This is a genomic window from Neorhizobium sp. T25_27 (genome assembly GCF_002968565.1).
Taxonomy (GTDB): Bacteria; Pseudomonadota; Alphaproteobacteria; order Rhizobiales; family Rhizobiaceae; genus Neorhizobium; species Neorhizobium tomejilense.
The window spans coordinates 287589-332684 of the sequence record NZ_PVBJ01000007.1; the positions used below are offsets into that span (position 1 = coordinate 287589).

General features: G+C 61.1%; 41 protein-coding genes and 3 pseudogenes. 30 read left to right on the plus strand and 14 right to left on the minus strand.

The annotated features are described in order from the left end of the window. Positions 1-8: 8 nt before the first annotated feature. Genes C5J24_RS20595 through fhuB form a run of 4 tightly spaced genes read left to right on the plus strand, consistent with a single transcriptional unit; the run spans position 9 to position 4606 of the window. On the plus strand, positions 9-881 hold the full coding sequence (locus C5J24_RS20595) for an alpha/beta hydrolase (RefSeq protein WP_105420513.1): 873 nt from the start codon (positions 9-11) through the stop codon (positions 879-881). A gap of 50 nt (positions 882-931) precedes the next feature. Next, positions 932-1744, plus strand: coding sequence for an ABC transporter ATP-binding protein (locus C5J24_RS20600; protein ID WP_105420516.1), 813 nt, complete (start codon positions 932-934; stop codon positions 1742-1744). A gap of 13 nt (positions 1745-1757) precedes the next feature. After that, entirely contained in the window at positions 1758-2642 is an 885-nt protein-coding gene (locus C5J24_RS20605) for an ABC transporter substrate-binding protein (RefSeq protein WP_105420518.1), read from the plus strand. Beyond that, entirely contained in the window at positions 2639-4606 is a 1968-nt protein-coding gene (gene fhuB / locus C5J24_RS20610) for a Fe(3+)-hydroxamate ABC transporter permease FhuB (RefSeq protein ID WP_105420520.1), read from the plus strand. The genes C5J24_RS20605 and fhuB overlap by 4 nt, the downstream gene beginning before the upstream one ends. A 406-nt stretch (positions 4607-5012) precedes the next feature. Here fhuB and C5J24_RS20615 read toward each other — a convergent pair whose 3' ends face one another. Beyond that, entirely contained in the window at positions 5013-5462 is a 450-nt protein-coding gene (locus C5J24_RS20615; protein ID WP_119752364.1) for an IS5 family transposase, read from the minus strand. Between the two features lie 84 nt (positions 5463-5546). Here C5J24_RS20615 and C5J24_RS20620 point away from each other — a divergent pair. After that, a pseudogene (locus C5J24_RS20620) lies at positions 5547-5921 on the plus strand (IS481 family transposase); the annotation flags it as partial. A 61-nt stretch (positions 5922-5982) separates the two neighbouring features. Here C5J24_RS20620 and C5J24_RS20625 read toward each other — a convergent pair. Next, the gene (locus C5J24_RS20625; RefSeq protein WP_105420524.1) at positions 5983-7200 is read right to left on the minus strand and encodes an SfnB family sulfur acquisition oxidoreductase; all 1218 of its coding nucleotides are present in this window, start codon (positions 7198-7200) and stop codon (positions 5983-5985) included. Between the two features lie 271 nt (positions 7201-7471). Here C5J24_RS20625 and C5J24_RS20630 point away from each other — a divergent pair, with 271 nt between their 5' ends. Further along, on the plus strand, positions 7472-8791 hold the full coding sequence (locus tag C5J24_RS20630; protein WP_105420526.1) for an LLM class flavin-dependent oxidoreductase: 1320 nt from the start codon (positions 7472-7474) through the stop codon (positions 8789-8791). Between the two features lie 173 nt (positions 8792-8964). Then, positions 8965-9147, plus strand: a complete 183-nt coding sequence (locus tag C5J24_RS20635; RefSeq protein ID WP_105404926.1) for a hypothetical protein — start codon at positions 8965-8967, stop codon at positions 9145-9147. 95 nt (positions 9148-9242) lie between these two features. On the opposite strand, the gene C5J24_RS20640 is transcribed toward C5J24_RS20635, so the two are convergent. Continuing rightward, entirely contained in the window at positions 9243-9902 is a 660-nt protein-coding gene (locus C5J24_RS20640; protein ID WP_105420528.1) for a peroxiredoxin, read from the minus strand. 319 nt (positions 9903-10221) lie between these two features. Further along, entirely contained in the window at positions 10222-10980 is a 759-nt protein-coding gene (locus C5J24_RS20650; RefSeq protein WP_245437451.1) for an IclR family transcriptional regulator, read from the minus strand. A 110-nt stretch (positions 10981-11090) separates the two neighbouring features. Between C5J24_RS20650 and C5J24_RS20655 the strand changes: the two genes are divergently transcribed. The 8 genes from C5J24_RS20655 to C5J24_RS20690 are packed head-to-tail and all read left to right on the plus strand — an operon-like array spanning position 11091 to position 20562. Beyond that, a complete protein-coding gene (locus C5J24_RS20655) occupies positions 11091-12026 on the plus strand; it encodes a polysaccharide deacetylase (RefSeq protein WP_105420531.1) in 936 nt (311 codons plus the stop codon). A 42-nt stretch (positions 12027-12068) separates the two neighbouring features. Next, positions 12069-13562, plus strand: a complete 1494-nt coding sequence (locus tag C5J24_RS20660; protein ID WP_105420533.1) for an ABC transporter substrate-binding protein — start codon at positions 12069-12071, stop codon at positions 13560-13562. A gap of 18 nt (positions 13563-13580) precedes the next feature. Continuing rightward, positions 13581-14501 (plus strand): ABC transporter permease, encoded by a 921-nt coding sequence (locus C5J24_RS20665; protein ID WP_105420535.1) that lies wholly within the window; start codon positions 13581-13583, stop codon positions 14499-14501. 10 nt (positions 14502-14511) lie between these two features. Continuing rightward, positions 14512-15375, plus strand: a complete 864-nt coding sequence (locus C5J24_RS20670) for an ABC transporter permease (RefSeq protein ID WP_105404920.1) — start codon at positions 14512-14514, stop codon at positions 15373-15375. Positions 15376-15402: 27 nt separating this feature from the next. Then, positions 15403-16185: an SDR family NAD(P)-dependent oxidoreductase gene (locus tag C5J24_RS20675; protein ID WP_105404919.1), complete on the plus strand. Its 783-nt coding sequence runs from the start codon at positions 15403-15405 to the stop codon at positions 16183-16185. 6 nt (positions 16186-16191) lie between these two features. After that, entirely contained in the window at positions 16192-17190 is a 999-nt protein-coding gene (locus C5J24_RS20680; RefSeq protein WP_245437452.1) for an ABC transporter ATP-binding protein, read from the plus strand. Positions 17191-17198: 8 nt separating this feature from the next. After that, positions 17199-18182 carry an ABC transporter ATP-binding protein gene (locus C5J24_RS20685; RefSeq protein WP_105420602.1) on the plus strand — a complete coding sequence of 328 codons (984 nt, stop codon included), beginning with the start codon at positions 17199-17201 and terminating at the stop codon, positions 18180-18182. Between the two features lie 25 nt (positions 18183-18207). Further along, a complete protein-coding gene (locus C5J24_RS20690) occupies positions 18208-20562 on the plus strand; it encodes a penicillin acylase family protein (RefSeq protein WP_105420537.1) in 2355 nt (784 codons plus the stop codon). On the opposite strand, the gene C5J24_RS20695 is transcribed toward C5J24_RS20690, so the two are convergent. Then, positions 20502-20933, minus strand: a complete 432-nt coding sequence (locus C5J24_RS20695) for a GntR family transcriptional regulator (RefSeq protein WP_245446728.1) — start codon at positions 20931-20933, stop codon at positions 20502-20504. The genes C5J24_RS20690 and C5J24_RS20695 overlap by 61 nt on opposite strands. Before the next feature lie 50 nt (positions 20934-20983). Here C5J24_RS20695 and C5J24_RS32435 point away from each other — a divergent pair. Continuing rightward, positions 20984-21196 (plus strand): annotated as a pseudogene (locus C5J24_RS32435) (IS6 family transposase); the annotation flags it as partial. 21 nt (positions 21197-21217) lie between these two features. On the opposite strand, the gene C5J24_RS20705 reads toward C5J24_RS32435, so the two are convergent. After that, on the minus strand, positions 21218-21742 hold the full coding sequence (locus C5J24_RS20705; RefSeq protein ID WP_105420539.1) for a hypothetical protein: 525 nt from the start codon (positions 21740-21742) through the stop codon (positions 21218-21220). Between the two features lie 370 nt (positions 21743-22112). On the opposite strand from C5J24_RS20705, the gene C5J24_RS20710 reads away from it, so the two are divergent. Then, positions 22113-22586 carry a DUF411 domain-containing protein gene (locus C5J24_RS20710; RefSeq protein ID WP_172724078.1) on the plus strand — a complete coding sequence of 158 codons (474 nt, stop codon included), beginning with the start codon at positions 22113-22115 and terminating at the stop codon, positions 22584-22586. A gap of 297 nt (positions 22587-22883) precedes the next feature. On the opposite strand, the gene C5J24_RS20715 is transcribed toward C5J24_RS20710, so the two are convergent. The 6 genes from C5J24_RS20715 to C5J24_RS20740 all read right to left on the minus strand — a co-directional run bounded on the left by C5J24_RS20715 (position 22884) and on the right by C5J24_RS20740 (position 30150). Continuing rightward, the gene (locus tag C5J24_RS20715; protein WP_105404780.1) at positions 22884-23879 is read right to left on the minus strand and encodes an ABC transporter ATP-binding protein; all 996 of its coding nucleotides are present in this window, start codon (positions 23877-23879) and stop codon (positions 22884-22886) included. Positions 23880-23892: 13 nt separating this feature from the next. Beyond that, positions 23893-24864, minus strand: coding sequence for an ABC transporter ATP-binding protein (locus C5J24_RS20720; protein WP_105420541.1), 972 nt, complete (start codon positions 24862-24864; stop codon positions 23893-23895). A gap of 14 nt (positions 24865-24878) precedes the next feature. Next, the gene (locus C5J24_RS20725) at positions 24879-26090 is read right to left on the minus strand and encodes an ABC transporter permease (protein ID WP_105420543.1); all 1212 of its coding nucleotides are present in this window, start codon (positions 26088-26090) and stop codon (positions 24879-24881) included. Continuing rightward, positions 26087-27070 (minus strand): ABC transporter permease, encoded by a 984-nt coding sequence (locus tag C5J24_RS20730; protein WP_105420545.1) that lies wholly within the window; start codon positions 27068-27070, stop codon positions 26087-26089. Before C5J24_RS20730 ends, C5J24_RS20725 begins: the two co-directional genes overlap by 4 nt. Further along, positions 27070-28473 carry a lyase family protein gene (locus tag C5J24_RS20735; RefSeq protein ID WP_172724072.1) on the minus strand — a complete coding sequence of 468 codons (1404 nt, stop codon included), beginning with the start codon at positions 28471-28473 and terminating at the stop codon, positions 27070-27072. The genes C5J24_RS20730 and C5J24_RS20735 overlap by 1 nt, the downstream gene beginning before the upstream one ends. Before the next feature lie 69 nt (positions 28474-28542). Then, positions 28543-30150 carry an ABC transporter substrate-binding protein gene (locus C5J24_RS20740; RefSeq protein WP_245437455.1) on the minus strand — a complete coding sequence of 536 codons (1608 nt, stop codon included), beginning with the start codon at positions 30148-30150 and terminating at the stop codon, positions 28543-28545. A gap of 123 nt (positions 30151-30273) precedes the next feature. On the opposite strand from C5J24_RS20740, the gene C5J24_RS20745 reads away from it, so the two are divergent. Together C5J24_RS20745 and C5J24_RS20750 are read left to right on the plus strand one after the other, a co-directional pair. Further along, positions 30274-31155 carry a LysR substrate-binding domain-containing protein gene (locus C5J24_RS20745; protein ID WP_172724073.1) on the plus strand — a complete coding sequence of 294 codons (882 nt, stop codon included), beginning with the start codon at positions 30274-30276 and terminating at the stop codon, positions 31153-31155. An 82-nt stretch (positions 31156-31237) separates the two neighbouring features. Then, entirely contained in the window at positions 31238-31936 is a 699-nt protein-coding gene (locus C5J24_RS20750) for an efflux RND transporter periplasmic adaptor subunit (protein WP_105420549.1), read from the plus strand. Between the two features lie 17 nt (positions 31937-31953). On the opposite strand, the gene C5J24_RS20755 is transcribed toward C5J24_RS20750, so the two are convergent. Continuing rightward, entirely contained in the window at positions 31954-32199 is a 246-nt protein-coding gene (locus tag C5J24_RS20755; RefSeq protein WP_342588839.1) for a hypothetical protein, read from the minus strand. A gap of 433 nt (positions 32200-32632) precedes the next feature. Between C5J24_RS20755 and C5J24_RS20760 the strand changes: the two genes are divergently transcribed. From C5J24_RS20760 to C5J24_RS20790, 9 genes and pseudogenes are all read left to right on the plus strand, one after another. Beyond that, positions 32633-33109 carry an RNA polymerase sigma factor gene (locus C5J24_RS20760; RefSeq protein WP_105420551.1) on the plus strand — a complete coding sequence of 159 codons (477 nt, stop codon included), beginning with the start codon at positions 32633-32635 and terminating at the stop codon, positions 33107-33109. A gap of 113 nt (positions 33110-33222) precedes the next feature. Further along, positions 33223-33369: pseudogene (locus tag C5J24_RS32695) on the plus strand (FecR/PupR family sigma factor regulator); the annotation flags it as partial. Positions 33370-33453: 84 nt separating this feature from the next. Next, the gene (locus tag C5J24_RS20765; RefSeq protein WP_245437456.1) at positions 33454-34197 is read left to right on the plus strand and encodes a FecR family protein; all 744 of its coding nucleotides are present in this window, start codon (positions 33454-33456) and stop codon (positions 34195-34197) included. Between the two features lie 193 nt (positions 34198-34390). Further along, positions 34391-35164 (plus strand): STN domain-containing protein, encoded by a 774-nt coding sequence (locus C5J24_RS32440; protein ID WP_245446730.1) that lies wholly within the window; start codon positions 34391-34393, stop codon positions 35162-35164. Then, complete coding sequence (locus tag C5J24_RS20770) at positions 35149-36957, plus strand: TonB-dependent receptor domain-containing protein (RefSeq protein WP_245446738.1); 1809 nt, start codon at positions 35149-35151, stop codon at positions 36955-36957. The genes C5J24_RS32440 and C5J24_RS20770 overlap by 16 nt, the downstream gene beginning before the upstream one ends. Before the next feature lie 79 nt (positions 36958-37036). Beyond that, entirely contained in the window at positions 37037-37831 is a 795-nt protein-coding gene (locus C5J24_RS20775; RefSeq protein WP_105404764.1) for a hemolysin, read from the plus strand. Between the two features lie 12 nt (positions 37832-37843). After that, positions 37844-39697 (plus strand): type I secretion system permease/ATPase, encoded by a 1854-nt coding sequence (locus C5J24_RS20780; RefSeq protein ID WP_105420555.1) that lies wholly within the window; start codon positions 37844-37846, stop codon positions 39695-39697. Continuing rightward, positions 39684-40997, plus strand: a complete 1314-nt coding sequence (locus tag C5J24_RS20785; protein WP_105420557.1) for an HlyD family type I secretion periplasmic adaptor subunit — start codon at positions 39684-39686, stop codon at positions 40995-40997. The genes C5J24_RS20780 and C5J24_RS20785 overlap by 14 nt, the downstream gene beginning before the upstream one ends. 49 nt (positions 40998-41046) lie before the next feature. Then, positions 41047-41370 (plus strand): hypothetical protein, encoded by a 324-nt coding sequence (locus C5J24_RS20790; RefSeq protein WP_105420559.1) that lies wholly within the window; start codon positions 41047-41049, stop codon positions 41368-41370. Positions 41371-41522: 152 nt separating this feature from the next. On the opposite strand, the gene C5J24_RS20795 is transcribed toward C5J24_RS20790, so the two are convergent. Next, on the minus strand, positions 41523-41825 hold the full coding sequence (locus C5J24_RS20795) for an HU family DNA-binding protein (protein WP_105420561.1): 303 nt from the start codon (positions 41823-41825) through the stop codon (positions 41523-41525). 198 nt (positions 41826-42023) lie between these two features. On the opposite strand from C5J24_RS20795, the gene C5J24_RS20800 reads away from it, so the two are divergent. Then, on the plus strand, positions 42024-44147 hold the full coding sequence (locus C5J24_RS20800) for a ParB/RepB/Spo0J family partition protein (RefSeq protein WP_105420563.1): 2124 nt from the start codon (positions 42024-42026) through the stop codon (positions 44145-44147). Positions 44148-44243: 96 nt separating this feature from the next. After that, positions 44244-44900: a hypothetical protein gene (locus C5J24_RS20805; protein ID WP_105420565.1), complete on the plus strand. Its 657-nt coding sequence runs from the start codon at positions 44244-44246 to the stop codon at positions 44898-44900. The last annotated feature ends 196 nt before the right edge of the window (positions 44901-45096 follow it).

The window sequence follows — 45096 nt, forward strand, 5'->3', positions numbered from 1 at the left end:
AGTTGAGCATGACTGAAAAAACCTACGCGCTGCCCGGAACTGTTTGTTTTGATCTGGCACCAAAGGCGGGCGGCGAGCCCTATCGCATCTTCCTCTATATTCCCACCGGCGAACCTCCCGCCGAGGGATGGCCGCTTTTGGTCACGACCGACGGGAATGCAACCTTTCCCTTTGCCGTCGCCAGCCTGGTGACGCAAGCGCCTTACCCGACCGGAACCAACGTCGATTGGGGCGTTATCGCAGCGATCGGCTATCCCTCTGACGAACCCTATAACGCACTCCGCAGGGCGTGGGACCTTGGACCTCCGCCGATCAAATCCTATCCGCCCTATTTTGAAGGTGGCCCCGCCGTCCGCATCGGCGGGACGGGCGAACTGCTCGACTTGATCGAGAAGCAGCTGCTTCCGCGGCTTTCCGAAATGGTGCGGCTCGATGCGACGCGGCGATCGCTTTTCGGGCATTCTTTCGGCGGTCTTTTCACCCTCTACGCCCTTTTCGAACGTCCAGCTCTTTTTGCCAACTGGATTGCTGCCAGTCCGACTATTTACTGGGAAGGCAGTGAAATCCTGAACAATGAGGCGCGTCGCCAGAGCGTAGCGGGTCACGCGGTTTTCCTTCACCTGTCGGCCGGTGAGTACGAGGGAGATAAACTTGCCCCTTTTCAATACCGAAACGAAGATGCAGCGTCTCGTCTGGAGAAGAGGAAAACCGAGCAGACGGTTGCGTTGGCGCAGGAGATGGCAGAGCGACTGAACCGCCCCAAGGACGGAATTCGGACGCAGTTCGAGCTTTTTGCAGGGCAAACCCACATGTCCGTCCTCGGACCAGCCGTCAATCGCGCCGTGGGCATCGCTTTCGAAGTGGCGGACAAAAATGTGTGACGGACATCTGCGCTGTTGGCGCGACATTTCATTATTGGTTAGGAGGTAACGTGGTCTCGGCTCAGCTAGCTCAGGACGCTCCCGAAACGACGGATGCTTTTGCTGTCGAGAAGGTCGGTCTTTCGATCGACGGAAACACGATCCTGTCAGACGTCAGTCTCGATTTTCCAGCAGGTGAGGTGGTGGCCCTGGTCGGCCACAATGGTTCGGGCAAATCCAGTCTCCTGAAAATCTTGGCACGGCAACTCACACCGACTGCCGGATCGGTTGCCTACGGTGGCCGCAACCTCGAGCACTATCACGGCCGTGACTTTGCACAGTCGGTTGCCTATTTGCCGCAGGATTTGGGTACAGGCTCAGACATGACGATCCGCGAACTCGTCGGTTGCGGGCGCTATCCCTGGCACGGTGCGCTTGGCCGGTTCTCCGATGTCGACAAGGCAAAAGTCGAGGCCGCCATAGCAGCCACGCATATCGAAACCTTTGCCGATCGTGTTGTAGGCACACTATCCGGTGGGGAGCGGCAGCGTGCGTGGATCGCGATGCTGATGGCTCAGGACGCTCGGTGCCTGCTGCTCGACGAGCCAACCGCGGCGCTGGATATCGCGCACCAGATCGAAGTGCTGTCTCTCGTGCGGCGGCTGGCCCGCGATGGCGGCCGGAGCATCGTGATCGTTCTTCATGATATCAACATGGCCGCACGCTTCTGCGATCGGATCCATGCGCTGAAAGTCGGACGGGTCGTTGCAAGCGGCACGCCGGACGAAATCGTAGTGCCTGAGACGCTCCACGCCATCTATGGGATCGATATGGATGTGATTTCCGTTCCGCATCTTTTGCATCCGCTTGCCTATGCCTGCTGAGGTCTGTCCCGAGATGAAGATTTCAAGGCGTTCATTTCTGCACCATGCGGCGGCCGCAGCCGTCTCGATGCCGAAGCCATTGCGGGCCGAGGTCGCCAGGCAAAGGGTGGTCGGCCTCGACTACGGGCTGTCGTCCACGCTCCTGTCGCTTGGATTGCCTCCAGTCGGAATATCCGACCTTGCCGACTGGGACAAATGGGTGGTCGAGCCGGCAATGCCGCAATCGGTCGTCGATATAGGCAGTTCCCATGAAGTCGATTTCGAGGTCCTGATACAGCTGAAGCCAGACATTATTCTGACGACGCCTTATCTCGACGAGCTTTTGCCCAGGCTCCAGCCGATTGCGAAGATTTTGCGGCTTGAAATCTTCACGCCCGACACTGGCCCGATCCTCCCGGCGGCGATCGCGGCGACGCGCAAACTGGCTGCCGAACTCGGCCATGAGGCCGAGGCGGAACCGTTCCTGGCGCGATCCGACGCATTCTTCGAGAGGTGCCGCCGACGGCTTGCCGGCCGGACCGTTCCGCCAGTTGTGCTGGTGAGCTTTATGGATGCGCGGCACGCTCGCGTCTATTCGGCCCCTGGCCTGTTTCACAATGCGCTCGAGCGTATTGGTGTGCGTAATGCCTGGACGCGGCAATCGAACTATTGGGGCTTCGAGACTATTGGCATCGAAGAATTGTCCGTCATCACCGATCCGAATGCCCGGCTGATCGCCTTCGACCCCGTCCCGCCCGACGTATTGCCGAAGCTCGTCGACAGCCCATTGTGGCAGGCGCTCCCGTTTTCCCGGCCAGGTCACCTGTCAGTCGTTCCGCCGGCACTGATGTTCGGCATGGTCAACGAGGCTGTGCGTTTCGCCGGCCTGGTGACCGACGTTCTGGAACAAGACGCATGAAGGCAATTCGCCGCGAAAATCTCGGGCCGGCGCTCGTGTCTCTCGTCCTGCTCTGCGCCGGTTGTATGGCATTCTGGCTTCTCGTAGGACCGACGCTCTCAGAATCGGCCGGGCAGGGCAACGACATTCAGCGCATGGTGCTGTATTATTCGACCTTGCCACGGCTAACCACGGCGTTGCTTGCCGGTGCCGCGCTCGCATTGTCCGGTGCCTTGTTCCAGCAGGTCCTACGAAACCCGCTGGCGGACCCGACGACGCTCGGCGTGTCAGCCGGAGCCAATCTCGCGCTGGTTGTCGTCTCGCTTTTTATTCCCGACCTGCTTGGGGCCGGCCGCGACATTGTCGCTCTTCTCGGGAGCGCCGCCGCCGCTGCGATCGTCGTCGGCTTTGGCGCACGGCGCGGCTTCTCCCCCTATTCGCTTGTCCTCTCGGGTTTGGTACTAAGCCTCTGGTGCGGGGGCCTGTCGGCTATCCTGACCTACCTGAACCAGCGCTACCTGGCGAGCCTGTTCATCTGGGGCGCCGGTTCGTTGGCGCAGCAGAGCTGGGTCATTCCCCTGTCGCTCATCTGGAAAATGGGCACCGTCGCCATCGTCTGCGCGCTGGTGATCAGGCCGCTGTCGCTGCTCGACCTGGGAGAGAGCAGTTCGGCCGCGCTCGGAGTGAGGCTCGCTCGCCTTCGCATCGTGGTCGTCGCCTGTGCGGTGGCGCTTGCCGCCTTCGTCACCAGTGCCGTCGGCGTCATCGGCTTCATCGGGCTGGTCGCACCGACGCTCGCGCGGCTCTCTGGAGCGCGTCGGCCGGTCCAGTTGATCTTCTGGTCTCCGTTGATCGGCGCGGGACTGCTCTTTCTTGCCGACTCCGTGCTCCAACTCGCTGCAGGCGGCTTTGGCGATTTTCTGCCGACTGGTGCAGTCACCGCCATCTTCGGTTCGCCGCTGCTCCTGGCGCTACTGCCGCGATTGAAGATCCGTCACAGGATTCAGCAGGCGGCGGCGCGACGCCGCCCGCCCGCGTGGAACACGAAAGTCCCGGTCACCATTGCTGCCGCAAGTGTTCTGGTTCTCGTGATTGTCGCTCTTTTTGTTGGGCGTGGGCCTGGCGGCAGCTGGACTGTCCTTTCCGGCGAATTCCTCGACGATATCCTTGCGATCCGCGCCCCGAAGGTCTTTGCGGCGCTCGCATCCGGCGCGATGCTTGCCGTCGCGGGTTCGATCCTCCAGAGATTGACCGGCAACGAGATGGCAAGCCCCGAAGTTCTCGGGATCAGCGCCGGCGCTACCTTCGGCGTTGCCGTCGCTCTTTTTGCCATCGCACCGGGGTTTTCCGGCCAGTTTGCCTTTGCCGTCGGCGGTGCCATCTCGGTTCTGACCGTCATTCTTTTGAGTTCACGGCGCTCCACCTTCGCCCCGGAACGGGTCTTGTTGGCCGGCATCGCGCTCAGTGCGATGGTCGATGCAATTGTCGGCGTCCTGAGTTCGACGGGAGATCCAAGGGCAGTCCTGCTCATGCGCTGGATGAGCGGCTCGACCTATCTGGTCGACGGCCCGATAGCCACGGCGGAAGCAGCAATAGCAGCTGCACTGATTGCCGTTGCTCTGGCAGCGCGCCGTTGGCTCGACATCCTGCCGCTTGGACCAGCCCCTTCAGCGGCGGTCGGCATACCGTTGGCGAGATCGAGGCTGGCGCTGTTCGGACTTGCCGGACTTATGACCGCGGCCGCAACGCTGACTGTCGGGCCGCTATCCTTCGTCGGGCTCATGGGGCCACATCTTGCGCGGGAGGCCGGCTTGACGCGCGCCCTTCCACAGATGATCGGCGCTGCGCTGATCGGCGCCGGACTAATGGTTGCGGCAGATTTCGTCGGCCGCACCATCGTAGCGCCCTACCAGATCCCGGCCGGACTCGTCTCTGCCCTCATAGGCGCTCCTTGCCTGATGTTTTTGTTGAGCAGGAGGCGTTAGAAACTATTTCCCGGGTGTGAATCCGAACTGGTGGCCCTGGTGCCGATCGGCAGGTTAAATATTTGTTATCGCTCAAGCGACAGGGGGCATTGGATGATGCCTGTTCAAAGCCTTTGTTCGTTACTCTTCGCCGGCTCGATCAGATGGCCAAATTAGGCCCGACCAAAACCTCGTCGGAAATAAAAGCCATCCGTGGCGAGGGCTTCACATACCTGATCCGGTGGCAGCTCAAGGCCTGGGCTTCAGCGAAAGGGTCGTGGTCTTGAGTGGCGGAGGGTTGCGACTTACCCAATGTCCAAGACGTACTTTGTGGGGGAACCGAACAACCGATGTTCAAGTCTTCAAGGAGTTTGCAACAAGGGTTGACTGGGTCTTCGGTTCGATCCTTTCAAGGGCACCGATACCCCTAGGACGAATCGGCATTCAATGCAGCCATAGTGGCCACGAGATAGACGAAGCCTTGGGAGTGAATGGTTCTGCGGTCGTAGCGCGTCGCGAAGCAGCGGAAGTGCTTCATTCGGTTGAAGCAGCGCTCGATGCGGTTTCGATCGATGTAGGCGAGTTCATCGTGCGGAATGATGATCTTGCGCGAGCGGTTTGACGGGATCACCGCCTCAGCTCCCATGCCGGCAATCGTTTCCCACAAGGCGTTGCTGTCATGGGCTTCATCGGCCAGCACGGCATTGCCGATCTGCCCCTCCAGAAGCGCCGGCGCTTGCGTGATGTCTCCGACATAACCTGATGTCACGATGAAACGCAATGGTCGGCCAAGCGCATCGGCCAGCATGTGGATCTTGGTGGTCAGTCCGCCTCTGGAACGCCCCAGCGCCTGATCCTTGGCCCCCCTTTTCCGGATGCCGCATGCTGATGGGCGCTAACGATCGTGTTTGATCCCGGGAATTGATGGTGCGATCTTTTCCGCCGAATGGAAGGAAGCACTATGGGCCAAATACGTCACGGCAGCGCCACGACCACGCACGCAGTCCGAGCTGCAATACAGCGATCGCAAGCTTCGGCCGCGGAGCTGAGCCGGAGCTACGGGATCAATCCGAAGACGGTTCTGAAGTGGCGCAAGCAGGCAACGGTCGAAGATTTCAAGACAGGACCGAAGGAGCCGCATTCAACCGTTCTCAGTGAAGAAGAGGAGGCGATCATTATCGCGTTCCGGCGGCACACGCTGCTGGCGCTGGATGATTGCCTCTATGCTCTTCAGCCGACAATCCCGCATCTGACGCGATCGTCATTGCATCGATGCCTGCAACGCCATGGGATTTCGAGACTGCCGGATGTGGAGGGCGACAAACCGTCGAGGTCTGGACAAAGGAGCCCGAAAGATTCAGGCTCCATCCAATCCATCAATTCCCGGGACTAAACACCTAGAACTGGCCGTTGGGCCGCGGCACATTGCCGTTCAGGTGAAAGTCGCCGATTGCGTGATGTTTCCAGCGCACCGGATCATGCACCGTGTGGGTGCGGGCATTGCGCCAATGGCGGTCGAGATTCAGGTCTTCCTTGGTCGCGGACGTTCCGGCAAGTTCGAACAGGCCGTTGGTCGCGTCGAGTGCGGCCTCCGTGGTCAGGATCTTTGCGGCGGCGACGGAAAGCGAGGCCTCGATCGCAGTCTCCGAGGACGGGTTGATCTGGGCGACATCGACCTTGCGACCGGCACGCTCGAGAACCGCGCTTGCCGCCTCCAGCTTCACGGCGATCGAACCGGTCCGCGCAATGGTCAGCGGGTCGGCGCTGGCGGTCTCAACGCCGACATTGCGGATGCCCCGGGATTTGCTGCGCACGAAGCCGATCATGTCGGCAAAGGCGGCTCGTGCAATCCCCAGGTCGACGGCGGCATGCAGCAGCTGGCCAAGCGAGCCGAGTGGCGCGTGCCGTTCGAAACTCCGGTAATAGCTGACGACCGAATCCGGCGAGACGTAGACGTTGTCGATCACGACGGTACCGCTGGCCGTGGTGCGCTGGCCGAACCCGTCCCAATCGTCGACGATCGTCAGTCCTTCGGCATCGCGCGGCACGATCGCCATGACTGCTTTTCCTTCGGGATCGAGACCGAAGACCGCCACCCAATCGGCAAACAGCGCGCCGGTCGAATAATATTTGCGGCCGGTGATGCGATAGCCGAGCCCATCCGCCACCAGCCGGGTCTCGATGTCGCCGGCCGCCTTCGTTCCGGACTCGGCAAGGGCATTGCCGAAATGTTCGCCGGCCAGCGCCCGCGCGAAGAAATATTTCTTCTGCTCCTCGCTGCCGGAAAGGCGCAGGGCTTCGAGAATGGAAAAATGGTTCTGGGGGATCTGACCCACCGATGCATCGGCCTCGGACAGAATGGCGATCACCTCCGCCAGGAAAGCATTGGAAATGTCGGCGCCGCCATATTCTGCGGGCACGGTGATGCCGAGCAACCCCGACCGGGCGACCAGTTCCATCTCGTCATGCGGCAGTAGCCGCTCCCGGTCGCGAAGACTCGAACCTTCGGCGATGCGCGCCGAAAGCCCCGTCGCCACCTCGATCGCCTGGTCCTCGGTCGCGAGATATGGAGCCACTGCTCTGATCTTTCCTGCCAAATGGAAAACCCTGCTCATGTGCGCCTCCCGGATCAAGCCCGTCATTCAGCCACGTCACGGAGTCGGTGAGAAGGAATAAAGCTTCAATTGCACGGGCCGAACGACGTGAATTTTCTCTTTTTGGCGGCCGCACCGGGAGATTTGCGGATTGTCACGCCAAGTTGAGCGGAAGGAGAGAGAATTTCTCCGGGGCGACGGGATCGACGCAACAACTTTCCTTAGCGCGCCGGACAGGAATGCCTAGTTTAAGGAAACAAGCCCGTTTTTCCTCTCAGCAGAGCGTCGTCCCATGGCAAGATCACTACACCTTACCGCCTTCATGCGTCCCGTCAGCCTGCATACCGGTGCCTGGCGTTATCCCGGCGCCTATGCGGACGCCAATTTCAATTTCGGGCATATCAAGTCCTTCATACAGAAGCTGGAGGCCGCCAAGTTCGACGCGTTCTTCATGGCCGATCACCTGGCGGTGCTGAACATGCCGGTCGAAGCGCTGAAGCGCAGCCACACGGTGACGTCGTTCGAGCCGTTCACGCTGCTGTCGGCGCTTGCCGCGGTCACCGAGAAGATCGGCCTTGCGGCGACCGCCTCGACAACCTTCGACGAGCCCTATCATGTGGCCCGCCGGTTCGCCTCGCTCGACCATATCAGCAACGGCCGCGCCGCCTGGAACATCGTCACCACCTCCAATCCGGATTCCGCCCGCAATTTCGGTCTCGACGAGCATGTGGAGCACGGCGAGCGCTACAAGCGGGCGCGCGAGTTCTATGACGTCGTCACCGGGTTGTGGGACAGTTTTGCGGACGATGCCTTCATCCGCGACCAGCAGAGCGGCATTTTCTTCGATCCGGAAAAGATGCACGTGCTCGAGCACAAGGGTGACGAACTCAGCGTACGCGGGCCGCTCAACATTGCCCGCCCGGTACAGGGCTGGCCGGTGATCGTGCAGGCGGGGCAGTCGGAGCCGGGGCGCCAGCTTGCGGCCGAGACCGCCGAACTGGTCTTCTGTTCGCCGCGCGATCTCGCAGCCTCCAGGGCGCTGTATGCGGACATCAAGGGCCGTATGGTCGCCGCCGGACGCAACCCCGACCACCTGAAGATCCTGCCGGCCGCCTTCATCGTCGTTGGCGATACGGTGGAAGAGGCGAAGGCGAAGCGGGCGGCGCTCGACAGCCTGGTGCATTACGACAGCGCCATCGCCTCGCTGTCGATCGCGCTCGGCCACGATGCGTCCGGCTTCGATCCGGACGGTCCGCTGCCGGACATCCCGGAAACCAATGCCAGCAAGTCCGGCCGCGCCCAGGTCCTCAAACTCGCCGAGCAGGAAAAGTTGACGGTGCGCCAGCTTGCGCAGCGTTACGGCGGTTATTCGGGCCTCGCCTTCGTCGGCACGCCGCAAACCATCGCCGACGAGATGCAGGCCTGGCTTTCGGAAGAGGCGAGCGACGGATTTACTGTCGTTTTCCCCTACCTGCCGCAGGGTCTGGACGACGTGACACAGCGGCTTATTCCGGAACTCCAGCGCCGCAGGATCTTCCGCACCGACTATGAAGGAGCGACGCTGCGCGAGCATCTCGGCCTGCCGCGGCCGGCCAACCGCTTCTTTGCCTGAGGCATCAGTGGGAAGCGGGCAGGGATCGCTATTTCATCGACTGCCACATTTTGGACATAACAATTTCAAATGTGTCAACGAATTAGTATAGGGTTTTGATAGACTACATTGACCGAAACGGTATTTGGCCTGAAAGTGGGGACGTATTACGCTCAACCAACTGGAGGCTGACGATGATCGCTTGTGGCTTATCCCTGTTTGGATTTGATCTGTTCGGGCTGGCCCGGCGCGCGCCGGGCAAGGCGGGTGCGGACAGCACTGAACGCAAGACGTCCGAAAAGGATCGTGAGGAACTTCGCGATCCGGATCGCGAACATTCGGAAAGCTTCTTCTGGGGCATGTATCCCGTCTATTGACCGGCCTTCCGGCACGGGGGCGATTATCCGGAATACAAAAAAGCCGGCGAAGCGATCCGCTCCGCCGGCTTTTTATGTTCGAATAGACGAGCCGATCAGGCCGTGGGCTGCTTGGTCTTGCGCAGATAGGGCAGGACCGTATCGAACGAACCGAAGCGGGTGATCGCGTCCTCGTTGGAAACCGCGGCGGTGATGATCACATCCTCACCCTGCGTCCAGTTGGCCGGCGTCGCGACCTGGTGCTTGGCGGTGAGCTGGATCGAGTCGATCGCCCGCAGGATTTCGTTGAAGTTGCGGCCGGTGGTCATCGGATAGGTGAGGATCAGCTTGATCTTCTTGTCCGGGCCGATCACGTAGACCGAGCGGACCGTCGCATTGTCGGCAGGCGTGCGGCCCTCCGAACTTTCGCCGGCTGCGGCCGGCAGCATGTCGTAGAGCTTGGCAACCTTGAGGTCGCGGTCGCCAATCAGCGGATATTCCACCTCGAAACCGGTCGCGGTCTTGATGTCGTCCTTCCACTTGCCGTGGCTTTCGACCGGATCGACGGAGATGCCGATGATCTTGACGCCACGCTTTTTGAATTCACCCTCCAGCCCTGCCATGGCGCCGAGCTCGGTCGTGCAGACCGGCGTGAAGTTCTTCGGGTGGGAAAACAGCACCGCCCAACCGCTGCCGATCCAGTCGTGGAAATGGATCGTGCCCTGGGTGGTCTCGGCAGTGAAATCCGGTGCTATGTCGTTGATACGAAGGCTCATGTTTCAGCTCCCTTGAATTGTTGTGTCTGCAGCGATCGGGACTTCGAAGCCGGCCCGATCAAGCGGCCGCTTGGGTCGCCTGTCAGTTATAGAGTATTTCGCGGATACCTGCCTGCTCTTCCGGCGGCCCGCTTTCCACGCTTGGCCAAAAAGCAGGAGCTGCCATTGAAAACTCCGGATTCGTGTCGTCAAGAACGATATAGCCGCTTCAAGATTGCGGGCCGACGCAGTTTGTTCCAAAATGCCGGCAGGAAAGAGTGTAGCTTTCCAAATCATGCCGCAGCCGCATCGGTTCCATCATCCGCGTCAGGAATGAGCCTCAGCGGCGGTAGCCAAGCGCCCGGCTGATATCGTCGGCTGCACTGCGGACCATCAGCAGAAAGCCCTCGCGCTGCTCGTTGTAACGCACGGTCGGAACGCCGAGATTGAGAGCCGCGACGACCGCGCCGTTGCCATCGAAGATCGGCGCGGCAATGCCGGTCGAGCCGGTGACGAATTCCTGGTCGTTCAGTGCATAGCCATCCCGGCGGATCTTCACGAGCATCTCGCGGATGCGCTCGATATCGGTCACCGTATAGCGGGTATAGGAGAGCAGCTGGACACGGGAAAGATAGTGTTCCAGCGCCTCCTTCGGCGTGAAGGCGAGCAACACGCGACCGGTCGCGGTGCAATAGGCGGCGATCGCCGCATCGAGGTTGACGTCATAACGAACCCGATGCCGGCTGACGCATTTCGCCAGCCGTCTTATGTCGCAATGGGCGTTCATCGTCGCGAGCAGGATAGTTTCGCCGGACTCGTCGCGCAGCTTTTCCATGAACGGTTTCGCCACCACGACCAGCGGCTCTTCATGGCGTCTGAACGGAAAGCCGTGCCGGCTCGCCTCGACCAGCATATAGCGGCCGGCATCGTCCCGGACCACGTGGCCACGGGCAGCCAACGTCTGGACGAGACCGTGCGCGCTGCTTTTCGGGAAAGAAAGATCGCGCACGATCTGCGCCAGCGGCACCGCTTCCCGCCGGGAAGCCATATATTCCAGGAGATCGAGTATCCTGCCGGCGCTTTTGATTTCGGAGTTCATATATGTGAACGAAACCCCCATTGATGGCTATCGGATCGGCTCATAACAATTCTGCCTAGAAAGCAGCCACTCACATTTTCGAGTGTCGCGCTGACAGGATGAACGATCTCATGAATGCGCCGAATAAGCAAAATGATGTCTCCGAACCCTGGACCTGGCCGGATAGTGTCTGGCAGCAGAAGGTTCAGAAGGTACGCGCCGGGCGTTCCCTTAAGCCTGCGAAATGGAAAAACGGCGCACGCATGGCAGTCGCATTGTCCTTCGATTCCGATCACGAGACGATGGAACTGCGCAATGGCGGCACCTCCTTCGGCACGATGAGCCGCGGCCAATACGGCGCCCGCGCCGGCATGCCACGCATCCTGCGGCTGCTGAAAAAATACTCCATTCCGGCCTCCTTCTTCATGCCGGCGGTCTCGGCGATGATCAATGCGGACGAAGTGAAGACCGTGGTTTCGTCGGGCCACGAGCTCGGCATCCATAGCTGGATCCACGAGTTCAATTCCCGCCTTGACGAGGTGACCGAACGCGACCTGGCGCTACGCGCCTCCGACACGCTCGAACGCCTGTCCGGCATCCGCCCCGTCGGCATGCGCACCGCGTCCTGGGATTTCAGCCCCTATACACTGAAGATCGCTCGCGAGATGGGTCTGCTCTACGATTCTTCGCTGATGGCCGACGAGGAGCCCTACGAACTTCTGGAGGACGGCGAACCGACCGGCGTGGTCGAGATCCCCGTCGAGTGGATCCGCGACGACGCACCTTACGTGGCGATGGACCGGATGACCGGCGCGCGACCTTACGGCGGCCCTGCCATGGTTTTCGACATCTTCGCCCGCGAGTTCGAAGTTGCCTGGGAAGAGGGCGGGCTGTTCCAGCTCACCATGCACCCGCATCATATCGGGCACCGTTCACGCATCTTCATTCTGGAAGAGATCATCCGGCTCGCCAAGTCAAAGGGCGACGTCTGGTTCTGCACCCATGCGGAACTGGCGCGTTACTGTGCCGACGAGGCCGGGCTCAAGACCGGCGCGAAGGCGGCGTAAACAGTTCTTGAATACAGCAGCAACAACAATGAGGGTAAGGGAATGTCTGCCAAATTCGCATCCATAGCCGCCGTGCTACTGGCGCTCACCGCGTCGACCGCGCTTGCGCAAACCAAGGACACGCTGACCATCGACCTGCCGAACGATGCGGCAACGCTCGATCCGCATCTGCAGTGGAACACCGACAGCTACTCGATCTACCGCAATATCTTCGACAACCTGCTGACGCGCGACGTCAAGGGCGAGATCGTGCCGCAGATCGCCAAGTCCTGGAAATATCTCGACGACAAGACGATCGAATTCCAGATTCGCGACGACGTGACCTTCCAGGACGGCACGAAACTCACGGCTGAGGATGTCGCCTTCTCGATCAACCGCATCATCGACCCGAAGCTGAAGAGCCCGCAGCTTTCGCAGTTCGACCAGATCGCCAAGGCCGAGGCGGTGAGCCCGACCGTGGTCAAGATGACCACCAAGTCACCTTATCCGGCGCTGCTCGCCCAGCTCGTCAAGCTGTCGATCGTGCCGAAGGCCTATGTCGAAAAGGTCGGCGACCAGGAATTCAACCTGAAGCCGCTCGGTTCTGGCCCCTACAAGATGGCCAATTGGCAGAAGGGCGTTCAGACCGAACTCGAGGCGTATTCGAGCTACTGGCGCGCCAAGCCGCCGTTCCAGAAGGTGGTCTTCCGCACCGTGCCCGACGTCTCGACCCGTATCGCCGACCTCAAGACCGGCAAGGCCGACCTCGTCCGCGACGTGCCGCCGGATCAGGCCGAAAGCATCAAGAGCGACAGCAATTCGCAGGTCCTGTCGGTTCCGACCGAGCGCATCGGCTATCTCTTCATCAATGCCCAGGGCGGCGTCACCAAGGACGTCCGCGTCCGCCAGGCGATTGCCTATGCGATCGACCGCCAGGCGCTCGTCGAGGCGCTGCTCGAAGGATACGGCAAGCCGGTCGAAGTCCTCGGCGCCGAGCCGGTCTTCGGCTACACCGACAAGATCAAGGGTTATGAATATAACCTCGACAAGGCGAAGGAACTGGTGAAGGCTGCCGGCGCGGAGGGCGCGACCGTCGAATTCCTGACCTCTCCCGCCTATAGCCGCGCCACCGTCGAAGCCATTCAGCAGATGGTCAACGAAGCCGGTCTCAAGGTGGAGATCTCGTCCAGCGACCAGGCGACCTTCCTGAAGCGCCGCCAGGGCGATCCCGCCAATGCCGGCGGTCTTGCCTTCGGCGCCTGGTCCTGCGCCTGCCAGGACGTCGATGGCGTGATCTTCCCGCTGTTCCGCACTGGCAGCATCTGGGCCAAGTACTCGAACCCGAAGTTCGATGAAGCGGTCGACAAGGCGCGCGTCATCCTCGACCAGAAGGAGCGTCTGAAGCTCTACGAACAGGCCTACCAGGTCCTGAAGGACGACGTTCCGGGCATGGGCCTTTATCAGGCCTATGCGCTCTACGGAGCCGCCAAAAAGCTGAAGTGGCAGCCGACCGCCAATGAAGCCATGTTCGTCATGGACATGAGCTGGCAGCAGTAAAAGACAGGTAACAGGATCATGTTGAGATATGCCGTCGAGCGTTTGATACAGGCGATCATTGCGATCTTCGGCGTTCTCACCATCGTCTTCGTCGTCATGCATCTCTCGGGCGACCCCACCCTGTTGCTGGTGCCGCAGGACGCATCGGCCGAGATGATCGCCCAGTTGCGCAGCCAGCTCGGTTTCGACCGGCCGATCTGGGTGCAATATCTCGAATATCTGGGCGGACTTGCGCATTTCGACTTCGGCATTTCCGTCGTCCAGCGGGTGCCGGCATTCGATATCGTCGTTTCGCGTGTGCCCTATACGGCGATGCTTGCCGCCGGCGCGCTGGTGGTGGCGATCGGCATGGGCATTCCGGCCGGCATCATCATGGCGACCAGGCGCGGCGGCTGGCTCGAACGGCTTCTGACGGCGATCGTCGTCACCGGCCAGAGCGTGCCGACCTTCCTGTCGGGCATCGTGCTGATCTTCCTCTTCGGCGTGACGCTGCGCTGGCTGCCGACATCCGGCTCCGGCGATTTTGCCTCGCTGGTCATGCCGTCGCTAGCGCTTGGGGCCATCTCGATGTCGACCTTTGCCCGCATGACCCGCATCTCGATCATCGACGAACTCGGCAAGGACTATGTCAGGGCAGGGCGCGCCCGCGGCCTGTCGCTCGGCTCCGTTGTGTTCCGCCATGTGCTGCGCAATGCTGCGATCCCGGTCATCACTATTGCCGCACTCGAAATCGGTAACCTGCTCGCCGGTGCTGTCATCGTCGAGACGGTATTCGCCTGGCCGGGCATCGGCCAGCTCGCCATCCAATCCATCCAGTCGCGCGACTTCCTGGTCGTCCAGGTGATCGTGCTGCTGATTTCCTTCGTTTATGTGCTGACCAGCGTGATCGCGGATTTCGTCTACGCGCTCGTCGATCCGCGCATCCGTCTGGTCCGATAAGGAGAAGGCTTTGAGCACCGCCGTCCTCGCCCTTAGCCAGCGCCTTCGCCGGGTCCCTCTCTCGGTCATCGTCGTATCGGTCATCTTCCTGGTGATCGTGCTGCTGGCGATCTTCGCGCCCTGGGTGGCGCCAGCCGATCCCAACCGGCAGAACCTGCTCGGCCGCCTGAAACCGCCGGGTTTCGAGATGCGCGGTATCACCTACTGGCTCGGAACCGACGACCTCGGCCGTGATCTGCTGTCTCGCACGCTCTATGGGGCAGGGGTCTCGCTGTCGGTCGCGGTGCTGTCCGTGGTCGTCTCTTCGCTGGTCGGCGTCACGCTCGGCATGATCGCCGGCTGGTTCCGCGGCAAGATCGAGATCCTCATCATGCGCCTCGTCGACATCATGATGTCGATCCCGGCAATCCTGCTCGCGGTGCTCACCGTCGCGGTACTCGGCCCGGGCTTCCTGAAACTGGTCCTGGTGCTCGGCCTGACACGCTGGCCGCGCTATACCCGCGTCGCCTATGCCCAGACGCTGCAGGTGGCGAACCTGCCGTTCATCAAGGCTTCGGAACTTGCGGGCGCCGGGGCGGCGCGCATTCTTTTCCATCACATCCTGCCGAATATCGCCGGCCCGGTACTGATCGTCGCCACCGCAGAATTCGGCCTGATGATCCTGATGGAAGCGGGCCTTTCCTTCCTCGGCCTCGGCATCCAGCCGCCGGCTTCGAGCTGGGGCTCGATCATGAGCGTCGGCCGTCAATATATCGAGCGGGCCTGGTGGATCGTCGCCTTTCCGGGCGCCTGTCTCTTCCTGCTCGTCTTTTCCGTCAACGTGCTTGGCGACTGGTTGCGAGACCAGCTCGACCCACGTTCCCGTACCCGTTGAGTCTTTGGCGCGTTGAGGTTTTAAGTCATGGAATTCGAAAACAAGACCATCGTGATCACCGGCGCCGCTGGCATTTTCGGCCGCTGGATCGCCGCTTATTTCGCCCGGGAAGGCGCCACGCTGTGTCTCAGCGACGTCCGCATGGACGGGCTGGAAAAGGCGGTCTCCGAGCTCGGGCTCGACCGTTCCAAGGTGCTGCTGCATGCGACTGAGCTGACCAGCGACGCCTCGATGCTCGACCTCGTCGATCTCGTGAAGCGCGAATGGAAGGCGCCGGACGTCCTGGTCAACAATGCCGGCATCTACACCCGCTTCAGCCTGCTGGAGATGGAGTTCTCCGACTGGGACCGCGTCTTCGGCGTCAACCTGCGCGCACCCTTCGTGCTGTCGCGCGAGTTCGCCAGGCTGATGATCGCGGAAGGCAAAACCGGCTCGATCGTCAACATCTCCTCCGGCGCCGCCCGCAAGATGACCCAGAACGGTGTTCCCTACTGCACGTCGAAGACAGCCATCGAACGCCTGTCCAAGGGTTTCGCCATGGAGCTCGCCGAATACGGCATCCGCGTCAATGTCGTCGAGCCGGGCTTCGCGCCGGGCAGCGAAGTCAGCGAGCTTTCCGACGAATACGTCAGCAACATGCTGAAGAACATTCCGCTCGGCCGCGCCAGTGGCCCCGAGGATGCGCCGGGCGCCATCGCCTATCTCTGCTCGGACAAGGCCGCCTTCATCACCGGCGCCGTGATCAGTGTCGATGGCGGCAATTCGATCGGCAATTACAAGCGCCCCGAGCGGGCGAAGACGGCAGGCTGAGGACAGATGATGGACGCCGCCGCCAATCCGCTGCTTTCCGTCGACAGGCTGACCATCGATATCGGTGGCGCCAACGTCGTCGACGACATCTCCTTCACCGTCGCGCCCGGCAAGGTCATGGCGCTGGTGGGCGAGTCCGGCTGCGGCAAGTCGCTGACCTCCTATGCCATGCTCGGCCTGCTGCCGCCTGCCGCCACGCGCACCGCCGGCCGGATCATGTTGGAAAACACCGACCTTGCGGCCCTCTCGGAACGGCAGTTCCGCAAGGCGCGCGGCAAGGACATGTCGATCATCTTCCAGGAACCGAGTGCTTCGCTCGACCCGCTGACGACGGTCGGCTCGCAGATTGCCGAGGCCTATCGGGTCCACCATGGCGTCTCAAAGGCAGATGCTTACGAAAAGGCGCGGCAGATGCTGGTCGATGTCGGCATTCCCGACCCGACCCGGCGGCTGGATCAATATCCGTTCGAACTGTCCGGCGGCATGTGCCAGCGCATCATGATCTCGATCGCGCTGATCTGCGGCCCGCGCGTTCTGGTCGCCGACGAACCGACCACGGCGCTCGACGTGACCATCCAGGCGCAGATTCTCGACCTGATGAAGAAACTGGTCGCCGACCGCGGCACCGCGATCGTGCTGATCACCCACGACATGGGCGTGGTGGCCGACATCGCCGACGACGTGGCGGTCATGTATGCCGGCCGGATCGCCGAAATCGCGCCCGTGCACGATCTCTTCCGGCAGCCGAAACACCCCTACACAGCCCTGCTGCTTGCCAGCGTTCCCAAGCTCGATGATGCGCCGAAGGCGGACCTCGCGACCATCGAGGGGACGGTGCCGACGCCGAACGAATTCGGCGTGGGTTGCCGTTTCACTGAACGCTGTCCGCTCGCGACCGAGAAGTGTCGCACCGAACAGCCGCCGCTCTTCGATTGCGGCGCAGGCCACCGCTCGGCCTGCTGGCATATCGACCGCATGGCGGAAATCCGCGAGGTGGCGGCATGAGCGAGCCGATGAAATCCAGCAAAACCGGGCACGTTCTCGAAATCCGCGATGTCGCGGTGCATTTCGGCGGCCGCGGCGGACTGCTCGGTAAGTCAGGTCCAGTGGTCAAGGCCGTCAATGGCGTCGACCTCGATATCGCCCGCGGCGAGACGGTGGCGCTGGTCGGCGAATCCGGCTGCGGCAAGTCGACGCTTTCCAATGCCATCGTCGGCCTGCAGGCTCCCATTTCGGGAAGCGTGCGGATCAGCGGCGACGAAGTGGTCGGCGCCAGTCGCCGCGAGCTCAACGACATCCGCCGCAAGGTGCAGATGATTTTTCAGGATCCGGCGCTGTCTCTCGATCCGCGCTCGACCCTTGGCGCGACGATCGGCGAGCCGCTGATCGTGCGCGGCGTCGCCAAGGGGAAGGCGCTGAAGGAACGGGTCGCGACGCTGCTGCAGCAGGTCGGCCTGCGTCCCGAACACGCGGACCGTTATCCGCACCAGTTTTCCGGCGGCCAGCGCCAGCGCGTGGTGATCGCAAGGGCGCTCGCTCTGGAGCCGGACCTCCTGATCTGCGATGAGCCGGTCTCGGCGCTCGACGTCTCGGTACGCGCCCAGATCCTCAACCTGCTGGTGGCGCTGCAGAAGCGCACCGGCGTTTCCTATCTCTTCGTCAGCCATGATCTCGGCGTGGTCCGGCATATCTGCGACCGGGTCGTGGTCATGTATCTCGGCCGTTTCGTCGAGATGGCCGACCGCGACACTTTCTTCGCCAATCCGAAACATCCCTATACCAAGGCGCTGATGTCGGCCGTGCCGGAAGCCGACCCGGAAGTGCAGCGTGCCAAGCAACGCTTTATCCTCAGCGGCGAATTGCCAAGTCCTTCAAACATCCCGTCCGGCTGTGCATTCCATACGCGCTGCCCGCTGGCGACCGAAATCTGCTCGCGAGAGCGGCCGGAACTGACGCCGCGTGCCGATGGCGCGCGCGTCGCCTGCCATCACGCCTAAGAGCCATGACGCATAAGAGACTGCCATGACGGATGCCCCGACGAACGAAACCCTCCGGCTGGCCGGCCTCGAAGCGCAGGCGGAAATCCGCATCGATCGCTGGGGCATCCCGCATATTAAGGCGGCGAGCGAGAAGGACCTTTTCTTCGTCCAGGGTTTCAACGCCGCCCGCGACCGGCTGTGGCAGCTCGACCTCTGGCGCAAGCGCGGCCTCGGCCTTCTCGCCGCCGATTTCGGCCCCGGCTACCTGGCGCAGGACCATGCCGCCCGGCATTTCCTCTATCGCGGCGACATGGCCCCGGAATGGATTTCCTACGCGCCGGATACGCAGGCGATCTGCACCGCCTTTGCCGCTGGCATCAATGCCTATGTCGCGCTTTGCGAGGCAGAGCAGGCTCGCTTGCCGCCAGAATTCGCCATCTTCGGCACCAGGCCGTCACGCTGGCAGCCGGCGGACGTGGTGCGGATCCGCAGCCATGCGCTGACCCGTAACGGCATTTCCGAAATCCTGCGTGCCAACATCATGACGCTTGCGGACGCAGAGACCGACCTGCTGCGCTTCGAGCTCGATCCACCGGTCTCGCCGACGCCGGAGGAGGGGATTTCACTCGCCGATATCCCGCTCGCCGCGACCCGCCTGTTCAAGCTCGCCACAGCCGCCGTCATCTTCGACAAGGCACGCCTGGCCGCAACGCTCGGCGATGTCTGGAAATGGACCGAGGTTACCGATCTCGGCGATATCGTCCAGGCGATCGCGGAGGAGGGGTCCAACAACTGGGCGGTGCACGGTTCGCGCACCGAAAGCGGCCGGCCGATCCTCGCAAGCGATCCGCACCGAGCGCACGCCGTGCCGTCGCTGCGGTATCTCGTCCATCTCGAGGCTCCGGGCCTCAACGTCATCGGCACAGGTGAACCGACCGCGCCCGGTGTCTCGCTCGGCCATAACGACCGCACCGCCTTCGGCCTCACCATCTTCGGCGCCGATCAGGAAGATGTCTATGTCTACCAGACCAAGGAAGGCGATCCGGAGCACTATCGTTACGCCGACGGCTGGGAGAAGATCACCCGCATCGAGGAGAATTTCCCGGTCAAGGGCTATCCCGACCAGACGCTGACGCTCTCGTTCACCCGCCACGGCCCGATCCTCCATGAGAACCCGAAGATCCATCAGGTCATCGCCATGCGCACCGTCTGGCTGGCGCCCGGTACGGCCGCTTATCTCGGCAGCCTGTCCTATATGCGCAGCGGCTCCGTCCAGGCGTTTTCTCAGGCGCTCGGATCCTGGGGCACGCCCTCGGTCAACCACGTCAGTGCAGATGTTGACGGCAATATCGGCTGGTTCACCGCCGGTTTCACGCCGGTGCGCCGCAACTGGGAAGGGCTGCTACCCGTGCCGGGCCATGGCAGCCACGAATGGGACGGCTTCCTGCCCGCCGGCGAGCTGCCGCGCAAGTATAATCCCGGTGAAGGTTTCGTCGCCTCGGCCAACGAGATGAACCTGCCGGCCGACCGCGACCCGAAAGCGCCATCGATCGGTCACGAGTGGGCGGAAGTGAGCCGTGCCCAGCGCATCAAGTCGGTCCTGCGCGTCGATCCCAAACATACGTTGAAAGCCTCGATGGCTTTGCAGACCGACGTCTATTCCCGCCCGGCCGCGACCATCTGCGCCATGCTCCAACAAGTTGCCAGCCGTCAACCGCTGGATGACCGGCAGGAACATACCACAAAGCTTTTCAACGGCTGGGATTATCGTCTCGAAGCAGGGAGTGCGGCGGCGGCGCTGTTCGAAGTCTGGTGGATGAAGCACCTGCGACCGGCACTGCTCGCCAAACTCGCACCGAACCCGACCGTCCGCCAGTTGCTGCTGCCCGGCGATGTTGACCGCATGCTGGCGCTTATCAGCGAATCCGGCACGCTCTGGGATGCTGCCGAACGAGACGCCATGCTGGTATCGACGCTTTCCGACGGCTTTGCAGATTGCGAAAACCGACTCGGTGCTGAGCCGACGGCTTGGCGCTGGGGCGACCTGCACCGCGCGCTCTTCGAACACGCGACCAGCCGCATCAAGACCGAAGATGCGACCGACTGGGATGTCGGCCCGCTGCCCGTCGGCGGCAGCCGTTCGACGCCCATGCATGCCGGCTATCGGATGGGCGATTTCGGCGTCAACGCCGGCGCCTCGGTCCGCCTCGTCATGGATGTCGGCGACTGGGACAACAGCGTCTGCATCAATACGCCCGGCCAGTCCGGCGATCCCCGTTCGCGTCATTATGGGGACCTGGCCAGTATTTGGTCGAAAGGCGAATACGTGCCGCTCCTCTACAGCGAAGCCCACATCGCCCGGGAAACAATCCACCGCATCATGCTTCTGCCGGGTTGAGCAGGCGGGGAGGGAGGGTTGGTGAATACGCTTTGTCGGATGTGTCTTTCAACGAGCGCCTTCAGCCTCTTCCCGTCGCGCGCCTGCAGAAGATCAACCATCTCATGATGCTCCCGAGCCGATTGCTCGATTCGCGCCCGCGTCTTCCACTGGGAAACGGGAGCGGAAGACGTGCGCTGTCGGAGTTCGGCGATAATCCCATCCAGTTCGTCGTTACCAGACAGCTGCACGAAGGCCCGATGGAAGTTCAGATTGGCTTCATACAGTTCCAGCACGGTCCCGTGCAGGATCAGGCTTTCGAACCGCTCGGCCGTCGGGTGTGCTGGCGCTTGAATTTCGACGGTACTCGAAGCCGAGCAGAGGTAGCTCATCGGCATCGCCAACTTAGCGAAACATGGACTTCGACGTGAGATGAAGGGCCATGACACGTGACCCTCTTTACCGCCGCCATCGTTTTCCCGCCGAGATCATAGCTCACGCTGTGTGGCAGTATTTCCGCTTTCCCCTTAGTCTGGGGATGGTCGAGGACATGCTGGCGGCACGAGGGATTATTGTCTCGCACCAGACGGTTCGGCTGTGGGCAGGGAAATTCGGGCGGGCCTTTGCCACCGAGATCCGCCGTCGCTGCGCGGGTCGGCCCTGACGGATTACATGCTCAGGCGTTGACGACAGCGGCGATGTCGCGAAGATGCCGAAAGTCCCGTGGCGCCTTGGGCGCCAGTAGATCTTTTTCGATCTCCATGACGATAGAGCGGACCGTGTCGGTCCTGTTCATGCCACTGGCCGCCATCACCCACCGGACGTCGTCATCGGTCCTGGCGGAGATCTTGAATGACAAGCGACGATTGGGGATGCGGATTGTCGGCGTTATGTGCTTGCCCCTCTCGGCCTTCGACCTCTGCCATGCTCCGAAGTTGCGGCGCAGGGCATTCGTTCTCGGCTCGTCTTGCCGAAGTCGCTGAAGATAGGATGCAAACAACGTTTTCCTGAAGCGCGTGGTAGCAGTCGGATCGATGCGATAGGCGGCGGCATCGAGGATCTCGACCTCGGGCGCGGGAATGCTGACTTCGAGCGCGACCTCGGCCACCTCGCGTGCGCGCCGGATGGCCGGCGTGGACTGCGCGGGGATGGCGACAACGGCGTCGCATTCATGGCAGACCACGGCCAGGATGCCCTTCACCGTGCCGGATCCGCTATCGAACGGAACGTCGCGATAGGCGAACGTCGTCGCGACCAGCTTTCCGCAGTGCGGGCAAATGGCTTTGCTGGTATCGCCTGGTTGGTATCGCCTGGTTGGTAGAGCTTCATGAAAGCCTCACTGATGCACGCTGATGAATACGGTATCCGGGTCGACGAAGTAGGACTCGATGTACCAGCCATCACTTTGGGGTGCAGCATGTGACGGGACATTCACCGGGCTTGAAAACGTCCTCAAAGGATCGAAAAATGGATAAAGCTCAGGCGACAATCGAAAATCCGGCCGCATGTCGATGGCTGAGCCGAACGGCCGCCTCCGCTGCTTCAATGATCGACAACGTATCGATGCCGAAATGGGCATACAGATCAGCGATCGTGCCTTCATATGCTCCGCAATCGCGACCATCGCAGTTGCCAGCACGGCCCCAGCGCGGGCGTCGCAAACCAGAATGACGGTCTATAGAGACCCGACCTGCGGCTGTTGCGGCGCATGGGCCAACGCCATAGCGAAGGCCGATATTGCCGTCGACGTTCAGGAGGTCGACGATCTTGACTCGGTAAAGCGGAGATACCGTGTGCCGAAAAATCTGGAAGGCTGCCATACGGCGACCATCGGCAAATATTTCATCGAGGGACATGTCCCGCTGGAAGCCGTTGAGAGACTGCTCAACGATGCTCCGGATATCCTTGGGCTGGCAGTACCGGGTATGCCCGTGGGATCACTTGGAATGGGCGACAATCCGGCAGTAGCGTCATTCGAGGTGTGGAGTGTCGAGGAGCAAGGTGGAGCGTCAATCTTCATGAGCGTTCGGCCGACGAAGCTTTGAGCCTGCTTGCGGTTGCCTGTTCACCCATTCCATGCGGCTTGGTAGCCCGGGAGAGTCCACTAATCCCTCCCGACAGATTTCTCCGCTATGATTATTCGTTTTGAAATGTTCACCGACCGAATACGAAAGGACCAAGGCTCATGTTCCTTGCGGGTTGGGGCACTACAATCTTGGGGCGGCGGTCACAGTCGATATCATCGATCAGGGTGTCCTTTTCCGAAGTGCTGGCATGGCAAAGCGTTTTGCTTCTTCGATCGTCACCTCCGATCGCAGGCCCTGCGCGGCAAGCTTCTCTGTTTACAATCTCTTGGAATGCGGCTCCACATTTAGGCATGCATGGACATGCCCGGGTTCGATTTCTCGCAACTCGGGCCGGACCCGATGGCAATGGTCGGTCACCATCGGACAACGCGGATGGAAGTGACAACCGGATGGCGGATTAAGCGGGGAGGGTATCTCGCCCTGGATCGGCATGAACCGCCGGCGTTGCGCCGAGATTTTCGGCATCCCGTCCAGCAGCATGCGCGTATAGGGATGCGTCGGCGATGCGAAAAGTTCCGACGTTTTGGCAAGCTCCACCACGCGACCAAGATACATGACGGCCACGCGATCGCAGAGATGGCGTATGACGCCGAGGTCATGGCTGATGAAGATCATCGCCAGGCCGCTATCACGCCTAATGTCCAGCAGAAGATTGATGATCTGCGCCTGAACAGACACGTCGAGCGCGGCCACCGCCTCATCACAGATCAGCATGTCGGGCTTCACAGCCAGCGCCCGGGCGATGCCGACGCGCTGACGCTGGCCGCCGGAAAATTGATGAGGGTAGCGGCCGACGCTGTCCGCCGGGAGGCCGACGCGCGCAAGGATGTCGACCACATAATCCTTCACCCGCGAGCGCGGCACCAGTCCGTGCAGGACCGCCGCTTCGCCGACGATCTCCCCGACGCGCAGGCGCGGATTGAGCGAGGACATCGGGTCCTGGAAAACCATCTGGACTTTCAGCGCGTCCCGCTTGCGCCTCAGGAAGCTGTCGTAATCTTCGCCGCGAAAGCGCCGTTCACCCGAAGAGGCTGGAAGAATCCCGGCGATCATCCGGGCGAGCGTCGACTTGCCGCAGCCGGACTCGCCGACGACGCCCAGCGTCTCGCCCTCGTTCAACGTCATCGAAACATTATCCACCGCGCGCAGGACGGCCGGCTGCCGGTTGCGCAGGAAATGGTCCGTGAAGTCCTGCAACGGTGAGCTTCCAACGGCAAAGCTGCGTGACAGGTCTTTTGCTTCGAAAATCATCTCGTTCACGGCATCAATCCTCGAATGGGTGATAGCACCAGATGCGGTGCGTCTCAGACAATTGCCTCGCCTGCACCGGTTGGCGGCAGATGTCCGTCATGCGCTCGCAGCGGTTGGCGAACGGACAGCCTTCGCCGAGCGTCAGAAGGGATGGCATGTTGCCGGGGATCTGCTTCAGTTTTTCTCCCGGCGCGTTGCGGGAGGGAACTGACTCGAGCAGCTTTCGGGTATAGGGATGACGGGCGGCGCCGATGATCTCCTCGGTCGTGCCGATCTCCATCATGGCGCCGGCATACATGACCATGATCCGATCGGCGAGTTCGGAAAGCGTCGAAAGATCGTGAGTTATCCAGATCATGCCGAGCCCTCGCTCGTCGATCTGGCGGCGGATCTGGTAGATGATCTGCGCCTGGATCGTCACGTCGAGCGCCGTGGTCGGTTCGTCGGCAATGATCAGGTCCGGCCCGAGAAGAAGCGCAATGGCGATGACCACACGCTGGCGCATGCCGCCCGAAATCTCGTGCGGATAGGCGTTGAGCCGTTCTTCGGGCGATGGGATGCCGACTGATCGCAGCGCCTCAATGCAGCGATCGTACATTTCCTTGCGGGGTACGCTTTCATGGGCGCTGATCGCCTCGTACATCTGGTCGCGCACCCGCATCAGCGGGTTCAGCGTCATCAGCGGGTTCTGGAAGACCATGGCGATGCGGTTGCCGCGATAATGGCGCATCTCCTCGAAATCGAGGCCGGTCAGTTCCTGGCCGTCGAGGCTGATCGAACCGGATACGATGCGACCGGGCTCGTCGATCTGGCCCATGATCGACATCCCCGTCACCGATTTGCCAGACCCGGATTCGCCAACGATGCCGAGAACCTCGCCGCGGGCGACTTCGAAGGAGATGTCACGTACCGACTTGATGGTGCCCTTGCGGGTGAAGAACCAGGTATTGAGGCCATCGACCTTGAAGAAAAACGTGTCGCTCACTGTCCGGCCTTCCTCTAGCGGTCGAGCCGCGGATTGTTGAGATCGCGCAGACGGTCGCCGAGCAGGTTCATGGCAACGATCATCACCAGGAGCACGACGCCGGGATAGATGCTGATCCAGTATTTCTGCGAAAAGATGAACTCATAGCCGCTGGCGATCAGCATGCCGAGCGAGGGCCGCGTCAGGGGCAGGCCGACGCCGAGGAAGCTCAGCGAGGACTCCATCGATATCGCCGCGGCAATGTTCAAGGTAAACAGCACGATGATCTGCGGCATACAGTTCGGCAGGACATGGCGCAGCATGATGCGCACCGGCGAAAGACGCAGGCAGCGGGCCGCCTCGACATATTCCTTGCCGAGTTCGCTCATGGCGAAGGAGCGCGCCGTGCGGGCATAATAGGACCATTGCACGATGACGATGGCGAGCACGACCTTGCTGACGCCATTGCCGAGAATGGCGAGGATCGCGAGGCCGATGAGCAGCGCCGGCAGGCCGAGCATGAAGTCCACGGCGCGCATGATGATGGCGTCCGTCACCCCGCGCTGCCAGGCGGCGAACAAGCCGAGTGCGGTCCCGAGCACCATGGCCGCACCCGCGGCCACCAGCCCGACCACGACGCTGATGCGGATGCCGTAAAGGATGGCCGAGAGCATGTCGCGGCCGAAATTGTCCGTGCCGAGCCGAAAGACGAAATCGGTTTCCTGATCGAGCGATTTGGCGATCGCGAGCAGCGTGAAGCTTGCCGGCAAGGAGGTCGCGGAGGTGATCCTGACCTCACTGCTCTCGGGATTGTCGATCGTCCACCAAGGCTGGATCGGATGTTTCTTCGCACCCTCGATCGTCGCACCGTTCGGCAGGTTGCGGACCTGCAGGCTCCCGAGCCTGGCGGCCGTGGGTTCGACGCTGACAGTCAGACAGTTCGGACCACACGAAGAGGCCGCCAAAGAAAGCCGGGTCTTCGTCGGTGAGGCAGGCAGGACGGTGATCGCGCCATTGTTGACGCGGATATTGACGCGGACCTCCTCTCCCGGAAGCATCCGCTTCGAGCCGGTCGGCTTCAATGCGTCGGAAAGCTGCAGATGCGTCAGGTCATACGGGTCGGTCGGCGCAAGTAACGGCGCGAAAATGGCACAGAACACGAAGACGAGGCTCACCGTCAGACTGATGACAGCGGAACGGCTTTCGGCAAAGCGCCGCGCGAAATCCTGAAAACTCGCGATACTCATGCCGCACGCCGCCTCAGAACGGATTTGACGCGGGGATCGATGATCATGTGCAGAATATCGACGATGAAGTTGATGGCGATAAAGAGCAGCGCCGTATAGGTAAGCTGGGCTACGATCATCGGCCGGTCGAGCACTTTGATGGAATTGATGAGCAGCTTGCCCAAGCCCGGCCAGGAGAACACCGTCTCAGTGATGACGCCATAGGCGAGCAGATTGCCGAGTTCGATGCCGGTCACAGTAACGAGCGGCACCAGCGCGTTGCGGAGAATGTGGCCGACCACCACCGACCTGCTTCGCACGCCCTTGGCATAGGCGAACTTGACGAAGTCAAGCCGACAGATCTCCATGGTCGCGGCCCGCGTCACGCGCATCAGCAGAGACATTTTCAGGAGCGCCAGGCTGAAGGCCGGCATGATGACATGCGACCAGCCGTCGAGCGTCCAGAGGCTGGAGGTGATGCCGAAATGGGTTGCCAGTTCACCGCGATCGCCCACGGGCAGGATTGGCAGGGCGATGCCGAATGCGACGATCAGCAGCATGCCCTGCCAGAAGGTCGGGATGCTGACCCCGATCAATGAGAAGGCCATGATACCGCGCCCGGGCAGCGATTGCGGCCGCAACCCGGCATAAAGGCCGGCGGGAATGGAAATGCCGACGGCAAGAATGAAGGCGACGAGGCCGAGTTCCAGGCTGGCTGGCAGGCGCTGCAACAGGATGCCGACGACCGGTTCCTTATAGACAAAGGATGCGCCCCAGTCGCCTTGCACGGCATTGCCGAGGAAGATTGCGTATTGTTCCCAGAGCGGTTTGTCGAGGCCAAGCGCTGTGACGGCCGCCACCCGGTCGGCCTCGGAAGCCTCCGACGAGATCAGGATATCCACTGGATTGCCGATCAGGCGGACGCCGACGAACAGGACGATCGACATGATCAGGACGACGATGACGCTCTGGAACAGCCGCTGCAGCACGAAGGACAGCATCAGCTTTCGGCCTTCAGATAGACGTTGATATGGCGCTGCTCGGCTGTCGGGAGGGTACCGCTGCCGATATCCCGGACAAGCGCACCGAAATGCAAGGCGTATTCGACGCAGATCCCTCCCGCGCTGCCGGCCGCCAGACGGTCTTCTATGGCGGCGCGCACCGTTTCGCCGCCCGGCAGGCGCGCCAGTTCTTCCATGAACGGCGCAGCGCCGCTCGCAGCTGCCATGGCTGCCTCATGCACGAGTTCATGGCCCCTGTGCTTGCCGATGAGGCCGCCCAGCTGCATCATGGCAAACTCGCCGAAGATGGCGCCACCGGACAGGTCCAGGTTCACCCGCATTCGCTCCTTATCGATGATCAGGTCACGCACCAGAAGCTCCGTACGCACGACTATCTCGGAGACGGCCGCGATCACCTCGACCAGTCCGTCCTCGAACATCTGGTTAGCGCTGCCATCCGACTCGAACGGGCGATGGGCGCTCGCCATGAGCATGCCGGCACTGGAATAGAGCTTGTTGCTGTTGGCGATGATGCCGTAGCAGAGGATCGGGTTGATCTTTTGCGGCATGGTGGACGAGCCGATCGAGCCTTCCACGCGGCCCTCGCTGACCTCGCCATATTCCTCCGACGAGCTCAGATAGACCTCTTCCGCGATCTTGTGGCAGATCGACGCCATCAGCGTCAGGGCATTGACGTATTCGCAGATATGCGTGCGGATCGCCCGCGAGGGAATGGCCATTTCACTCATGCCGAGCAGAGCCGCCACCCGTGACTGGAAAACCGGCCCCTGCCTGCCGAGCGCCGAGAAGCAGCCGACCGCTCCTCCGCTCATGACCGCGAAGGCCCGCGCTTCCGCTTCTTTCAGCCGATCCATGGCCTGCAGGAATTCTTCGATCCACACGGCGACTTTGAAACCGAAGGTGATCGGCACGGCATGCCGATAATGGGTGCGCCCGGCCATGATCGTGTTGGCATGGGCGCGGGCATGGCCGCCGAGATGGCGAACGATATCGTTGAGAAACCCGTCGATGACGACCTGGGCGCGTTTGGCAAGCAAAAGCAGCCCGGTCTGGATGACGTTCTGGGTGGTGATGCCCCAATGAACGTAGCCACCGTGTTCAGGTCCGGAGATCCGGACGAGTTCATTGATGAGCGGCATCAGCGGGTGACGCGTGGTTCGATAACCCGCGTCGAGGCGCTGCAAGTCGAGCAGCTCGCAACGGCAATTGTCGGCGATCACCTTGGCCGACGCCGCCGGGATCATCAGCAGTTCCCCCTGTGCCAGCGCGACCGCGCGTTCGACATCGAGAAATGCCTGGTACATCGCCGTGGATGCGAATGCGTCCCGCAGCCCCCGATAGTCGTATTGCGACGTCAGAGCGTCATTGAATTCAGCACCCATCTTACGCCTTGCTTTCATGAAATTGGCGGCAAGGCCGGTTTGGGATCCCGGCCTTGCCGATATCGCGCCTCATTCCGGACGGGCGGTATAGAAGATGTTGGTCAGGTTGGTATTGGCCTCGTAACGGACGCCATTGCGGACACCCCAGACGCCGAACTCGTGATAGAGCGGCACGTAACCGTCGTCCTTCTGGACCTGCGCCACGGCCGAACGCAACAGTTCCTCCCGCTTGACATCGTCCAGCGTCGATTGGGCGTCTTCGAGCGCCTTGTCGGTGATCTTGCTGGAATAACGCCCGCGGTTCGCGCCGCCCCAGCCCTTTTCCGGATTGCGCGAGCCGGCGAGATTGATCATCTGGCTCAGGCCTTCTCCCGTATCGGCGGCCGCGCCGGCAAGGTAGAGGCTGTATTCATAGGCGCTCGCCTTGGTGAAGTAGATGCTGAAGGGGAAGGTCTCCAACGTCACGTTCAGGCCGATCTGAGAAAGCATGGCGGTTATGGCCTGGGCGACCTGCGCGCCGTTGACATAACGGTCGCTCGGGGCGTTCAGCGTCAGCGAGAAGCCATTCGGATAGCCCGCTTCCGCCAGCAGTCGCTTGGCCTCGGCAGGGTTGTAGGCATAGGGTTGCAGGTTTGGATCGTGACCGAATACGCCGTCGACGACAATCTGGCTTGCAGGCTGAGCCATGCCGCCCATCACGGTTTCGGCAATCTGCTCGCGGTTGATCGCCAGGTTCAGCGCCTTTCGGACCCGTGGATCGAGGAAAGGGTTCTTGCCATCCGTGCCGGAGACCTTCGGCGTCTTTTCCTGGCCCTGGTCGGGCAGAAGAAAAATCAGAAGCGTCGACGGCATTGAGGCGAGATGATACTTGCCGGAGGTCTGGATGCTGTCGACGCTGTTGATCGGGACGGCGTTGATGACGTCGACCGAACCGCCGAGCAGCGCCGCAATACGGGCACTGTTGTCCGGCAAGGACTTGACCAGAACCGTTTCATAGCCTGCAGCCGCGCCGTAATATTGCGGGTTGCGCTCAAGCTCGATCTCGACATCCGGGGTGAACTTCTTCACCCGGTAGTGACCTATGCCCGCAGAGGTCTTGCCGCCGTTGAAATCACCCGTCGCCAGCCAGTTGTCGTTGCCGCAGTTCTTTTCGTCATAGGTCAGCATTCGGCCGGTCGGATTTTCGACGATACCGATATAGCTCAGGTTGCGCAGAAGGTTCGGATCCGGCTTCTTGGTCTCGATCTCGATCTTTCCGCCGCCGGCATCCCTGATGTTTTTGACGGTTGAGATGAAGCTGCTGAAAAGGCCAGGACTGTTCGGTACGTTGCGCACCCGGCAGAGCGAATAGACAACGTCATCGGCACTCAGCGTCTTGCCGCTGTCGAACCTGGCCTTGGGCTCCAGCGTCACGACCCATTTGGTATCCCCCTGAATTTCCCAGGATTTCGCCAGCCGCGGCTCCACCTCGCCGTTAACCCCGTTGGCGTAGACCAAGGCGTCGGAAATGTTTTCGCGCAGGTCGAAATTGTAGCCGGCGCGATGGAAATGCGGATCGACGGACGTTGCCAGCGCCGAAAGCCCCACGCGCAATTGCTTCGCAGATGCCGGAAGCGACGAAAGCACGGTTCCGCCGGCGAGTGTCAGGCACATCAATGCCAATGATGAACTTTTCATGGTCCTCCCCCACTTTGTTCAGGTTCTAGACCCTAGCGCCACCGCCGCCGTCGAAAAATCGAATTTTTCTCCGCTCGATTGAGTATTTCTCAATCAATTCGTATAACGATGCAGGAGGAGCCTATGACGGGAAAACGCAGACGCGATCTGCCGCCCATGACCTCGCTTCCTGTATTCGAAGCGGTCGGCCGGCATGCGAGCATCGCCAAGGCGGCGCAGGAGCTTTGTCTGACACCCGGTGCAGTCAGCCGGCAGATCCAGAACCTCGAAGCCTTCCTGGGATCCGAACTGTTTGAACGCATGCATCGCAAGATCGCCCTCACTCCGGCCGGAGAAGTCTACTGGGCCAGGATCCATGCCTCTCTCGGTGATATTCGCGCGGTCACCAGCGATATTTCCATCAGTATAGAGCAACGGCCGCTGGTGATCGGAAGCCCGCGCGTTTTCCTGCAGAAGTGCATCATGCCGGCACTCGGCAGTCTTTATGCACGGCATCCCGACATCCATGTGCGCTTCGTGACCGGCAATCAGGACACGGAGGCTCTGGACGGCATGATCTATGTGGGCAAGCCAATGAACCGCACGGGTTTCCTCTGCGAGGTGCTGGCCGACGCCAACCTCATGCCCATCTGCAGTCCAGCCTACCTGCGCCGCGCGCCGCCGCTTGAAACACCGGATGACCTTGAGCGGCACGTGCTGCTGCGCTCCGCAGAATTCACCCGCAACTGGGAACTGTGGCTCGGAATTCGCGCCGCGCGGGTATTCGCGAACGCTCGCTTCATCGATCTGGAGAGTTCAGGCCTCGAGCTGACGGCTGCGATTGAAGGGCTGGGTATTGCCATAGTGCGCGAGAAGCTTGTCAGGCAGGAACTGGCGGAGGAGCAGCTCATTCCTCTCTTTGCTGACCACACGGTGCGGGAACACTACGCCTTCGTGTTCGCCGAACCGAAACTAAGGTCGGAGAGTTTTCGTGCGCTCCGGAGCTGGCTGAAGAATGCAGTGTGAGTAGGACACAAGCAATCCGGCTAGACGCCGCAGTTGATCGAGATCATTGCGCGTATCGCGGCCGAGGCGCAGCAAAGATAGCATGAGCTCTCTCCATCCTGACCGCAGGGAACGCATATGCGATCGCCTGGTGGCCAAGGCCAATATTGGCGACGCCAAAGCGCAACAGCAACTGCAGTCAACCATATTGGACTTCTACACCCTCGCGGCGCCGTACGATGCCATGGTGACCACGCGCCTCAGGGAACTCGGCTCGGCGCTCGGCGCCGGTGAACCCGTGTTCACGCTGATCGACCCAAAGACCGTGTGGGCGCTCGCTTACGTCGACGAGAGCAAGGCCGGCGAGATCACCGTCGGCGAACCCGCCGAGATCGTGCTGCGTTCTCAGCCTGGCAAGCGTATCGCCGGCCACGTCGCGCGCATCCAGCCGGAAAGCGACCGGGTCAACGAGGAGCGGCGGGTCGAGATCACGTTCGACTCGCCGCCCGCCGACTTGTATCTCGGTGAGCAGGCTGAGGCCCACATCACGAGCGTTCGGCTTCCGCAGGCCCTATTGGTCCCGGAGGCGGCCATCATCGGCCTCGGCAAAAATCAAGGGACCGTATGGACCGTCGAGGATGGATCCCTGGAGCAGCGCAACGTGACACTTGGGCACCGGTTGCTCGACGGTCGTATTGAGATCACCGGTGGTGTCCCCGAGCACGCCCTCATCCTCACGACATTGCGCAGTGGACTGCGCATCGGCCGTGCCGCGCAGGTCGCCGAAGGGACAAGTCGATGAATCTGCCTACCGGGACATCAAGAACAATCTCCCGCGTTTTTCAATGAGCAGCCGCAACGGCCTGCTCGTCGATATTTGCGCGGGCATAGATCTAATTCGGCACTTGTCTCCGAAATCGCCGAGGCGGAGCCCGACTTTTCCGGCGGCGCGCTTCCGACGATCAGGCCGGTTGTCGTCAGCACGACCGGCACGAAACCGACGGCGATCACCATGGTTGCGCCGAGAACTCCGAAGAGGCTTTCGCAATAGGCGGCGACCGACATCAGAAACATGCCCGCAGAGTTTATCAGCAGGCCCAGGCACTCATGGTCAAAGAGATCGGCTACCGGCCGGGCTCTGCCCTCAGGTCGGGTTTGTGTGGAATGAGCTTGTCAAAAGCTGTAGTCCGCAATCGGCGCCAAAAAGGCCGGGCCGCTGGTTGCTCCACATACCTTGCCGTCCCGCATCTGATATCCGGTAAACAGAAATAACGTCCGGTTTGTCGAGTTCATCGACTGAGCCCAAGGAATCATGATAAATACACTCAAGTTTTATTGGCGGCGATCAGTAGGAGTGATATAGCTCCTGCAAATCTTGTCGATTGATCGAAATTTCGGATTGAGAACAGTCGATCAACTGCGCCGACAGCGCCTGCAAGACTGCATATGTTTTGAGTATTTTGGAATGGGTATAGGAAAAAATGGCGAGCGGTACGCAATGTACCTGCAAAATCGCAAGGCGCTTGTCGACTACGCGACGCCGCTCGTTGGATCGAGGGCTGAAGCCGAAGATGTTGTCCAGGACGCCTACCTGAAATTCGTCCCCGCCGAAACTGGCGAAAGCGTTTCGCACAAGGGATATCTCTTTCAGATCGTCCGCAATCTTTCCTTCAACAGGCGGCGGCGCAAGAAACTTGAAGAATCGGTGGCGTCTCCTGACATTCCGTGGTGGGCATTGCCGATGCCCAACGATACGCCTGAAGATAGTCTGCTTTTTCATGAGCGCGTCAAAACGGTCGCGGCAACTGTCGATGCCTTGCCGGAACGAGCCAGGCTGGTGTTGCAAATGTACAGGTTCGACGGCCTCTCATTGAAGGAAATTGCCGAAATTCTCAATCTCTCCACAACCTCGGTTCATCGACTGCTCAACGATGCAATGAGGATGATCAAGGAAGAAATGTCGCGCGGGCCCTGAGTTGAGGAAAGGCCCTCGAGAAAAAAACATGCGCCCCTGGAAATTTCGAGTGGGTTGAGTGTCTATAGAGTAAGAACAGGGAACAACGCTCTGCGTGATTTAAAGCTGGCAGTATGACCATCGATTCAAGAACGAGGACGCTGTCCGACCAGGCGACGGATTGGCTTATCCTGATCCGTGAAAGCCCAGAGGATCCGAGCCTGCGATCGGCATTCGAAGCCTGGCTCCTTGAGGCACCGGAGCACCGGCGCGAGTGGCAGGAAACCTGCGAGATGTGGCAGGCGTTGGGGCAGATGCCACCAGCTGTTCGAGAAGCCTTACCGCTCACCGCAGGCGCACCGCCCATGCGCCGATTCAGCCTGACCTCCAGACTTGTGGGCGCTGCAATCTTCACCGGCACGGCACTCTGTCTTCTGCTCCTGGCCGGTCCCTCACTGCTTATCCGGCTGCAGGCGGATTATGTAACGGACACGGCCCAAAGCCGAAGTATAACGCTTGAAGACGGAAGCTCCGTCGTGCTTGCAGCCGATAGTGCCATGGCGCTGGCATTTTCCGGCGACAGGCGTGGCGTCATCCTGCTCAAGGGAGAAGCGTTCTTCGATATCGCACCCGAAAAGACGCGACCGTTCACTGTCGAAGGAGGTGGACTGAAGGTCGAGGTTCTGGGAACCGCCTTCGACGTCCGCGTCGGTGGCGATGAGACGGCGGTCGCCCTCGCTCGTGGCGCGGTCAAGGCTTCCCCCGACAGAGCCGGCGCGACGGAACACGTCCTTGCCCCCGGGGGCATGTTGACGCTTGATCACGCAAGTGGTGGCGTTACGGCGTCCGCAGTCGCTATCGCCGATATCGGTTCCTGGAGGCAAGGCAGGCTCCTTGTCGTGGACCAGACAATCGGTTCGGTCATCGAACAGATTCAGCGCTACCATCCGGCTCTGATCTCCATCCCCGACCGGAGCCTTGCGAACCGGAGAGTGAGCGGGATCTACGACCTGAACGCCCCCGATCAGGCCCTCGGTGCACTGGTCGACCCGTATGGCGGAAAAGTTCGCAAAATATCCGATTACGTCCGGGTGATATCCCGCCTCTAAACAAAGTTGATAGTAATATTCATGATTTAGCGGAAAAGTGAAACTTTCCGCGGAAATCTGGCATTGCCCAATTGTCTCTAAGTCGAAGGCCCCCGGATGGCGGGCTGAAGACGGAGAGACTTGGGGTATTATGGCATTCGGGGCGGACGCAAGGGCAATTCGTAGCAGGGGCAGGGGGCCCCTCTGCAGGGTGATGTTGTGGAGCTCCGCCTTCACTGTCTTGTGGCTGGCAGGTTATGCCGTTGCACAGGACCAGACCGGCGCGGCGTCACCGACGGCAAGTCGGGCAGACACGCACAACTTCGACATTCCAGCCCAACGGCTTGCCGGCGCCTTATCCGCCTTTAATCGCCAGTCCGGCTTTCAGGTGACCCAGGCCTCGGGTGACACGCAGCCAGGCGTTACCGTCAATGCGGTGCGAGGCACCATGTCGCCGCAACAGGCACTGGCGCAGATGCTGGCCGGAACCGGCATACCCTTCTGGTTTACGGGGAACCGGGCGGCGGTGATCGGCGGCCAGCATTCGGCCAGCACGGACGCCGCGGATGAAAGTTTCACAGTTCTGGCGCCCATCATCATCAGGTCATCTCGACGGGCAAATACGGGATCGGGTTTTCAGGGAACGCCGGACTGGGTCTATGAAACACCATCGAGCGTCAGCGTCGTATCGCGCGAAGCGATCAAGAAGGCGCCATCGCGAAATGCCCGCGATCTTCTCGATAACGTCGCCGGCGTCCTGGTCAACCGCTCCGAAGGCCAGAACCCGGGCATGAGCATCAACATCCGCGGCCTTCAGGATCAGAACCGCGTGGTCACGATGATCGATGGCGCCCGACAGAACTTCCAGCGCAATGGTCATGGCGCAAGCCAGCGGACCTATGTCGATACGGCATTCTTCGCGAAATCGATATCGAGAAAAGCGGCGTTTCCGGCGTCGGTGGCGCGGGGGCGCTGGGCGGGTCGGTGAACTTCCGCACGCTTGTTGCAGACGACCTCATTGAAGGCGAAAAAGATTGGGGTCTCGAAGTCAACAGCACTGTCGGCAGCAACGGATTCAATTTCGACGGATCGGTCGTCGGCGCAGTTCGCCTTTCGGAAGACTTCTCGCTTCTTGGCGGTGTGAGCCACAAAAACATCGGTGCGTACAAGATCGGCAAGAACGGCGATGTCGAACTGACTGGCGAGGTGACGGATGGTGACGACACGTTGGTATTCACGGGCCAGGAATCGACCAATACCTTCTTCAAAGCCGAGGGCAATTTCACGGACGACCTGAACTTTTCGCTCTCCTGGTTGCGCAACGACTCGCAGTCGAGTCAGGGAGCGGCGGAAAACACCGGCGCCGGCGGCGAAGATATCCAGGATGTCGTCAACAACACGCTCACGGCAGGTTTCGAATGGGATCCGGACAGCGAGTTGATCGATCTCAAGGCCCGTTTCTGGTACAATCACACCCAGAACGACGAAATGCGAAACCGCGTCTATAACGGGGAAGACTGGACCCTGCCGGTCGAATACCGGTTGGCCACATATGGCGCCAGCATCGAAAACACCAGTCGCTTCAACACCGCAACCGGGCTGCTCTCCCTCAATTACGGCGTCGAAGCCTTTCAGGACGACGGCCAGTCCAGCACGCCATTCATGGTCCAGGACGGCATCGATTATTCATTGACCTATACCGGCACCAACCCGGCAGGCCGTCGCGACATGATCAGCGGATTTGCCAACGCGACGCTGGAGCATGACGATTGGCTGATGGTTTCGGGCGGCCTTCGCTATGACTATTATCATCTTCGCGGCTCGACATCGTTTTATGGCTCGCAAACGACCACGACGCCGCGCGTTTGCCTCCAGTGGAACGCTGCAGGCACAATTTGCAGGAGGTGGGGACCTGGCGGCACCGTTACCACCTACTACCCCGTGGAAACCGATATCGACCGTTCCGGCGGAGCGTTCCTGCCAACCGCGATGATCGCGGTGAAGGCGACCGACTGGCTGCAGCCTTTCGCAAAATATTCCCGCAGCTATCGTCCGCCGACGGCGATGGAGTCGCTGTTCAGCGGCGCGCATCCGAACACGACGCCCATCCAGTATGCCCCAAATCCCTTCCTCGAGCCGGAAAGCGGCAATACCTACGAGCTCGGCGCCAATATCTCGCTCGATGGCGTGTTTTCCGGCGATGATACGCTGCGGATGAAGGCCGTCGCCTTCTACCGTGAAATCGACGATTACATTTCCTTCGGAACGAACGTCTATCGCCCTGAAACGGCGATGGACTACGATTCTTTCGTGAACCTCGATGGCACGACCAGCATGAAGGGGCTTGAACTTGAGGCGAATTACGATGCCGGTTCCTACTATGTCGGCGGTTCGTTCACCTGGCTGGATGCGGAATTCCCCACCGCTTACAGCTACAACGGTCAGTCTTTCGACGCTGCACCTGCCGCTCTCTTCGTACCTCCCAAGACACGGTTTACCGTCAACGCCGGAGCACGCTTCCTGGAAGAGAAATTGACGGTCGGCGCCCGCGTCACCCATGTCGGAGACAGCGAACCCGCCTACGGGCAATTGGCGGGCAACTACAAGACGGACAAATATACGCTGCTGGACCTTTATGGCTCCTACACATTCAACGAGACGACGACGCTCAGGGTTGCCGTCAACAATGTCGCCGACATCGCCTACGTCCCGGCGCTTGGCTATCGAACGCTTCCGGCACCGGGGCGGACGGCCACGCTCTCCCTCAACGTCAAATTCTAGAATTTCGGCGGCAGCCCTCTGTCGCGGATCCGGGGTTCGCCAAGGGGCGGACATTTGAACTAACCCAAGGAGAAAGCAAATGACTGCAGTCCTTTCATTGACATCGGCAAGCAGCGATCTGCTCTATTACTTCGAAGAGGTGTGGAGTGCCGGTTTTGCTCCGTACAATGGCAACGGTGCGTTTGATAATCCGACCAGCTCGACCCATACCAATTGGGGTGCGGGCAATACCGCCGACTACGGTGTGGTTCTTGAGGGGAGCCCTCTCGACTACGCGCAGGGCGGGCTGGCGGGTACCAGCGATCTCGACACGATGGAGTTTGGTACGGGCTACAGCTATAATACCGCATCAGGGTCGAGCTTGACCGGCGTCGATCTGTCGATCGATTTCGGCGGCGCCGCGCCAACCGGCACCTTCAATGAAGCGATTTACTCGCTCTCACACGGCGGCGCTCTCGAAGGCGGTACCTTCTTCGGCCAGTCCTTTGACGGGCTATACGACTATTTCGCGGAAGTCGGAACCGCACAGAACGGAACTTCCAGCGCGGATGCGCTTTACAGTTTTGAAGGCAATGATGTCCTCACGGGCAATGGCGGGCTCGACTCGTTCATCTTCGACCTCAGCGGCGCTGGCTTGCTCGATACGGCATTCTCGGTCATCGGCGACGACACGATCGCCGATTTCAACTATGCCGCAGGTGAGGGGATCGTCATCGGGTTGAACAATGCAGCCTACGACACCTATGCCGAAATCATCGCGGCGACATCTAACACAGCATCCGGCGCGGTGATCGATCTCGGTTCCTATGGATCGATCACGTTGACGGGAGTGACGGTCGCAAACCTGTCCGCCTCGAATTTCGAATTCGTCTAACGCGGATCAGACATGTTTGGCTCATCCAAGCAGGTACCGTCGCAGCCTCGTGCTGCGGCGGTCACCTTCAATCTCAAGCACAGCATTATCGCGATTGCCATGGTAAGCGGGATGATCAATCTGCTGGCGCTGGCGTCGCCTTTGTTCATGCTGCAGGTCTACGACCGGGTATTGTCGAGCGGCAGCGTGCCGACGCTCGTCGGGCTCGCCGTTCTTGCGGCGGGACTTTATGCGTTCCAGTCATTGCTCGACATCCTCCGGGCGCGCGTGCTGTTGAGGATCGGCGAGCGGTTTGACGGACAAATGTCCCGCCGCGTTCATGACGCTATCGTGCGCCTGCCGCTTCTGACGCGGATGCCAGGAGACGGCCTGCAGCCGCTGCGCGATCTCGACAATGTCCGGGGATTTTTGGGCGGCGGCGGTCCAACGGCATTTTTCGACCTTCCATGGATGCCGCTCTACCTTTGGATCTGCTTCCTGTTCCATGTCTGGATCGGCGTCACCGCCCTCGTCGGCGCGCTCATCCTGATTTCGCTGACGCTCATCGGCAATGTGCTTTCGCAAAAACCGATCCGCGATACAATTACCCATAACATGGCGCGAAACGGTCTTATGGAGGCAGCCCGCCGCAATGCCGAGATCGTTCAGGCGCTCGGGCTTGGCAAGCGAATTTCCGCGCGCTGGCAAAGGACGAACACGGAATATCTTGCCGCCAATCGCAGAGCCGGCGATGTCGCGGGAGACCTTGGCGGGATATCGAAATCGCTGCGCATGGTGCTGCAATCGGCCATACTCGCGGTCGGCGCCTATCTCGTCATCGAACAGGAGGTCACGGCCGGGGTCATGACCGCCAGCTCGATCATGATGGGCCGGGCGCTGGCGCCGGTCGATCTTGCGATTTCCAGCTGGAAACCTTTCCTGTTGGGGCGACAGAGCTGGGCGCGCATTAAGGCGCTGCTGGCAATGCTGCCGGAAGCCACCTCCTTCATGTCCCTGCCTGCGCCGGAACGCCAACTGAGCATCGAGGGCGTAACGATCATCCCGCCCGGGGAGAAGAAACCGACCGTTACCAACATCGCGTTCACCGTAGAGGCGGGCAGTGCGCTCGGCATCATCGGCACCTCGGGTTCGGGAAAATCAACCCTGTCGCGCGCCATCGTCGGCGCCTGGCTGCCGGCCGCCGGAAAAGTCCGGATCGACGGCGCCAGCCTCGAGCAGTGGGACCGCGAGAGGCTCGGACGTCATATCGGTTACCTCCCGCAAGGCGTCGAGTTGTTCGACGGGACGATCGCCGAAAACATCGCCCGTTTCGAGGACGAGCCGGATCCCGCCGCCATTGTCGCGGCGGCCAGGGCGGCCGGCGCCCACGACCTCATCCTTCGCTTCGAGCGCGGTTATGAAACACCCATCGGTGAAGGCGGATCGGAGCTGTCGGCCGGCCAGCGGCAGCGCATCGGCCTGGCGCGCGCCCTTTACGGCGATCCCTTTCTGGTCGTGCTCGATGAACCGAATGCCAATCTGGACGCAGACGGCGAAGCCGCCGTCGTGCGGGCGATCGCCGCAGTGCGCGAGCGAAGAGGTATCGCCATCGTCGTTGCCCATCGTCCAAGCGCCATCGGCGCCGTTGATCATGTCCTGGTGATGGAAGACGGCCGACAGAAAGCTTTTGGTCCGCGCGACGAGATACTCACCAAGGTCCTGAAAGCGCCCCGGCCACCCGCACCGTCCGGCAACTGTTTCTTCTCGGCCCCTTTCGGCATATCGGGCCTGCGGCTGATCGCAAACCCGGCGCTTCCCGCCGCCGAGACTGCGGCTGCCGGCGGAAAAGATCATGCAGACGAGGAGGAAACCGATGTCCGACCTTGACCCGAGCCTTGGTGTCTCCCGCTCCATCCGGCTCCACCTGATCGCCGCCTTGCTGGCAAGTGCAGCCCTGGTCGGCGGGGCAGGGGCCTGGGCCTCCGTCACCAATCTATCCGGTGCGGTCGTCGCTTCTGGGCATTTCGTCGTCGATTCCTACGTGAAGAAGGTGCAGCACCCGACCGGCGGTGTGGTCGGCGACATCCGGGTGCACGAAGGGGACGAGGTGAAGGCCGGCGCCATCGTCATGCGCCTCGATGCGACCCAGACGCGCGCCAATCTCGCCATCGTGACCAAACGTCTGGACGAGCTTGCCGCCCGGCTGGCGCGGCTGGAGGCCGAACGCGACGATCTGGCGGCGATCGTCTTTCCCGATTGGCTGCGGGCACGTCTCGACAATGCCGATGTCGGCTCGGCGATCCACAGCGAAATCCGGTTGTTCGACTTCCGGACCCAGTCTCGACAAGGCAAGAAAGCCCAATTGGCCGAACGCATCACCCAGTACGAGCATGAAATTGAAGGCCTCAAGGCTCAGGAAGATGCATACCAGCAGGGGATCGAGGTTCTTGCCACGGAGATAGGTTCCCTTACCGCCCTCAGGCAAAAGGGCATCGTCTCGGATCAGCGCTTGAACAGCCTCAAGACGCAGCTTGCAACCTATGGCGGGGAACGGGGGGAAAAGATCGCCTATCAGGCGCAGGCGGCCGGGCGGATCACCGAGACGCGGCTGCAGATCCTCCAGGTCGACCAGGACCTGAAAACCGAGGTTGGCAGGGAACTGCGCGAAGTGCAGGCCCAGTTCGGCGAATATGTCGAGCGCAAGATCGCCGCTGAAGACGAGTTGCGCAGGATCGACATCATCGCGCCTCAGTCCGGCATCGTCCACCAGCTCGCCGTCCATACGGTAGGAGGCGTAGTCGCTCCTGCCGATCCGATCATGCTGATCGTTCCGGAAGGCGAGGACCTGGCACTCGAGGTGCAGATCGCGCCCAAGGATATCGACCAGATCCAGCCCGGTCACAAGACCGTGCTGCGCATGTCGGCTTTCAACTTGCGCACCACACCCGAACTGAACGGCTATGTCAGTCGTATCGCCGCGGACCTCACCGTCGACGAGCGCACCGGGCGATCCTATTATCTGGTCCGCATATCGGTGCCGCACGAGGAAATCAGCAAACTTGAGGGCCTGTCGCTTGTTCCCGGCATGCCGGCCGAAGCCATGATCCGGACCGGGGATCGCACCGCCCTTTCCTACCTGATCAAGCCGCTTTCCGACCAGATCAACAGGGCGTTCCGGGAGGAATGAGACCCTGCCGGCCGGGCATTGGCAATGACAATCAAAACGAGGACCATTGATGCAAGATACCGCACTCGCCCAGGAAAGCCGCACAAAGCGGTTGAAAGCCGCGACGCACGAAGCGCATGAGCAGCTCGACCGGTTCATCATGCGGGCGCGCCCCTTCGCCGACCGCGTGCGCTACGGCCGCTTCCTTGAAATGCAGTATTCTTCCATCGCGATCTCGACGCCTTATTCTTCAACCCCGCGCTTGAGGCGCTGTTGCCGGATCTCGCTGGTCGAAGAGGACCTGCGCAATATCGGGTCGTCGATCCCTAACGCAACGCGATCTGCCCTGTTCGTGAAAGAGCGGCCGGTCGAACTCGCACAGGCGCTTGTTTGACGTATGGAAAATCGGTTGGTCGGTCGACATTTTGGAAACTCAGATATCGCGCACGCGGAACCGGGCCACGTTTTCTCTTAAGCGCCTTCCGGCGCCAGTACGGGTTTCTGAAGGCGAGCCGCGCGTTACTGGACGACGCCGAAACTCCTGACTTAATCGCCGGAGATTGAGGTCCTGGCTGAATTCAACCGATCCTGCATCTCCTTGCCCGCCTTGAAGAATGGTACCCACTTTTCTTCGACAAAAATCGAGGCGCCGTCTCTTGGACTGCAGCCCGAACGGGATGGGCGGTTGCGATCGGTGAATACCCCGAACTCGTGGAGTTCGACTCGCCCGCTTTGTTCCAGGGTTGCTGCTATTTCGTCGAGGATCGTATCCACAATCCGCTCCGCATCGCTGTGATGGAGGTCGGGATTCCGACCGCCGATCAGGGAAACGAGCTCGGACGTTATCATTTATGACCTCATCGAAAATATGTGGTAGCCGCCTGAACAGGGATAAGAAATAGAGCGTAAAACAGGGCTGATCAACCTGGCACTGGAGGTGGCTCGCGGCGGGGTTCAAGAGCGGCTAGAGGGAGAGGAGGGAAGGGGGATTGTGGCGGGATAGGAGGCTGGAGAGAGGTTCCGGCCGGTCCGTCATGGAGAAACGACATGGCTCAGGCTATGGAAAAAATCACCCTCAGTGCAGCCCGGGATATTCCCTTCAACAAGCTGGTGCTCAGCCAGCAGAACGTCCGCAAGATCAAGGCGGGCGTGTCGATCGAGGACCTGGCGGAGGACATCGCCCACCGTGGTCTGCTGACCAGCCTCAATGTCCGCCCCGAACTCGACGACGATGGCAACGAGACGGGAATTTATCGGATTCCGGCGGGCGGGCGCCGTTATCGTGCCCTCGAGCGCCTGGTCGCGCAGAAGCGGTTGGCCAAAACCGCCGGCGTTCCCTGCATCGTCAGCAAAGGCGAAACCCTCGAAGTCGAGGACTCGCTTGCCGAAAACGTCCAGCGCGTGAGCCTTCATCCGCTCGACCAGTTCCGCGCTTTCCAGACCTTGCGGGAGCAGGGGCTCGGCGAGGAGGAGATCGCCGCGCGCTTCTTCGTTTCAGTCGTGACGGTCAGACAGCGCCTGCGGCTGGCTTCCGTCTCACCGCGGCTTCTCGATCTTTATGCCGAGGACGAGATGACGCTCGAGCAGATCATGGCCTTCTCGATCACCAACGACCACGTTCGCCAGGAGCAGGTCTGGGACACGATCTCGCGTTCGCATAGCCGCGAGCCGTATTACATCCGCCGGCTGCTGACCGAAACCGCGATCCGCGCCAGCGACCGCCGCGCCGTCTATGTCGGCATCGAAGCCTACGAGGCAGCAGGCGGTGTGACCATGCGCGATCTGTTCGACCAGGACCAGGGCGGCTGGCTGCAGGATCCGGCGCTGCTGGAACAGCTCGTGATGGAAAAGCTGAAAGCTGACGCCGAGGGAATTCGGATAAGCGAAGGCTGGAAATGGGTCGAAGCCGCCTTCGACTTCCCCTACGGCCACACGTCCGGCCTGCGCCGCTTCTACGGCGAGCAGGCCGAAATGACTGAAGATGAACTGGCACATTATGACGCCACCCGCGCCGAATACGACAAGCTCGACGCAGAGTATGCGGCGGCAAACGAATACTCGGAAGCGACCGAACAGAAGCTGGAGGAACTCGGCAGCGAGCTCGACCGGCTCAACGACCGTCCGTACGTTTTCGATCCGCAGGAGATCGCCCGCGGTGGAGTCTTCATCTCGCTCGGCGCCAGTGGCGAGCTCAAGATCGAGCGGGGCTTCGTGCGACCCGAGGATGAACCGAAGGATGAGACGGATCTGACGGATGATATCGGTGACGATCATGGCGCTCATGACAGTGCTCGCCCGGTAACCGGCGCCGGCGGGGAAGGCACCCAACCCGACGACGAGGACGAAACGATCAAGCCGCTTCCCGACCGCCTGGTTCTCGATCTGACGGCAGCTCGGACGATCGCTTTGCGCAACGCGCTGGCGAACAACCCCGTCATCGCCTTTGTCGCTGTCCTGCATGCCTTTGTCCTGAAGACCTTCTACGTCTACGGCTCGGATTCATGCCTGGAGGTGACGCTGCAGAGCGCTCGCTTCAGCCAGACGCCCGGCCTCGGCGATACGGTCTGGGCGAAGGAGATCGATCAGAGGCAGGAAGGCTGGGGCCAGGATCTGCCCAAGGATCCGAACGATCTGTGGGATTTCCTGATCAAGCTCGATGAGGTCAGCCGGCAGGCCCTGTTTGCGCATTGCGCCTCGTTGTCGGTCAACGCAGTGATCGAACCCTGGAACAAGCGGACGCGCGCCATCGCCCATGCCGAACAGCTGGCCAGCTCGATCGGCTTCGATATCGTGGAAGCCGGTTGGACGACGACCGCCGACAACTATCTCGGCCGTGTCACGAAGGCGCATATCCTGCAGGCGGTTCGTGAGGCAAAGGGGGACCAGGCGGCGGAACTGATCGGCCATCTCAAGAAAACCGACATGGCCCGCGAGGCTGAACGGCTGATGACAGGCAGCGGCTGGCTGCCGGAACCGCTCCGCATGACGAACGGCGAAGGCATCATCGATATCGACGCTGCCGGAGATGATGCCGTCGAGCCCGAGCAGGCTGAGACTACGGAAATTGAGGACCTGCCGGCCTTCCTGCTCGAAGAGCCGGAAGCATCGAGCGATGGTGCTGACGATACCGAGAGTGAGATCAACGACGAGCATCTCGCCGCCGCCGAATAGTGATCCGACCAGATTGACCCGATCGAATTTGCGGTCGGGTCTTCTTTCCCAACAGCCCGGCCATTGCGCCGGGCTTTTCCGTTTCAGGAGGTACCTATGCCTGACTTCACCATCGAGACCACCTATCACCTGCCGGTCTTCCGGCATCGCACCTATGAAGCTGACACGCTGGACGAGGCGTGCCGTGCTGCCATCGAGGATGACAGTTGGGATATCGCCGAGAAGGACTTCGATTCCTCGGGCGCAATTCATATCACCGGCATCTGGGACGGCGCACATGCGGCCTATGCGGGTCCGCCGATCCAGATCCCCCAGCAATTCGATGAACCTGTCCAACGCCGGGCGCGTCATTTCGAGATCCTGCTCGGACTGCTGAAGATCCTGTTCGATGACGTCCGCGCTGCCCGGCCACCGTCGCTCGATTGGCTCGTCCGATCTGCCTGGGCGATCGCCCGAGGAGAAGCCATTCTCGCCGGAGACCCGGGTCCTGAGGAGCCGGTCGACCCACCAAAGCCTTCCCACGTCCTGGTCAGGCTGCAGGAGGATCGCGTGCGCGACGCAATCACCGCCGTGCTCCAAGTCGACCCGAGTTTCAAAACTGTACGGCCCGAGGCGGTGACCGACGATGAGGTTCACGCCGCCTGCCTGTCAATCGCCACCACGATGGATTTTTCAGACATGGTCGGAAACGCCGAATTCCAGGCGGCGCTCTTGGCAATTCGGTCGGCGCAGGGCCGGCTGGCTTCCGATTGATCCCTCTTCTCAGCATCCTTCTCAACCTCACCCGGCCATCGCGCCGGGTTTCCGCTTTTAAGGAGACAATGAACCGCCCCGGCTTGGCCGGAGACCCCAACTCGTGAGAAGTAGGGTCTATGACAAGCAAGACGACGAACAAATTCTCTCCTGAAGTCCGCGCCCGCGCCGTTCGGATGGTGACGGAGCATGAAGC

Excerpts from the sequence above, each read along its gene's own strand:
- C5J24_RS20695 (WP_245446728.1), bottom strand. The coding sequence starts at position 20,933 with ATGAGCTACCTCTGCTCGGCTTCGAGTACCGTCGAAATTCAAGCGCCA.
- C5J24_RS20710 (WP_172724078.1), top strand. The coding sequence starts at position 22,113 with ATGGGCATACAGATCAGCGATCGTGCCTTCATATGCTCCGCAATCGCG.
- C5J24_RS20805 (WP_105420565.1), top strand. The coding sequence starts at position 44,244 with ATGCCTGACTTCACCATCGAGACCACCTATCACCTGCCGGTCTTCCGG.
- C5J24_RS20650 (WP_245437451.1), bottom strand. The coding sequence starts at position 10,980 with ATGAACTCCGAAATCAAAAGCGCCGGCAGGATACTCGATCTCCTGGAA.
- C5J24_RS20735 (WP_172724072.1), bottom strand. The coding sequence starts at position 28,473 with ATGGGTGCTGAATTCAATGACGCTCTGACGTCGCAATACGACTATCGG.
- C5J24_RS20775 (WP_105404764.1), top strand. The coding sequence starts at position 37,037 with ATGACTGCAGTCCTTTCATTGACATCGGCAAGCAGCGATCTGCTCTAT.
- C5J24_RS20690 (WP_105420537.1), top strand. The coding sequence starts at position 18,208 with ATGACGGATGCCCCGACGAACGAAACCCTCCGGCTGGCCGGCCTCGAA.
- C5J24_RS20725 (WP_105420543.1), bottom strand. The coding sequence starts at position 26,090 with ATGAGTATCGCGAGTTTTCAGGATTTCGCGCGGCGCTTTGCCGAAAGC.
- C5J24_RS20605 (WP_105420518.1), top strand. The coding sequence starts at position 1,758 with ATGAAGATTTCAAGGCGTTCATTTCTGCACCATGCGGCGGCCGCAGCC.
- C5J24_RS20595 (WP_105420513.1), top strand. The coding sequence starts at position 9 with ATGACTGAAAAAACCTACGCGCTGCCCGGAACTGTTTGTTTTGATCTG.
- C5J24_RS20800 (WP_105420563.1), top strand. The coding sequence starts at position 42,024 with ATGGCTCAGGCTATGGAAAAAATCACCCTCAGTGCAGCCCGGGATATT.
- C5J24_RS20745 (WP_172724073.1), top strand. The coding sequence starts at position 30,274 with ATGACGGGAAAACGCAGACGCGATCTGCCGCCCATGACCTCGCTTCCT.
- C5J24_RS20660 (WP_105420533.1), top strand. The coding sequence starts at position 12,069 with ATGTCTGCCAAATTCGCATCCATAGCCGCCGTGCTACTGGCGCTCACC.
- C5J24_RS20680 (WP_245437452.1), top strand. The coding sequence starts at position 16,192 with ATGATGGACGCCGCCGCCAATCCGCTGCTTTCCGTCGACAGGCTGACC.
- C5J24_RS20675 (WP_105404919.1), top strand. The coding sequence starts at position 15,403 with ATGGAATTCGAAAACAAGACCATCGTGATCACCGGCGCCGCTGGCATT.
- C5J24_RS20685 (WP_105420602.1), top strand. The coding sequence starts at position 17,199 with ATGAAATCCAGCAAAACCGGGCACGTTCTCGAAATCCGCGATGTCGCG.
- C5J24_RS20790 (WP_105420559.1), top strand. The coding sequence starts at position 41,047 with ATGCAAGATACCGCACTCGCCCAGGAAAGCCGCACAAAGCGGTTGAAA.
- C5J24_RS20635 (WP_105404926.1), top strand. The coding sequence starts at position 8,965 with ATGATCGCTTGTGGCTTATCCCTGTTTGGATTTGATCTGTTCGGGCTG.
- fhuB (WP_105420520.1), top strand. The coding sequence starts at position 2,639 with ATGAAGGCAATTCGCCGCGAAAATCTCGGGCCGGCGCTCGTGTCTCTC.
- C5J24_RS20740 (WP_245437455.1), bottom strand. The coding sequence starts at position 30,150 with ATGAAAAGTTCATCATTGGCATTGATGTGCCTGACACTCGCCGGCGGA.
- C5J24_RS20665 (WP_105420535.1), top strand. The coding sequence starts at position 13,581 with ATGTTGAGATATGCCGTCGAGCGTTTGATACAGGCGATCATTGCGATC.
- C5J24_RS20795 (WP_105420561.1), bottom strand. The coding sequence starts at position 41,825 with ATGATAACGTCCGAGCTCGTTTCCCTGATCGGCGGTCGGAATCCCGAC.
- C5J24_RS20760 (WP_105420551.1), top strand. The coding sequence starts at position 32,633 with ATGTACCTGCAAAATCGCAAGGCGCTTGTCGACTACGCGACGCCGCTC.
- C5J24_RS20715 (WP_105404780.1), bottom strand. The coding sequence starts at position 23,879 with ATGATTTTCGAAGCAAAAGACCTGTCACGCAGCTTTGCCGTTGGAAGC.
- C5J24_RS20755 (WP_342588839.1), bottom strand. The coding sequence starts at position 32,199 with ATGTCGGTCGCCGCCTATTGCGAAAGCCTCTTCGGAGTTCTCGGCGCA.
- C5J24_RS20730 (WP_105420545.1), bottom strand. The coding sequence starts at position 27,070 with ATGCTGTCCTTCGTGCTGCAGCGGCTGTTCCAGAGCGTCATCGTCGTC.
- C5J24_RS32440 (WP_245446730.1), top strand. The coding sequence starts at position 34,391 with ATGTTGTGGAGCTCCGCCTTCACTGTCTTGTGGCTGGCAGGTTATGCC.
- C5J24_RS20640 (WP_105420528.1), bottom strand. The coding sequence starts at position 9,902 with ATGAGCCTTCGTATCAACGACATAGCACCGGATTTCACTGCCGAGACC.
- C5J24_RS20765 (WP_245437456.1), top strand. The coding sequence starts at position 33,454 with ATGCGCCGATTCAGCCTGACCTCCAGACTTGTGGGCGCTGCAATCTTC.
- C5J24_RS20785 (WP_105420557.1), top strand. The coding sequence starts at position 39,684 with ATGTCCGACCTTGACCCGAGCCTTGGTGTCTCCCGCTCCATCCGGCTC.
- C5J24_RS20655 (WP_105420531.1), top strand. The coding sequence starts at position 11,091 with ATGAATGCGCCGAATAAGCAAAATGATGTCTCCGAACCCTGGACCTGG.
- C5J24_RS20625 (WP_105420524.1), bottom strand. The coding sequence starts at position 7,200 with ATGAGCAGGGTTTTCCATTTGGCAGGAAAGATCAGAGCAGTGGCTCCA.
- C5J24_RS20630 (WP_105420526.1), top strand. The coding sequence starts at position 7,472 with ATGGCAAGATCACTACACCTTACCGCCTTCATGCGTCCCGTCAGCCTG.
- C5J24_RS20750 (WP_105420549.1), top strand. The coding sequence starts at position 31,238 with ATGAGCTCTCTCCATCCTGACCGCAGGGAACGCATATGCGATCGCCTG.
- C5J24_RS20780 (WP_105420555.1), top strand. The coding sequence starts at position 37,844 with ATGTTTGGCTCATCCAAGCAGGTACCGTCGCAGCCTCGTGCTGCGGCG.